Annotated in this window: 53 protein-coding genes (2 of these 53 running past the window's edge); 29 read left to right on the forward strand and 24 right to left on the reverse strand. The window is 33.9% G+C overall.

Features of this window, described 5'->3' with window-relative positions:
• From LXH21_RS13880 to LXH21_RS13895, 4 genes are all read right to left on the reverse strand, one after another.
• Nucleotides 1-365, reverse strand: partial view of a glycoside hydrolase family 3 protein gene (locus LXH21_RS13880; protein ID WP_239867060.1) — the 5' end (the start) only. Its footprint begins 1,234 nt before the window's first position; only the first 365 of its 1,599 coding nucleotides appear in the window; the start codon lies at nt 363-365; its stop codon lies beyond the left edge, outside the window.
• Between the two features lie 18 nt (nt 366-383).
• The gene (locus LXH21_RS13885; protein ID WP_239867063.1) at nt 384-1,658 is read right to left on the reverse strand and encodes an MFS transporter; all 1,275 of its coding nucleotides are present in this window, start codon (nt 1,656-1,658) and stop codon (nt 384-386) included.
• On the reverse strand, nt 1,648-3,225 hold the full coding sequence (locus tag LXH21_RS13890) for a glycoside hydrolase family 10 protein (RefSeq protein ID WP_239867066.1): 1,578 nt from the start codon (nt 3,223-3,225) through the stop codon (nt 1,648-1,650). Before LXH21_RS13890 ends, LXH21_RS13885 begins: the two co-directional genes overlap by 11 nt.
• 324 nt (nt 3,226-3,549) lie before the next feature.
• Nucleotides 3,550-4,113, reverse strand: a complete 564-nt coding sequence (locus tag LXH21_RS13895) for a hypothetical protein (RefSeq protein WP_239867069.1) — start codon at nt 4,111-4,113, stop codon at nt 3,550-3,552.
• Between the two features lie 359 nt (nt 4,114-4,472).
• Between LXH21_RS13895 and nadC the strand changes: the two genes are divergently transcribed.
• From nadC to priA, 4 genes are read left to right on the forward strand one after another with little or no spacing between them, the layout of a single operon-like run.
• Nucleotides 4,473-5,330, forward strand: coding sequence for a carboxylating nicotinate-nucleotide diphosphorylase (nadC, locus tag LXH21_RS13900; protein ID WP_239867072.1), 858 nt, complete (start codon nt 4,473-4,475; stop codon nt 5,328-5,330).
• A 32-nt stretch (nt 5,331-5,362) separates the two neighbouring features.
• Nucleotides 5,363-6,313, forward strand: coding sequence for a YihY/virulence factor BrkB family protein (locus LXH21_RS13905; protein ID WP_239867075.1), 951 nt, complete (start codon nt 5,363-5,365; stop codon nt 6,311-6,313).
• A 40-nt stretch (nt 6,314-6,353) separates the two neighbouring features.
• Entirely contained in the window at nt 6,354-6,779 is a 426-nt protein-coding gene (locus LXH21_RS13910; protein WP_239867078.1) for a DUF2147 domain-containing protein, read from the forward strand.
• A gap of 45 nt (nt 6,780-6,824) precedes the next feature.
• Complete coding sequence (gene priA, locus LXH21_RS13915) at nt 6,825-9,278, forward strand: replication restart helicase PriA (RefSeq protein ID WP_239867080.1); 2,454 nt, start codon at nt 6,825-6,827, stop codon at nt 9,276-9,278.
• On the opposite strand, the gene LXH21_RS13920 is transcribed toward priA, so the two are convergent.
• Nucleotides 9,275-9,970, reverse strand: a complete 696-nt coding sequence (locus LXH21_RS13920; protein ID WP_239867083.1) for a LytR/AlgR family response regulator transcription factor — start codon at nt 9,968-9,970, stop codon at nt 9,275-9,277. The two genes, priA and LXH21_RS13920, sit on opposite strands and share 4 nt — an antisense overlap.
• A 185-nt stretch (nt 9,971-10,155) precedes the next feature.
• On the opposite strand from LXH21_RS13920, the gene rpsF reads away from it, so the two are divergent.
• The 7 genes from rpsF to LXH21_RS13955 all read left to right on the forward strand — a co-directional run bounded on the left by rpsF (nt 10,156) and on the right by LXH21_RS13955 (nt 18,491).
• Nucleotides 10,156-10,497: a 30S ribosomal protein S6 gene (gene rpsF / locus LXH21_RS13925; protein WP_239867086.1), complete on the forward strand. Its 342-nt coding sequence runs from the start codon at nt 10,156-10,158 to the stop codon at nt 10,495-10,497.
• A gap of 5 nt (nt 10,498-10,502) precedes the next feature.
• On the forward strand, nt 10,503-10,799 hold the full coding sequence (gene rpsR / locus LXH21_RS13930) for a 30S ribosomal protein S18 (protein ID WP_066077030.1): 297 nt from the start codon (nt 10,503-10,505) through the stop codon (nt 10,797-10,799).
• Nucleotides 10,800-10,860: 61 nt separating this feature from the next.
• The gene (rplI, locus tag LXH21_RS13935) at nt 10,861-11,298 is read left to right on the forward strand and encodes a 50S ribosomal protein L9 (protein WP_239867089.1); all 438 of its coding nucleotides are present in this window, start codon (nt 10,861-10,863) and stop codon (nt 11,296-11,298) included.
• A 110-nt stretch (nt 11,299-11,408) separates the two neighbouring features.
• Nucleotides 11,409-14,597: a TonB-dependent receptor gene (locus LXH21_RS13940; RefSeq protein WP_239867092.1), complete on the forward strand. Its 3,189-nt coding sequence runs from the start codon at nt 11,409-11,411 to the stop codon at nt 14,595-14,597.
• 129 nt (nt 14,598-14,726) lie between these two features.
• Nucleotides 14,727-15,200 (forward strand): DUF6495 family protein, encoded by a 474-nt coding sequence (locus LXH21_RS13945; protein ID WP_239867095.1) that lies wholly within the window; start codon nt 14,727-14,729, stop codon nt 15,198-15,200.
• A gap of 72 nt (nt 15,201-15,272) precedes the next feature.
• The gene (ligA, locus tag LXH21_RS13950) at nt 15,273-17,273 is read left to right on the forward strand and encodes an NAD-dependent DNA ligase LigA (RefSeq protein WP_239867098.1); all 2,001 of its coding nucleotides are present in this window, start codon (nt 15,273-15,275) and stop codon (nt 17,271-17,273) included.
• A gap of 357 nt (nt 17,274-17,630) precedes the next feature.
• Nucleotides 17,631-18,491 (forward strand): CvfB family protein, encoded by an 861-nt coding sequence (locus LXH21_RS13955; RefSeq protein WP_239867101.1) that lies wholly within the window; start codon nt 17,631-17,633, stop codon nt 18,489-18,491.
• A 613-nt stretch (nt 18,492-19,104) separates the two neighbouring features.
• On the opposite strand, the gene LXH21_RS13960 is transcribed toward LXH21_RS13955, so the two are convergent.
• Nucleotides 19,105-19,974 carry a hypothetical protein gene (locus tag LXH21_RS13960; protein ID WP_239867104.1) on the reverse strand — a complete coding sequence of 290 codons (870 nt, stop codon included), beginning with the start codon at nt 19,972-19,974 and terminating at the stop codon, nt 19,105-19,107.
• A gap of 163 nt (nt 19,975-20,137) precedes the next feature.
• Here LXH21_RS13960 and LXH21_RS13965 point away from each other — a divergent pair, with 163 nt between their 5' ends.
• The 7 genes from LXH21_RS13965 to LXH21_RS13995 all read left to right on the forward strand — a co-directional run bounded on the left by LXH21_RS13965 (nt 20,138) and on the right by LXH21_RS13995 (nt 28,885).
• Nucleotides 20,138-20,968 carry a 1,4-dihydroxy-2-naphthoyl-CoA synthase gene (locus tag LXH21_RS13965; RefSeq protein WP_239867106.1) on the forward strand — a complete coding sequence of 277 codons (831 nt, stop codon included), beginning with the start codon at nt 20,138-20,140 and terminating at the stop codon, nt 20,966-20,968.
• Nucleotides 20,969-21,032: 64 nt separating this feature from the next.
• Nucleotides 21,033-21,995 carry a 1,4-dihydroxy-2-naphthoate octaprenyltransferase gene (gene menA / locus LXH21_RS13970; RefSeq protein WP_239867109.1) on the forward strand — a complete coding sequence of 321 codons (963 nt, stop codon included), beginning with the start codon at nt 21,033-21,035 and terminating at the stop codon, nt 21,993-21,995.
• A 110-nt stretch (nt 21,996-22,105) separates the two neighbouring features.
• Nucleotides 22,106-22,783 (forward strand): metal-dependent hydrolase, encoded by a 678-nt coding sequence (locus tag LXH21_RS13975; RefSeq protein WP_239867112.1) that lies wholly within the window; start codon nt 22,106-22,108, stop codon nt 22,781-22,783.
• A 108-nt stretch (nt 22,784-22,891) separates the two neighbouring features.
• Nucleotides 22,892-24,091, forward strand: coding sequence for a tetratricopeptide repeat protein (locus tag LXH21_RS13980; protein ID WP_317208809.1), 1,200 nt, complete (start codon nt 22,892-22,894; stop codon nt 24,089-24,091).
• Between the two features lie 117 nt (nt 24,092-24,208).
• The gene (locus LXH21_RS13985) at nt 24,209-25,258 is read left to right on the forward strand and encodes an o-succinylbenzoate synthase (protein WP_239867115.1); all 1,050 of its coding nucleotides are present in this window, start codon (nt 24,209-24,211) and stop codon (nt 25,256-25,258) included.
• A gap of 255 nt (nt 25,259-25,513) precedes the next feature.
• On the forward strand, nt 25,514-27,847 hold the full coding sequence (locus LXH21_RS13990) for an ATP-dependent helicase (protein ID WP_239867118.1): 2,334 nt from the start codon (nt 25,514-25,516) through the stop codon (nt 27,845-27,847).
• Nucleotides 27,848-28,264: 417 nt separating this feature from the next.
• A complete protein-coding gene (locus LXH21_RS13995) occupies nt 28,265-28,885 on the forward strand; it encodes an L-threonylcarbamoyladenylate synthase (protein ID WP_239867121.1) in 621 nt (206 codons plus the stop codon).
• Between the two features lie 181 nt (nt 28,886-29,066).
• Here the strand turns inward: LXH21_RS13995 and LXH21_RS14000 are convergent, their stop codons facing one another.
• The 3 genes from LXH21_RS14000 to LXH21_RS14010 all read right to left on the reverse strand — a co-directional run bounded on the left by LXH21_RS14000 (nt 29,067) and on the right by LXH21_RS14010 (nt 31,455).
• Complete coding sequence (locus LXH21_RS14000) at nt 29,067-30,260, reverse strand: multidrug effflux MFS transporter (RefSeq protein WP_239867124.1); 1,194 nt, start codon at nt 30,258-30,260, stop codon at nt 29,067-29,069.
• Between the two features lie 374 nt (nt 30,261-30,634).
• Nucleotides 30,635-31,075, reverse strand: a complete 441-nt coding sequence (locus LXH21_RS14005) for a KTSC domain-containing protein (protein WP_239867127.1) — start codon at nt 31,073-31,075, stop codon at nt 30,635-30,637.
• A gap of 152 nt (nt 31,076-31,227) precedes the next feature.
• Complete coding sequence (locus tag LXH21_RS14010; RefSeq protein ID WP_239867129.1) at nt 31,228-31,455, reverse strand: hypothetical protein; 228 nt, start codon at nt 31,453-31,455, stop codon at nt 31,228-31,230.
• 101 nt (nt 31,456-31,556) lie between these two features.
• Between LXH21_RS14010 and LXH21_RS14015 the strand changes: the two genes are divergently transcribed.
• Nucleotides 31,557-32,108, forward strand: a complete 552-nt coding sequence (locus tag LXH21_RS14015) for a hypothetical protein (protein ID WP_239867132.1) — start codon at nt 31,557-31,559, stop codon at nt 32,106-32,108.
• A 2-nt stretch (nt 32,109-32,110) separates the two neighbouring features.
• Here the strand turns inward: LXH21_RS14015 and LXH21_RS14020 are convergent, their stop codons facing one another.
• A complete protein-coding gene (locus LXH21_RS14020) occupies nt 32,111-32,503 on the reverse strand; it encodes a response regulator (protein ID WP_239867135.1) in 393 nt (130 codons plus the stop codon).
• Nucleotides 32,500-34,857, reverse strand: a complete 2,358-nt coding sequence (locus tag LXH21_RS14025) for a PAS domain S-box protein (protein ID WP_239867138.1) — start codon at nt 34,855-34,857, stop codon at nt 32,500-32,502. Before LXH21_RS14025 ends, LXH21_RS14020 begins: the two co-directional genes overlap by 4 nt.
• A 244-nt stretch (nt 34,858-35,101) precedes the next feature.
• Here LXH21_RS14025 and LXH21_RS14030 point away from each other — a divergent pair, with 244 nt between their 5' ends.
• From LXH21_RS14030 to LXH21_RS14040, 3 genes are read left to right on the forward strand one after another with little or no spacing between them, the layout of a single operon-like run.
• Complete coding sequence (locus tag LXH21_RS14030; RefSeq protein WP_239867141.1) at nt 35,102-35,251, forward strand: hypothetical protein; 150 nt, start codon at nt 35,102-35,104, stop codon at nt 35,249-35,251.
• Between the two features lie 14 nt (nt 35,252-35,265).
• Nucleotides 35,266-35,493 (forward strand): hypothetical protein, encoded by a 228-nt coding sequence (locus LXH21_RS14035; RefSeq protein WP_239867144.1) that lies wholly within the window; start codon nt 35,266-35,268, stop codon nt 35,491-35,493.
• Nucleotides 35,494-35,511: 18 nt separating this feature from the next.
• Nucleotides 35,512-35,892 (forward strand): YchJ family protein, encoded by a 381-nt coding sequence (locus LXH21_RS14040; protein ID WP_239867147.1) that lies wholly within the window; start codon nt 35,512-35,514, stop codon nt 35,890-35,892.
• Nucleotides 35,893-35,952: 60 nt separating this feature from the next.
• Here LXH21_RS14040 and LXH21_RS14045 read toward each other — a convergent pair whose 3' ends face one another.
• Nucleotides 35,953-36,705, reverse strand: coding sequence for a DUF4339 domain-containing protein (locus LXH21_RS14045; RefSeq protein WP_239867150.1), 753 nt, complete (start codon nt 36,703-36,705; stop codon nt 35,953-35,955).
• Nucleotides 36,706-37,113: 408 nt separating this feature from the next.
• On the opposite strand from LXH21_RS14045, the gene LXH21_RS14050 reads away from it, so the two are divergent.
• The gene (locus tag LXH21_RS14050) at nt 37,114-38,232 is read left to right on the forward strand and encodes a vWA domain-containing protein (protein ID WP_239867153.1); all 1,119 of its coding nucleotides are present in this window, start codon (nt 37,114-37,116) and stop codon (nt 38,230-38,232) included.
• A gap of 77 nt (nt 38,233-38,309) precedes the next feature.
• Nucleotides 38,310-39,773 (forward strand): sigma 54-interacting transcriptional regulator, encoded by a 1,464-nt coding sequence (locus LXH21_RS14055; protein ID WP_239867156.1) that lies wholly within the window; start codon nt 38,310-38,312, stop codon nt 39,771-39,773.
• Nucleotides 39,774-39,964: 191 nt separating this feature from the next.
• On the opposite strand, the gene LXH21_RS14060 is transcribed toward LXH21_RS14055, so the two are convergent.
• The 6 genes from LXH21_RS14060 to LXH21_RS14085 all read right to left on the reverse strand — a co-directional run bounded on the left by LXH21_RS14060 (nt 39,965) and on the right by LXH21_RS14085 (nt 46,907).
• Nucleotides 39,965-41,272, reverse strand: coding sequence for an ammonium transporter (locus LXH21_RS14060; protein ID WP_239867159.1), 1,308 nt, complete (start codon nt 41,270-41,272; stop codon nt 39,965-39,967).
• Nucleotides 41,273-41,641: 369 nt separating this feature from the next.
• Complete coding sequence (locus LXH21_RS14065; RefSeq protein WP_239867162.1) at nt 41,642-42,715, reverse strand: alanine/ornithine racemase family PLP-dependent enzyme; 1,074 nt, start codon at nt 42,713-42,715, stop codon at nt 41,642-41,644.
• Nucleotides 42,715-43,866, reverse strand: coding sequence for an alanine racemase (gene alr, locus LXH21_RS14070; protein ID WP_239867164.1), 1,152 nt, complete (start codon nt 43,864-43,866; stop codon nt 42,715-42,717). The genes LXH21_RS14065 and alr overlap by 1 nt, the downstream gene beginning before the upstream one ends.
• Complete coding sequence (locus LXH21_RS14075) at nt 43,856-45,010, reverse strand: amidohydrolase (protein ID WP_239867166.1); 1,155 nt, start codon at nt 45,008-45,010, stop codon at nt 43,856-43,858. The genes alr and LXH21_RS14075 overlap by 11 nt, the downstream gene beginning before the upstream one ends.
• 9 nt (nt 45,011-45,019) lie before the next feature.
• Nucleotides 45,020-45,454, reverse strand: coding sequence for a GNAT family N-acetyltransferase (locus tag LXH21_RS14080; protein ID WP_239867169.1), 435 nt, complete (start codon nt 45,452-45,454; stop codon nt 45,020-45,022).
• Nucleotides 45,435-46,907 (reverse strand): sodium:solute symporter family protein, encoded by a 1,473-nt coding sequence (locus tag LXH21_RS14085; protein ID WP_239867172.1) that lies wholly within the window; start codon nt 46,905-46,907, stop codon nt 45,435-45,437. Before LXH21_RS14085 ends, LXH21_RS14080 begins: the two co-directional genes overlap by 20 nt.
• Before the next feature lie 531 nt (nt 46,908-47,438).
• Here LXH21_RS14085 and LXH21_RS14090 point away from each other — a divergent pair.
• The 3 genes from LXH21_RS14090 to LXH21_RS14100 all read left to right on the forward strand — a co-directional run bounded on the left by LXH21_RS14090 (nt 47,439) and on the right by LXH21_RS14100 (nt 50,737).
• Entirely contained in the window at nt 47,439-48,974 is a 1,536-nt protein-coding gene (locus tag LXH21_RS14090; protein ID WP_239867175.1) for a YifB family Mg chelatase-like AAA ATPase, read from the forward strand.
• A 227-nt stretch (nt 48,975-49,201) separates the two neighbouring features.
• Nucleotides 49,202-50,242, forward strand: coding sequence for a GMP reductase (locus tag LXH21_RS14095; RefSeq protein WP_239867178.1), 1,041 nt, complete (start codon nt 49,202-49,204; stop codon nt 50,240-50,242).
• Nucleotides 50,243-50,245: 3 nt separating this feature from the next.
• On the forward strand, nt 50,246-50,737 hold the full coding sequence (locus tag LXH21_RS14100) for a GNAT family N-acetyltransferase (protein ID WP_239867181.1): 492 nt from the start codon (nt 50,246-50,248) through the stop codon (nt 50,735-50,737).
• Between the two features lie 86 nt (nt 50,738-50,823).
• Here the strand turns inward: LXH21_RS14100 and LXH21_RS14105 are convergent, their stop codons facing one another.
• The 6 genes from LXH21_RS14105 to LXH21_RS14130 all read right to left on the reverse strand — a co-directional run bounded on the left by LXH21_RS14105 (nt 50,824) and on the right by LXH21_RS14130 (nt 56,785).
• Nucleotides 50,824-51,393: a pentapeptide repeat-containing protein gene (locus LXH21_RS14105; protein ID WP_239867184.1), complete on the reverse strand. Its 570-nt coding sequence runs from the start codon at nt 51,391-51,393 to the stop codon at nt 50,824-50,826.
• Nucleotides 51,394-51,611: 218 nt separating this feature from the next.
• Nucleotides 51,612-52,838, reverse strand: coding sequence for a glycogen synthase (gene glgA / locus LXH21_RS14110; RefSeq protein ID WP_239867187.1), 1,227 nt, complete (start codon nt 52,836-52,838; stop codon nt 51,612-51,614).
• A gap of 263 nt (nt 52,839-53,101) precedes the next feature.
• Nucleotides 53,102-54,220 (reverse strand): PAS domain-containing sensor histidine kinase, encoded by a 1,119-nt coding sequence (locus LXH21_RS14115; RefSeq protein ID WP_239867190.1) that lies wholly within the window; start codon nt 54,218-54,220, stop codon nt 53,102-53,104.
• Nucleotides 54,221-54,521: 301 nt separating this feature from the next.
• The gene (locus LXH21_RS14120) at nt 54,522-55,385 is read right to left on the reverse strand and encodes an autotransporter domain-containing protein (RefSeq protein ID WP_239867193.1); all 864 of its coding nucleotides are present in this window, start codon (nt 55,383-55,385) and stop codon (nt 54,522-54,524) included.
• A 10-nt stretch (nt 55,386-55,395) separates the two neighbouring features.
• The gene (gene kdsA / locus LXH21_RS14125; RefSeq protein WP_239867196.1) at nt 55,396-56,214 is read right to left on the reverse strand and encodes a 3-deoxy-8-phosphooctulonate synthase; all 819 of its coding nucleotides are present in this window, start codon (nt 56,212-56,214) and stop codon (nt 55,396-55,398) included.
• Nucleotides 56,215-56,338: 124 nt separating this feature from the next.
• Nucleotides 56,339-56,785, reverse strand: coding sequence for a 2-dehydro-3-deoxyphosphooctonate aldolase (locus LXH21_RS14130; protein ID WP_239867200.1), 447 nt, complete (start codon nt 56,783-56,785; stop codon nt 56,339-56,341).
• A 191-nt stretch (nt 56,786-56,976) separates the two neighbouring features.
• Here LXH21_RS14130 and LXH21_RS14135 point away from each other — a divergent pair, with 191 nt between their 5' ends.
• Together LXH21_RS14135 and LXH21_RS14140 are read left to right on the forward strand one after the other, a co-directional pair.
• Nucleotides 56,977-57,534, forward strand: a complete 558-nt coding sequence (locus tag LXH21_RS14135) for a YeeE/YedE family protein (RefSeq protein WP_239867392.1) — start codon at nt 56,977-56,979, stop codon at nt 57,532-57,534.
• 2 nt (nt 57,535-57,536) lie between these two features.
• A protein-coding gene (locus LXH21_RS14140) for a DUF6691 family protein (RefSeq protein ID WP_239867203.1) crosses the window boundary here: on the forward strand, nt 57,537-57,671 show its 5' end (the start). The gene runs 279 nt beyond the window's last position; 135 of the gene's 414 nt are visible here — the first part of the coding sequence; its start codon is at nt 57,537-57,539; its stop codon lies beyond the right edge, outside the window.

Raw genomic sequence — 57,671 nt, forward strand, 5'->3', positions numbered from 1 at the left:
TCGTACACTAATTGAGATTGGCTATCAGGTAATGCGCCCAATGTTAATGCGTAGGGATACTGTGGTGTTTTTTCGACGCGCATAGCCAGTCCCCATTCTGCATCAATACTCATTAAGAGTGGGGTAGAAGCCGCTTTTTGATATCGAATTATTAACGCTTTCAAACGCTCATAACTATCATCTGTGTAAACTACCTTTTTTTTGCTTTCATAATTCGTAGCGGCACTCGCGCGACTGTGAAAAAAAGTTAACCCACCAATATGGCATTCGCGTATCAACTTCTCAGTTGCTTGTATGTTTTCTTCGGTATCGTTTATAAACACCGCCGGAAAAAAAAAATGTCCTATTTTTTGTTTTAATGTCATTGCTTACTACTTTATAAACTACTTGATCTCTTCCGTTTTTTTACCAAAATCTTTTGGATAAATTAAAAACCTAGATAATATTAACCCCGGAATCGTTGCAATAAATACCCAAATAAAGAAATTTCCATACCCTAAATATTCTTGAATAAAGCCACTCAACATTCCTGGCAGCATCATTCCCAAAGCCATAAAACCAGTTGCGATTGCATAATGGGACGTTTTTGATTCTCCATCAGCAACATAAATTAAATACATCATAAAAGCTGCAAAACCAAAACCATAACCAAATTGCTCAGCGATAACGGTGATGTAGATGTAATAGATTGATGCGGGATGAAAATGGGCTAGCAATATAAAACCGATGATAGGCAAATGCATTGCTAATATCATTGGTAACATCCATTTGCCAAGGCCATCTTTTGAAATTGCAATTCCGCCCAAAATTCCGCCAATTGTCAAGGCCAATACACCAAATGTACCATAAATGATACCCACATCTTGGGTTGTCAAGCCTAAGCCCCCCACATTTATATCATCAATTAAGAAGGGTGTTAGCATTTTTAATAATTGAGATTCTCCCAAACGAAACAAGAGGATAAAGGCAAGCACGAGTCCGATTTGTTTCTTTTTAAAGAACGATCCGAAAACAACAAAGAAATTCTTTTTAGAATCCGAATAAGAAGCTTCAGCCACATTTGCTGCTTCAGATTTTGGTGTTGCAAAGTAATTGTAAACAGTCAAAATGGCCATAATAATTCCAACAATAATCATAGTATATGACCATGCTTTTTGTTTGTCTCCATATTCTTGTTCAAGGTATCCACCAATGATCACTATTAGTCCATTTCCGGTTAGCATTGATAAGCGATAAAACGTACTTCTAATTCCGAGAAAAAAAGATTGTTCTTCTTTTTGCAAAGCAATCATATAAAAACCATCACTAGCAACATCGTTTGATGCAGAGGCAAAGGCTGCCATCCAGAAGAAGGCAAGACTGATGATGAAAAAATGATTCATCGGAATAGAGAAACCGACAATTATGAAAGCAATCGAAATCAGTAGCTGCATGGCAATAAACCATTTTCTCTTGGTAGAATACAAATCAATAAAAGGACTCCATAAAGGTTTTACAACCCAAGGTAAATATAATAAGCTGGTGTAAATCCCGATATCCTCATTGCTTATGCCAAGATTTTTATACATTATTACCGATACCGCAATAATTATAGCATAAGGAAACCCAGATGCAAAATTAAGTACCGGAATCCAGTACCATGGCTTATTATTTTTCATCTGCAGTGATTTGGTTTTGAATCATTTTTAAATTTTTTGTAGTCGAAAGTAAGGTAGCTGCACTTTCGTTACCGTAATAGTCAATATAGGATATCGCACAGCTATTGTGTTTTTCCAAATAAACTTTTGGTAGACTGATGCTTACAGATCCTTTTTTATCTGTTATTGCTATTTTATTGATAATATTGGCAGGGTTAGAAACGTCAATAATAGTATTGTCTTTTAAACCATAAACGACTACATATCGCATAGTATCAAACTCTGGAAACTTCAAAATCACATCTGCAGTTTCATGATCTGTTGTAATGTCCCAAACTGTTGGGATATCTGCCACTCTAAATCGGAACCCTGGAACTACGTTCGGTAGAGCAGGGTATTTGTATTGATTTTCAGATAGAATTTTTGTTACTGCTTTGTTGTTGTTTACAAACCATTTTGCACTAAAAAAACCATTTCCTTGAATATTTTTATAGCTTCTATTCAAATTAATCTGATTCGGGATTTCGTATGGATTAGTCCACTTTTTATCGGAATCGGTATTTATTTTATACGAACTGTTTCCAATGTACACCGCTGCATTTCCATTTGAGTTTTCAGACCACCACTTTAATAACTTTGAATACGATGCTGTTTTATGATCGATACTCCAATATAATTGAGGTAAAATATAATCGACCCATTTGTATTCCATCCACGCCATAGGATCAGCAAATAAATCGTCATAATTTGTTTGTCCAGATTGGGTATCCGAGCCTTTTGGATCTACCGATTTATTTCTCCATACCCCAAAAGGGCTTATTCCAAACTGTACCCAAGGCTTTATTTTCTTGATAGCATAATTGGTGCACTTAACATAATTATTGGTATTGAGACGTCGCCAGTCAGCTAATGATAAACCATTTCCATATTTTCTGTAAGCGGTAAAATCATTAAAATCTTGACCAGCTATTTTATAAGGATAAAAATAATCATCCAAGTGAACAGCATCGATATCATAATTGCGCACAACTTCTTCTATTACAGAGACAAGTTGACTTTGCACTTCGGGTAAACCGGGATTGTAGTAGTATTTGTCCCCGTACTTAATCATCCAATCTGGATGTTTTACCATATCATGATTTGGACTCAAAGTCTCTTTCTTCAAATCAAAAGTAGCTCTAAACGGGTTGAACCATGCATGAAACTCAAAACCTCTTTGATGCGCTTGGGTAATCATCCATTCAAGTGGATCGTAATAAGGATCTGGTGCTTTACCTTCTTTTCCAGTTAAATAACGAGACCAAGGAGCAAATTTAGAAGGGTAAAATGCATCACCCACACTTCTTACTTGTACTATTACTACATTATAATTTAATTTTTTGTAGGTATCAAGAATTTCAATATAATCTGCTTTTTGCTTCGCTACCGCATCCAAACTACTTTTTGGCCAGTCAATATTTACTACAGTAGCAATCCATACCGCTCTAAATTCGTTTTTAGGGTGCATAGGATTTGGTTGTGCTGTCAAGGTCGAAAAAAAAGTTATAAGAAAGAAAAAAAGTACAACAATTGAAACGTTTTTAGTCATTTTTGGAAAATTTTTATCAAAATCAAAAATAGTTTTTTTAGAGTAGCTTTTGAGCCAAAATCAAAATATTATTCTCTAAAGATGCATGTACAATATCTTTGCCAAAATAGAATAAAAAAAGAGTAGAAAGATTAGGAACATTTTCCTGCTATACGTTTCAATATTTTTTTGAAACGCCAAAATTTCTAATGCAGGTAGCAAGAGCTTCCTACGGTCGCTTTGCCCCTACAAGAAATTTAAGCGTTTCTTCAAAATGATTTTCACTGCTATCAAGGTTAGGGGAATTATCGGAGATTAAAATCCAATCAAATACCAATACCTTGACTACTTGGTAGTTTCTAGCTTGTAAAATTCATTTTGCCAATCCATCGTTTTGATTGATGATACTTTATTGGCTGCATTCATTGTCATGCGAAGTTCTTTGTTTGCAACTGCTTTAGAATAGAGCGCTTTGTATCTGTATATTGTTGTCTGCGTCTCTGGATTTTTAAAGACTTCTACCAATTCGATATCATTAAATGTACCGTAGTAGCGACGGTATCTGTTGCAAATTTTTGAGAGCTTGTCAATTGTAATATTATTGATCACAGAATTTGTTGCTTCACTAGTTGTAAAAGGCTTAAATGTTGATGTATTGCAAGTCATCAAGATACGTTTCCCTAAATCGTAAGCTTTTCTCTTTTGCGCTACATTTACAGCTCGTGGTAATGTTTTTATAAAGTGAACTTTGTCTTTGTCAGCTTCTAATTCTTCTTCTTCTTTTGCTTCATCAATAGTTTCCTCTGTTTCCTGCGTAGATGTTTCAATCGGAATTTGAGTGGTTACAATTTTTTTGGATTTACAGGAGATAAATAAGGCGATAAAAAGTATAAAGGCTAATTTTTTCATTCTGGAATTTTTAATGTAGGTTAAATTTATAGGCTACAAAATTTAAAAACTGTCATATAATAACGACTAAAATCTAGATAGATTGTTTTAGCAAATTTAAGAAACGAAGTTACGAATTGCAATAAAAATTTTCTATTAAATGGTTCATTCCTATATAATAACTCAAAAAACAGCACCAAAGATGTAAAAACAGTAGTTGTTAATGTTATGTTTATTGTTCTGAAATTGTTTTAGTAATTTACTATTTTGTAAAGCACTCAAACCTTATAATTACTGATATTTTTTTTAAAAACATATTTTAAACAAATTTTCATTTCGCCAAAAATGTCTTATTTTAGCCTAAATAAATAACATTACCCATGATTACTGAAGTTCAATTTCAAGTAGAATTAAAAATATTAATTGCCAATGCTATTCGTGAAGATGTAGGCGATGGGGACCACAGTTCCTTAGCGTGCATACCAGCAGATGCTCAGGGAAAAGCGAAATTATTGGTAAAAGATGATGGAATTATTGCTGGAGTCGATTTTGCCAAAATGATTTTTGAATATGTTGATCCTAATTTGAAAGTGGAGACTTTTATTGAGGATGGTGCACAAGTGAAATTCGGAGATGTTGTTTTTCACGTTTCTGGAAGTTCACAGTCCATTTTAAAGGCAGAACGATTGGTTTTGAATTCGATGCAAAGAATGTCTGCAATCGCAACAAAAACCAATAGTTATGTACAATTATTGGCAGGAACAAATACGAAGATTTTAGATACTAGAAAAACTACGCCTAGTTTTAGAGTAGCAGAAAAATGGGCAGTAAAAATAGGAGGTGGTGAAAATCATCGCTTTGCACTATATGATATGGTTATGTTAAAGGACAATCATATCGATTTTGCTGGTGGTATTGAACTGGCAATTTCAAAAACTAAAGATTATTTGAAAGAGCAAAATCGTGACTTGAAAATAATTGTCGAAGCTAGAGATCTACAAGAAGTAAAAGAAATCCTTGCAGCCAAAGGGGTTTTTAGAATATTGTTAGATAATTTTGATTACGATATGACTAGGGAAGCAGTTGCATTGATTGGCAATTCATGTTTAACAGAATCATCAGGAAATATCAATGAAGATACTATTCGACAATATGCAGAATGTGGTGTAAACTATATTTCATCTGGTGCATTGACACATTCGATTTATAATATGGATTTAAGCTTAAAAGCAATTTAGATTTAACTCATAGCATAAAAAATAAACAATAAATGTCTGCAGAAATTGAAGCTATTATAAATCGTATTCCATTTGTCAAGAATTTGGTTAGTGGATTAAAGAAAATAAAACTTCCAAGGATGGAAGGGCTTACTTTGTATGACCTGTTAGAGTTATATGGATTGGGGATTACGGAGGGTGCTTTCTCAAATCGCGCTGGATCTATCGCCTTTAGTTTTTTTATGGCCTTGTTTCCTTTTGCCTTATTTATTTTGAATTTGATTCCATATATCCCAATTGAAGGTTTTCAACAAGATTTTTTGAGCTTTGTAGCCGATGGAGTACCTCCAAATACCTATCAAGCGATTGCTAGTATTGTCGATGATATATTGAATAACAGTCATACAGGCTTAATCTCAACGGGATTTATCTTGTCCATCTTTTTAATGGCCAATGGTTTGAATGCCATACTGGGAGGGTTTCAGAGATCAAATCATGTATTGCTGAAAAGGAGTTTTATTCAGCAGTATCTAGTAGCTGTTGGCTTGTCTCTCTTTTTATCATTTTTATTGATATTAACCGTTGCAGTGATAGTTGTTTTTGAGGTAATTATTCAACTACAAGCAGTTCAAGATATTTTAAGCGATAGTATTCCTCTTATTATTTTGGGACGTTATGTGTTTTTGGTGTTAATGATTTTGATTACGACCTCGATTCTGTTTAAATTTGGAACCAAAGACAAGTACAGAGGAGCATTTATTTCTAAAGCTTCAATTTTTAGTACAATACTAACAATTCTGACTTCCTATTTCTTCGGGATTTGGGTTATACATTTTTCTAAATACAATGAATTATATGGTTCTATCGGAACCTTATTAATAGTGATGTTCTATATCTGGATCAATTGCATGATTCTTCTTTTAGGTTTCGAATTGAATGCAACGATTTACAAACGCAGAGCGATTAATGAAAAAATGAGCACGAAAAAATTAGAAGATAACTAGTTATTTTGCCTTCTATCTGCTGTTTGCTAAAGATAAAAATATGATAAGAAATAGTGTTGCAATAATTCTCTTATTTGTGACCACTACCTTTTATTCTCAAGATGTTGTAGGGAAGTGGAAAAACATAGATGACGAGACAGGGAAATCAAAAGGTGTTGTTGAGATCTATAAGAAATCGGGTAAGATCTACGGAAAAGTAATCAGTATTTTAGTTCCTGGTCGTGAAGATGCTTTGTGTCAAAACTGTCAGGGCGAAGATGCAGATAAGCCAATTCTCGGTTTGACTATCATTAAGGGATTAGTAAAAGATGGTAAGGAATACAATTCAGGAGAGATTTTGGATCCTACCAATGGTAAACTTTACAGATGCCTAATTGAGTTAAAAGAGAAAGACAAATTAAAAGTACGTGGCTACATCGGTTTTGCACTTTTTGGTAGGACTCAATATTGGTACAGAGTTAAGTAATTTTTTGAAAACAACATATTCCTCAGAATTTAATATATAAAATAAATGCAATTTTTTGTTGAAGTTATAATGCCACTTTCATTGGCCAAAACCTTTACCTACAGTATTTCGGAAGAGGAGTATCACTTTATCAAAAAAGGAATGCGACTATCTGTCCCCTTTGGTAAAAATAAGATTTATACAGCTCTAGTAATAGATACGCATCAAAACAAACCAGATTTATATGATGCGAAGGAAATTCATCAAATATTAGATGAGAAACCAATCGTTACCGAAAAACAAATTGCGCACTGGCAATGGATTGCAACTTACTATATGTGTGCAATTGGTGATGTGTACCGTGCAGCGCTACCATCTGCTTTCTTGTTGGAAAGCGAAACATTAATTACTCAAAAACAAGATCAATTTATAGATGAATCTGAACTCACAGATGAGGAGTATCTTATTTATCAAGCATTACAGTTGCAATCCTCACTGAAGATTCAGGAAATTAGTGCCATTTTAAACAAAAAAACAGTTTTTCCGGTTATTCAGAAAATGATCGATAAAAATATCGTGGTCATCGAGGAAGAAATTCAGGAGACTTACAAACCCAAACTTGTTCGATATATAAGGTTACATTCTAAATATGATTCGAATGAAGGCTTAAACTTGTTATTAGAAATATTAAAAAACGCTGCGAAGCAGAAAGAAATTGTACTTGCTTATTTTCAACTTAGTGCTGTTGAAAAGAAACCAATAGCAGTAAAAAAATTAGTAGAAAAGGCCAATGTAAGTAGTGCCATAATAAGAGCATTGGTAGATAAAGAAATTTTTGAAGAATACTTAATTCAAGAGGATAGGGTACAATTCAAAGGCAAATCTTCTGATGAAGCCATCGTACTAAGTGAGGCACAACAAAATGCTTTCGTAACCATTAAAACAAGTTTTGAGACTAAAGATGTTTGTCTTTTACAAGGCGTAACCTCAAGTGGAAAAACAGAAATTTACATCAAGTTAATTGAAGGGTATTTACAAAGCGGAAAGCAAATATTATACCTTCTTCCAGAAATTGCACTCACAACGCAGCTTGTTGGACGATTGCGGACGTACTTTGGAAATAAAGTTGCTGTCTTTAATTCAAAATACAATAATAACGAACGCGTAGAAGTGTGGAATCAGGTATTACAATGTACAGAAAAAGCTCAAATTGTAATAGGTTCGCGCTCATCGCTATTTTTACCCTTCCAGGATCTTGGATTGATAGTGATTGACGAGGAGCATGAGCAAACTTTTAAACAGATGGATCCGGCACCTCGATATCATGCTCGTGATGCAGGTATTGTTTTAGCACATTTATACAAGGCCAAAGTTCTTTTGGGTTCTGCAACACCAAGTTTGGAAACCTACTATAATACACAAATAGACAAATATGGTTTGGCTACCATCACTGAAAGATTTGGGAAAGTAATGATGCCAGAAATAGAACTTGTTGATATTAAAGATAAGTACTTTCGAAAACAGATGACAGGGCATTTTAGTCAAATACTTATCGAAAGAATTACTAATGCTATTGCACTAGGCGAGCAGGTAATATTATTTCAAAATAGGAGAGGGTATTCGCCCTTGCTAGAGTGTATGACATGTGGTCATGTACCGCAATGCCAACAATGTGACGTAAGTCTAACCTATCACAAACACAAAAACCAATTGCGATGCCACTATTGTGGCTATTCTATATCAAAACCGACCAATTGCCATAACTGTTCAAGTATAGATTTGACAACAAAGGGATTTGGTACCGAACAGATTCAGCAAGAATTAGTGCAACTTTTTCCTAATGCCAAGATAGGTCGAATGGATCAAGATACTACTCGTGGAAAATTTAGCTTTGAGAAGTTTATTGATAGTTTTAAAAATCAAGAAATTGACATCTTGGTTGGAACCCAAATGTTGGCCAAAGGTTTGGATTTTGATAATGTAAGTCTGGTCGGAATAATGAATGCTGATAATATGTTATTTCATCCTGATTTTAGAGCTTTTGAAAGAAGTTTCCAGATGATGACTCAAGTAGCAGGCCGTGCTGGTCGATCAGTAAAACAAGGTAAGGTAATAATCCAGACATATAACCCAAATCATAATACAATTCAGCAAGTTACGCGTAACGACTATATTGGCATGTATAAGGAGCAATTGTATGATCGAAAGATTTACTATTACCCACCTTATTATAGAATTATAAAATTGACATTAAAGCAGAGAGAGTATAATAAATTGAATGAAGGTGCGATGTGGTTGTACAACCTACTGGTTCAGAATTTAAATATTTCGATTCTTGGACCTGAAGAACCGGCAATTAACCGCATTAGAAATGAATACATTCGTACGATCTTGATCAAAATCCCACAAGACAAGTCAATTAATGGCACAAAAAAAACTATCCAAAAAATATTGAATAGTTTTGATGCTGTACCGCAATACAAAGCGATTAAAGTAACAATTAACGTAGATTTTTATTAGTCTACAGTAAGTGCTCTTACAAGGTCTTCTTTTTTGTTTCTACTTAAAGGTATCTTAGTAGGACCTATTTCTGCAAATTTGCTATTGAAGCGCTCTACTTTATCGATATTGATAATATAAGATTTATGAACCCTTACGAATCTAGTTCCTGGTAAATCAGCTTCAAATGATTTCATAGTAGAGAGTACTAAATGACTGTCTTCTTCTGTAACCACTCTTACATAATCTCCAAATGCTTCAATCCATTTAATTCTAGAGGTAAAAATCTTTAACTTTTTTAAATTACTCTTGATGAAAATGTGTTCGCCCTCGTCATCCTTATTGTCGTTTTTGTATAAGTACTGATCTACAGCTCTTTTTACAGAAGCATTAAAGCGATCAATCGCAATAGGCTTTTGTAAGTAATCGGTAGCATCATAATCAAACGCTTTCATAGCATATTCTGCTTTGGAAGTAACAAAAATAATTTGAGGTTTAGTTTTTAAACCATCTAAGAAATCAAAACCGCTGATGACAGGCATTTCAATGTCCAGAAAGATTAAATCTACATTATGTATAGACATACAACTTTTGGCCTCAATTGCATTAGAAAAATCTCCTACTAAGTTAAGATTGGTATGATTATTCACTAACTTTGCAATTATCATCCGTTGTATAGAGCTATCATCTACAACTACGCAATTTAATTTCATGTTTTTTGTATTTAAGATTTGGTTTTGTAAAATTAGTATGTTTTTTTCGATAAAACTAATTTTTCGTCGACTTTATTTGCCTTTAAACGGACTTAAATGTATTTGGACGAATTTTTAACATTTGTCATTGTCTAATAAAAAATATTTACTACTTTTGCATCCAAATTAATAAAAACATATATTTTATGAATCATTATGAAACTGTTTTCATTTTAAATCCCGTTTTATCTGATGTTCAGGTAAAGGAAACAGTAAGCAAATTTGAAGATTTTCTTACTACTAGAGGGGCTACTTTTGTATCTAAAGAAGACTGGGGTCTTAAAAAGATGGCTTACGAAATCCAAAACAAGAAAAGTGGTTTTTATCACTTGTTCGAATTCAACGTTTCACCAGAAGTTTTAATTGCTTTTGAAACTGAATTTAGACGTGACGAAAGAGTTATGCGTTTCTTAACTGTAAGTCTTGACAAACATGCTATCTCTTGGGCTGAAAGAAGAAGAGCAAAACTTAAATCTCAAAAAGCTTAATTATTATGGCAACATTACAACAATCTGCTTCAGGAAAAAAAGACGGAGATATCAGATATCTTACTCCTTTAAATATAGAAACAAACAAACAAAAGAAATACTGTCGTTTTAAAAAATCTGGTATCAAGTATATCGATTATAAAGATGCTGATTTCTTATTGAAGTTCGTAAATGAGCAAGGAAAAATTCTTCCTCGTCGTTTAACAGGTACTTCATTAAAATACCAAAGAAAAGTGTCTGTAGCTGTTAAGCGTGCACGTCACTTAGCTTTAATGCCATACGTGGCCGATTTACTTAAATAATTAAAATCAGTTGTTGGTTTTCTGAAAATGAAACCTAACTTCTATAACAAAGGACAACAACATGGAACTTATATTAAAACAAGACGTTCAAAATTTAGGATTTAAAGACGATGTAGTAAACGTGAAAAACGGATACGGTCGTAACTTCTTAATTCCTCAAGGATTTGCTCATTTGGCAACTTCTTCTGCGAAAAAAGTATTAGCTGAAAACCTTAAACAAAGAGCTCACAAAGAAGCTAAAGTAGTTGCTGATGCGCAAGCAGTAGCAGAATCATTGAAAGCTATCGAAATTAAGATAACTGCAAAAGCAGGTGGTGAAAAATTATTCGGTTCAATCACGAATATTGATATCGCTGCTGCATTAGCAAAAGGTGGTCAAGAAATTGATAGAAAATTCATCACTAGTGGTATCGTTAAACGTACTGGTAAATACAACGCAAGCGTTCGTTTACATAGAGATGTAATTGTAGATTTACCTTATGAAATCGTTGCAGAATAATTAAGGTTTGTTAACTTTTGTTAACAATATTTTAATAAAATATTAAGAATCACTCTTCGGAGTGATTTTTTTTTGGCTATTTTTGAATAACACAACATAAAATAAGCTAAATGAAAAAAATTTTAAATTTATTGTTTTTAGTATTGGGGATGCAGCTAACTATCGCACAAACAACTACTTCGAGCATAAGAGGAACAGTAAAGAGTGCCACAGAAGAATTACTACCAGGTGCAACAATCTACGCAGTACACGCTCCTACGGGGACGAAATATTCTGCAATAACAAATGAAGATGGTCGTTACAATATGCTTAACATGCGAGTTGGGGGACCTTATAAGGTTATAGTATCATATATAGGATATGTTTCTCATACCTACAGTGAGGTTTTTTTAGAACTTGGAAAACCTTTTTTAATTGATGCTGTATTAAACGACGAAAGTCAACAGCTAGGAGAGGTTATTATAACGGGAACAAATAGTAAAGTTTTTGGTAGCGGAAGAACAGGTGCAGAAACAACTATTGGTAGAAAAGAAATAACTTCCTTACCTACAATTTCAAGATCTGCCGAAGATTTTACACGATTAGAGCCATCTGCTAGTGGAGGATCTTTTGGAGGTAGGAACGATCAATACAACAGTTATTCTTTAAACGGCGCTGTTTTTAATAATCCATTTGGATTAGATGCTGCTACTCCAGGTGGACAAACGGGTTCTCAGCCTATCTCACTTGATGCTATCGATCAAATTCAAGTAGCTACCGCTCCTTATGATGTTACATTATCAGGATTTACGGGAGCTTCTGTAAATGCCGTAACCAAATCAGGAACAAATGAATTTCACGGAACAGCCTATGCTTTTTTTAGAAATCAAGATTTGACAGGAAGTAAAATTAGAGGTGAAAAGATTTTTGTTCCTTCATTAGAGCAAACGCAAGCCGGTTTTAGTATCGGTGGTCCTATTATTAAAAATAAATTGTTCTTTTTTGCTAATTATGAAATTGATAAAAGAAGTGATTTAGGATCTAACTTTACCTCAAACAACGGTGATGGCGTTACTGGAATCAATGAGTCAAGGGTTTTAGAATCAGATTTAGTTGCTGTTTCTACAGCATTGTCAACTTTAGGTTATGATACAGGGGCTTATCAAGGGTTTACTCATAATTCTGATTCTAATAAAGGAATTATCAAGTTTGACTGGAATATTAATGATGATAACAAATTAGCAGTTATTTATAACTTTTTAGATGCATCCAAAGACAAGCCTGCCCATCCTACGGCACTAGGTTTTAGAGGACCAAATGCTTCCATCTTGCAATTTCAAAATTCAGGATACCAAATTAATAATAAACTAGATGCTTTTTTAGTTGAATTAAATTCTAAAATTAGTGAAACAGTTTCTAATAAATTACAAGCTGGTTATACACACTTTAATGATTTTAGAAATCCTTTCTCAAGTCCAGCTCCTGTAATTAATATTGAAGATGGATCTGGTGCTAATTATATAATTGCTGGTAATGAGCCATTTTCAATAAACAATACATTAGACCAAAAAGTAATCCAAATAACAAATAACTTGAGTTATATTACAGGAAATCATTCTTTTACTTTTGGAGCTTCTTTTGAAAAATACCAATTTAAAAATTCTTTTAACTTAGGTGGTTATGATAATTTTGGTAATCCAAATGGATATTATGGTACTTTTCCAGGGGCTTCTTATTCAAGTGTCGCTGCTTTTCTAGCAGATGCAGCTAATCCTTTTGCTACAAGTGCGATTGCGCAAAATTTACAATATGCTCAAGATACTGATGTAACAAAAAACTCTTTTGCTGTCGGTCAAGATAGTGGTTGGAAGTTAGCTGAACTTAATGTTGGTCAATTTGCATTGTATGCACAAGATGATTGGAATATCACTGAAACATTTAAATTAGCTTTAGGGTTGAGAATTGACAAGCCGTTGTATTTTAATACGTCTGATATGATTCAAAAATATATTGATACTGATAACGGAGCTTCAAGAACAAATAGTACATTATATTACAATCCTCAAACGGGAGCTAATGAGCAGTTAATATCTACTACGCTTCCAAGTAATAAATTATTATGGTCACCAAGGTTAGGTTTCAACTGGGATGTTACTGGTGATAAAACAACGCAATTACGAGGAGGAACAGGTATATTTACTGGTAAATTGCCATTTGTATGGTTAGGGAATCAGGTAAGTGGATCAGACGATGGCTTTTTTCAAATAATGGATAAAGATTTTAAATGGCCACAAGTATGGAGATCAAGTTTAGGTTTAGATCATAAATTCGAAAATAATTATATTGCTACTCTTGATGTGTCCTATAATAAAGATAGTAATGGCGTTCATGTTCAAAATTGGGGATTAGTTAATCCTACAAGTGTTTTAGTAGGTGCTGATAAAAGAGCGATTTATAGTGCAACAGATAAAGGTGCAAATAATGCTTATGTAATGACAAATTCAAATAAAGGGTATGTTTTCAACACATCTGTCAAAGTTCAAAAAACATTTGATAACGGTTTGTATACTAGTTTCGCCTATAACTATTTAGTTTCAAAAGATGTGAACTCCATTGAAGCTGAAATTACTGGAGATGCCTTTGCGTTTAATCCTGCCCTAGGAAATGTGAACGATGCTGTTTTATCTAATTCTAAGTACGGTGATAAACATCGTTTTATTGGAGTTGCCTCAAAGAAATGGAAATATGGTAAGAATGATAAATGGGCAACTTCGGTTTCTACATTCTTTGAGTATGCTCGTGGTGGTCGTTTTAATTATATTTACGGTGGAGATATTAATAATGACGGATTAACAACTAATGATTTACTTTATGTTCCGACAACTGCAGAGATAGCTACAATGACTTTTACAGGTGGAGCTGCTCAAGGTGAAGCATTTGATAAGTTTATTAATCAAGATGATTATTTGAGCAGTATAAGAGGACAATATACAGAGCGTTATGGTGCGCTATCGCCATGGAGAGGAAAATGGGATATGAAATTAATTCAGGACTATAACTTCAAACCTAGTTCTGGATCTGATAAAATAAATACCATTCAATTTAGTATTGATGTTTTAAATATCGGAAATTTACTGAATTCAGATTGGGGGTTAGTTCAAGTTCCTACAAGCGTGCAGCCAATTGGTGTGACTCTTGATGAGGCAACTAAGACAATACCAACATACACTTTTAATGGTACACAAACTAAAACATTTAACTACGATGCTAGTTTATTGTCAAGATGGCAAGCGCAGTTTGGAATAAGATATATTTTCTAAGACTTAGCTAAAATTTTTTTTTTGAAAAGCCTTCTTGCAAAAGAGGGCTTTTCTATTTTTATATTTTAAATTTGCACGTTCTTGAACGAATGTTTATTCGATAATAGTATTTTAAATAAAAATAAGTAGATGAAATATAGCAGACTTACAAAGGAGCAATTTGAAGAATTAACGCAGGAGTTTACCAACTTCTTGGCAACACAAACGATTGATAAAGCAGAATGGGATAAAATTAAAGCTGAAAAACCTGATGTAGCCGAGCAAGAACTAGATGTTTTCTCTGATTTGATTTGGGAAGGAGTTCTTAATAAGGCCGAATATTTAGAGCATTTTTCTAAAAATCACATTTTTCTCTTTCAAACCTTTGATACGTATATCAATTCAATTGTTTTAAAATCACTAGTACCCGAAGTAGATTTCTTGACAAATGAAGGTCTGCAATGGTTGAGTGACAACATGTTTAAAGATACGATCGAAATGAAAGTGGGTAAAAAAGAATTTTCAGATGAACGTAACGTTTCCTTATTTGCGCTTATTCAGCAAGGTGCATTTTTAAGTGACGGACAATTATACAAGCAAATAAATACGATTATTGAATCGTAATTTTGGCATTATTTCTTTTAAATTGGTTATTTTAGTACGCAAAATTAAATACTAAAATAGCCAATTTTTTTTATGGATATGCTACCTAAAATACTTTTGTTAAGAGAAGAACTTAATCAGCACAATCACAATTACTACGTTCTCGATACTCCCGAAATTTCTGATTTTGATTTTGATTTAAAGTTAAAAGAGCTTCAAGAATTAGAACAAAGTAATCCGCAATTCTTTGATGTTAATTCGCCAACGCAAAGAGTTGGAGGAGGAATTACCAAAAATTTCGTGACGGTAGCGCATGAGCAACGTATGTATTCTTTGGATAATTCTTATTCGAAAGAGGATTTGTTAGAGTGGGAAAAACGTCTGCAAAAGCAATTAGGTGAAGTGTCGTTGCAGTATACATGCGAGTTAAAATATGATGGTGCTTCAATGAGTATTACCTATGAAAAGGGGCGATTAATTCGTGCCGTTACTCGTGGAGATGGATTTCAAGGTGATGATGTGACCAATAATATAAAAACAATTCGCTCTATACCGTTAAAATTAAAAGGTAATTATCCTCCTAAATTCGATATTCGTGGTGAAATTATATTGCCATTTAAAGGTTTCGAAAAAATGAATCAGGATTTGATCGAAATAGGGGAGACACCTTATTCAAACCCTAGAAATACTGCTTCGGGGAGTTTAAAATTGCAAGATAGCGCCGAAGTTGCAAAACGACCGTTGGATTGTTTGCTGTATTCAATAGTTGGCGAAAACTTACCATTTAATTCGCAATTTGAAGGTTTGGAAACAGCTAGAGAATGGGGGTTTAAAGTTCCCGCTGCCGCTAAATTGGCAAACAACTTAGATGAAGTTTTTAACTTTATTGATTATTGGGACGTACACCGTCATAAATTACCTTATGAGACTGACGGAGTTGTAGTAAAAGTGAATAATCACCACTATCAAGAAGAATTAGGATACACCGCCAAATCTCCTCGTTGGGCAATTGCTTATAAATTTAAGTCAGAACAAGTTGCTACAGTATTAAATTCTATATCCTATCAAGTAGGAAGAACTGGGGCGATTACTCCTGTTGCAAATCTTGAGCCAGTCCAATTGGCGGGAACAGTTGTAAAACGTGCTTCGCTACATAATGCTGATCAAATAGAAAAATTAGATATACGCGTAGGTGATACTGTCTTTGTCGAAAAAGGAGGAGAGATTATACCTAAAATTATAGCGGTTGATTTATCACAACGTCCCTCATCTGCAGAACACACTTTATATATTACACATTGTCCAGAATGCGAATCTGAACTAGTGCGTCTAGAAGGAGGAGCAAATCACTATTGTCCAAATTTTTACGGTTGCCCTCCGCAAATAATTGGTCGTATTCAACATTACATCTCTCGCAAAGCTATGGATATTGAAGGGTTGGGAGGTGAAACCGTAGCACTGCTGTATAACAATGGCTTGGTGCAAAATTATGCCGATTTATATACGCTTAATGTAGATCAAATTGTTCCCTTGGAAAGAATGGCGCAAAAATCTGCTGAGAATTTGGTGAAAGGGGTAAACGAATCCAAAAGTATTCCGTTTGAACGTGTATTGTATGCGTTAGGGATTCGATTTGTGGGTGAGACAGTAGCCAAAAAATTAGCGAAGCATTATAAAAACATTGATGCCTTGTCTCAAGCAACTTTAATGGACTTGATTTTGGTGGATGAAATTGGAGAGCGTATTGCACAAAGTGTTATTGACTTTTTTGAAAACGACGAAAACCGTTTGATAATTGAACGCTTGAAAGAATATGGAGTTCAATTTGAGATCGTTGAAAAGGTGAATTTAAACGCTACCAATATTCTTGAAGGGAAAGTTTTCGTTGTTTCGGGTGTTTTTACTCAATTTTCACGTGACGATTTGAAAAAAGCTATCGAAGATAATGGTGGAAAAGTTGGTAGCTCAATTTCCTCAAAAACTCATTATGTGCTAGCTGGTGATAATATGGGCCCTGCAAAACTTGACAAAGCAAACAAATTAAATATTCCTATAATCTCTGAGATAGAATTCATGGAGATGCTAAAGAAATGATGGTAAATTCAATATCTATACTGAATCAAATCTTAAAGTTTGTTATATCTTAAAAAAATAATGTAGGCAGAATTAGTTTTGTAAGTAGATGTGTAAGAGTAGATAAGTTAGTTGATATTTCTATCAAATAGACCTTATTTACTGGGTATAATTATAGGAATAAATTATCTCTTATAGCCCCGATTGAAGTGGTATCCTCTTGCTCCCAAATTTTGGGGAGGAAGAGATAAAGCTGAAAGCGGGTACAATCGTGATCTAAAATAGGTTGTTGTGCTCCTTAAATTAAAATTGGTCATAATAAGTAGGGGCTTCCTATTTTCAAACTTCGTACCTTTGCACCTTAGAAAATTAGAAGAAATGATTAAAATAGGAAAATACAATGCGCTGAAGATTTTAAGAGATACCCAAGTGGGGTTGTTTTTGGGTGATGCCGAAAAAGATCCTGAAGGTATTCATGACGTGCTTTTACCTAATAAATATGTACCAAATGTTTTTGAAATAGGAGAAGAACTTATTGTTTTTGTTTACCTAGATCATGAACAACGTCCTGTGGCAACTACTCTAGAGCCTTATATTTTATTGAATGAATTTGCGCTGTTGCGTGTGAACTATACCAATCAAATTGGTGCTTTTATGGACTGGGGAATGGAGAAAGACATTCTGGTTCCTTTTAAAGAGCAAGCACGTCCTATGGAAAAAGGAAAGCGATACTTGGTTTACTTGTACATGGACGAAAAGACAAATCGTTTAGTAGCTTCGAGTAAGACAAATCAGTTTTTGAAAAACGAAGTATTGACAGTTGAAAAAGGTGAGGAAGTTGATTTGATTGTTTCTCATATCACTGAGATTGGTATTAATGTTATCATTAACGAGCAACATAAGGGATTACTGTACAAAGATGAAGTTTATGATGACGCTATTCGTACGGGTGATCGTATGAGAGGTTTTATAAAAAATATACGACCAGATAATAAGATTGATGTAGCATTACAGGAACAAGGATACGCAAGTATAGAACCAAATGCAGATTTAATTCTGAATGAACTGCGCGCTAGCCGTGGCTTTTTGAGACTAAATGACAAATCACATCCTGAAGATATAAAAACCGTGTTGAAAATGAGTAAAAAGATTTTCAAAAAAGCAATTGGTGCTCTGTATAGAGAGAAATTGATCGAAATAAAAGAAGACGGTATTTACTTGGTCGAGTCGGCATTGTAGTAAAAAAAAGAAAGACTAATCAATTTGATTAGTCTTTCTCTTATTTAGTAGCATTTCGTAATCTTGAAATGCAATAATTTTAATAAATGGAAACCCAATCTGCCGTTTCCTTTTTGTAAATTTTCTTTATCTTTTTAAACTTCCAAAATTATTACAATACCTTTCTACAAAATAGCCGTTGGTTTTTAATAACGTCTTTAGATTGTACTTCTTCATTTTAATGATTTACAAAATCAAGTATAGTAATCTAACTTTTAACCTTTGGTGTTTCCAGAGTAAATTGAAATCAATCTTAGCGTTCCCTGTTGAGGCTCTTTTCTTCCGAATGTTATATTTAGTACCGTACAAAAAAGAGTGATAAAGTGTGATGTGTTTCTCAAAAATTCTTTTTTTAGGTTAATAATTCAGTGAAATTATAAATAGTTAGTCGGTAATCTTATTATTAATCTATGCTTTAACTAACTATGTCTAAGGTACTCATAAAAAAGTGTTCTACAATGCAAAAAGTAATTTTATTAATTGAATTTTAACAGTTGAGCACGATTAACGCGATAAGGATTACCATATTTTAGAAATTCATAGCCATCAACAAGCTAATCTGCTCATTTCTAAATTATGAAGATCGAATACTCTCTGATTTAGTCACTATTTCCTGAATGATTGTATCTAGCTCATTACTTGAGATGATAATATTTTCGATAAAAAATTTCTTTTCCTCATCAGTAAGGCTAAAATCTTTTAATAAGTAGGTAATTGCCATTAATCTAGAAAGCGGTGCTCTAACCACATGCGACTGTATCCAGGTAATCTCTTTCAACAGTTCGTTCTGCTTATCAATTTTTTCATAATGCTCAATACTTTTTTTAAAGCTTTCATCAAGACCTTTAAAAAGTTGTGGAACCAAAGCAGACATCAGTAAGCTCAGGAATATTAGGTTAGAGAACACAGCAAATAAGACAGTAGATTCAAATATTATTGCTGGGTCTGGTAAAATGTTATTTGAGATAAGAACGATATATGTTACAGATATAGCAATATTGATATATGCTGGAGTGTACTGGTTGTCGAAAGTAAAAATGAACAAGGATAGGAAGCAAGTTGCTAGTAGAAACAAAGTACTGTTTAGCCCCGCATAGTAAACAAGGAACGTACTTAAGGTATAAGCAGTCGTTATAAATATCGTTTTTCGATTTTTTAAGGGGATATTTTTTTTGAAAGCAATAATGCAGGTTAGTAAAACTGCGGCTATATCAACAATAATCATAGTGTACAATTCCATTTTGTACGACCATATCAGTGATGGAATCAATGCAATTAAACTGAGTGGTAAAATATAAAGTATGGTATTTGCAAACATATCATCTTGCCAATATTTTAAATCTTTCTTTTTTGAGCAAGAGATTAAGATATTATTTCTGATGTAAGTAGCATATTTTAACCATAAATTCATTGGTCTGGTAGTGGTTATAAGGTTGGCTATCATGGTAAATATAACGAATTTTAACCAGAAAAGCCAAAATATCTTACGTTTAAATGGGGTTTGCTTTGAATCATTTGGTCATTTAATGACTAAATAAAAAGCTGGATACCCAAAATGCAAAGAAAATGATTTAATTTTACGCTATCAATTTAAAAACAGAATGACAATGGATTGGATTACTGCCAAAGAATACGAAGATATCACCTATAAGAAGTGCAATGGAGTTGCCAGAATTGCTTTTAATCGTCCTAATGTACGCAATGCTTTTCGACCGAAAACAACTTCAGAATTGTATGATGCTTTTTACAATGCACAAGAAGATACTTCTATTGGAGTTGTTTTACTTAGTGCAGAAGGACCTTCTACAAAAGATGGTGTTTATTCTTTTTGCAGTGGAGGTGACCAAAATGCGCGTGGACATCAAGGGTATGTAGGAGAAGATGGTCAACACCGTTTAAATATATTAGAGGTGCAGCGTTTAATACGTTTTATGCCAAAAGTCGTGATTGCTGTTGTTCCAGGATGGGCTGTTGGTGGTGGTCACAGTCTTCATGTAGTTTGCGATATGACATTGGCTAGTAAAGAGCATGCTATTTTTAAACAAACAGATGCCGATGTAACAAGTTTTGACGGAGGTTATGGATCTGCGTATTTGGCTAAAATGGTGGGTCAAAAGAAAGCAAGAGAAATTTTCTTTCTAGGACGAAATTATTCTGCTCAAGAAGCATTTGAAATGGGAATGGTCAATGCTGTAATACCACACGATGAATTAGAAGATACTGCCTATGAATGGGCGCAAGAAATATTAGCTAAATCACCTACGTCAATCAAAATGTTGAAGTTTGCAATGAACTTGACAGATGACGGTATGGTTGGTCAACAAGTTTTTGCAGGCGAAGCTACAAGATTAGCCTATATGACAGAAGAAGCAAAGGAGGGTAGAAATGCTTTCTTGGAGAAGAGAAAACCAAATTTTGAGAAAAAATGGTTACCATAATAATTACAACTTTTATATAATTATAAGTTGTACAGTCTTTAGATGACGAAATAAAATAAATAAAATGAAACATTGGATTGAAGCCGCAAGATTGCGCACTTTACCATTATCTGTATCTGGAATAATTGTTGGAAGTATGTACGCGCTCTCACATCCTACAGCCATAGAATTAACTCCTTCAGACGTATTTGATTGGAATATTTTCGGTTTTGCACTTCTTACAACATTAGGCTTGCAGGTATTGTCAAATTTTGCCAATGATTATGGAGATGGAGTGAAGGGAACCGACAATGATGATCGTGTTGGACCAAAACGCGCTATTCAAAGTGGGATCATTACCGCTCCTGCCATGAAGAAGGCTATAATGATCACCTCAATATTAACATTAATTGCGGCAGTATCTTTAATATACTATTCCTTTGGTCAGGACAATGTAGTTTATTCTGTATTCTTTTTGATATTGGGTATATTGGCAATTATATCGGCTATTCGTTACACAGTTGGTAACTCTGCTTATGGGTACAAAGGATATGGGGATTTATTTGTATTTGTATTTTTTGGTCTTGTGAGTACTTTGGGTGTCAATTTTTTATATTCAAAAGAACTTGATGTCTTACTTTTTCTTCCTGCTACAGCTATTGGATTGCTAAGCGTTGGAGTTTTGAATTTAAATAACATGCGAGATGAGGAGTCGGATAGAAAATCAAATAAGAATACAATCGTAGTTAAACTGGGAGGAGCAAAAGCCAGAATTTATCACTATTTCTTGATCATATCAGCAATGGTTTTGGTCTTACTATTTGCCATTTTAGAGGACTTTAACTTTGATCAATACCTGTTTTTATTAGCCTATATACCTTTAATTAAACATTTAAGTGTCGTGTCTAAGAATAAGAACCCTAAAGAATTAGATCCAGAATTAAAAAAAGTAGCTTTAAGTACTTTCGTACTTTCAGTTTTACTTTCGTTAGGAATGATTTTCTTTTTTTCAGACATCGTTGTGAATCTTTTTCTTGGCGGTAGATAACTGAAAAAAATTTCTGTGAAATTACAACTGAAGTTATTTTACAAATTAAAATAAGAACGATTACTGCAAAGGCAGTTTAAGATATAGTAGTAATACATAAAATTAAAGTCATGAAAATTACATTTTACGGACATGCATCCTTAGGTATTCAGGTAGGAGATATAAACATCATCGTTGATCCTTATATTTCTGCTAACCCTGCGGCGGCACATATTGATATTGAAACTCTGAATGCAGATTATATTCTATTGACTCACGCTCATGGTGATCATATATTGGATGTAGAGGCAATTGCCAAACGTACCAATGCAGTTATAGTTTCTAATGCAGAAATTGCTGACTATTATGGAGCTAAAGGCTTTACAACGCATCCTATGAATCACGGCGGTAGCTGGGAATTTGAATTTGGAAAAGTTAAATATGTGAATGCGATTCATTCGAGTTCCTTTCCAAACGGTGCTAATGGCGGTAATCCTGGAGGTTTTGTGATCGAAGGAGAGCGTAAAAACATCTATATCGCAGGTGATACAGCTTTGACAATGGATATGAAATTGATTCCAATGCGTACCAAACTTGATTTAGCTATTTTACCAATCGGAGATAACTTTACGATGGACGTCGAGGATGCTATCTTGGCTTCAGATTTTGTAGAATGCGATAAAATTTTGGGGTATCATTACGATACGTTCGGTTATATCGAAATCAATCATAAAGAAGCTATTCAGAAGTTTTTCGATAAAAATAAAGATTTGATGTTGCTAGGAATTGGCGAAAGCATCGAATTATAAAAATAAGGAGCTGGATCCAGCTGTACGCTATATCTCTAGTGGTGAACCCCACCACTAGAGGATGCCGCTACCATCTGGGCTATGGTATTTGTAAATAATTGTATATCAGTGAAAAAAATTTATTTCTTGCTATTCGTTAGCTTATGTTTTCAGTCCGTACAAGCGCAAAAAGAGGGCTATTGGGATAAGGAGCGCTCAATGATCAAGGAGTTTGATGTTCCATCACATGATCGTGTTATCATAAAATCGGATGATTTTCCAATTGGTACGACCGAGCTTATCTTTCGAATCACATTATTGGATAATAACCAACAAATGGCAGGAAGCTTAGTTTCGTTGCTTAAAGCTATTCCAGACCCAACAGGAATAAGTCAAGGTTCAGCTGGCGCAATCTTTTTGATGTCTAAAATTTCAGGTGATGACAAATGTAAATACGCTGTATTTGCCTCAAACAACGATGCTTTAGAGTATCAAAAGTCAGGTAAAACTTCAGATGCATGCTTGCTGCAGGATATCCCTTTGAGTAAAGATGCTAAACGTCTTTCTGTAGATAAATCACCTTGCTTGAAAAATGCTAAGGGTAATTTATGGTTCGGATTTGAAAGCACAAATTGGATTATGAAACAGAAGATAGTTTTAGAGATCGTGCCTTGGGTAGATACTAAGTTGAGTCGAGGCTGGACGGCAGATAACAGAAAGCATATCATTAATCAATGCAAAACATCTTCTCTAGCTCAAAAAATGACAAATTCTGATGACTTTTGCATTTGTCTAGAAGAAAAAATTCAGAAACAATTTCGCTTCGAAGAATTTCAAAAACTCTTAGTTATGGAGCAAGCTAAATTTTATAAAGACTTTGGTACTGCTTGTTATAGTGAAACAAGCGTATCTAAAGCTGTTTACGCTGATCTTCGCCGAAAGGCTGCACAAGACGCAAGCAAAGAGAATTACGGAGAGGCTATTAAACAATTAAGCATGGTTGTCAAAGATGGTCAGGCGACGGCTCTTGATTATGCTAATTTGGGATATTGGTACGTTGTTACCAAACAATACTCAAAAGCTTTAAAGGTGTTGGATGAAGGGGAGAAATTTGATGCTATCGAATTACTGATTCAACTCCATTTGGCTCACGCATTACTTTTAAACGGTGATTATTCGAAAGCGAAATCCATTTACAAAGAATATCAAACACAAAATGTAACCGATAGCTTAAGTTGGATTCAGAAAACCAAGAATGATTTTTCTCTTTTCCAAAAGAACGGAATTCAATCAACTGATTTCGAGAAGATTTTGAAGGTTTTAGATTGATGCGACCCGCATTATTGCAGTGAAAACAGTTTAATTAGAGAATGATATCCAGAATTCGTACTGCTCGGATTCTGGATATCATTCGTTTATATAAAGATTAATAAATAACAGAAACAGATGAAAGCAACCTATCATAAATACATACTTGATTTTAAACGACCTTCAGGCACTAGTAGAGGTGTTATGAATCAAAAAGAAACTTGGTTTATAGTTCTTGAACAAAACGGTGTTAAAGGAATAGGTGAGTGCGGAATTTTGCGCGGACTAAGTACGGATGATCGACCTGATTATGAGGACAAATTAAAATGGACTTGTGAAAATATTCATCTGGGGAAAAATAAACTTTGGGAGGAATTGATGGAATTCCCTTCAATTCAGTTTGGAGTAGAAATGGCATTTCTCTCCCTGGATAGTGAGAATCCATTTTTACTGTTTCCTTCAGCTTTTACAAATCAAGAGAAATCGATCGTTATAAATGGTCTTGTTTGGATGGGTGATGAGGAGTATATGATGGAGCAAATCCAAGAAAAAATAGCAGATGGTTTTCAATGCGTGAAACTGAAAATTGGTGCTATCGATTTTGATGCTGAAATGAAATTATTGCGTTTTATACGGGCTCATTTTGGTCCCGATAAGATCGAAATTAGGGTTGATGCGAATGGTGCATTTGCTTTAGATGAAGCTTTAGGTAAAATTAATCAATTATCTGAATTTGAATTACATAGTATTGAACAACCTATTCAAAAAAACAATACTGACAGGATGGCAGAGTTGTGTGATGTTGCACCTTTCCCCATTGCGCTCGATGAAGAGTTGATTGGGGTATTTTCTAAGGAAGACAAAGAAGCATTATTGCAGAAAATTAAGCCACAGTACATCATTTTGAAGCCTAGTTTTGTGGGGGGCTTTAAGGGTACTATGGAGTGGATTCTGCTAGCTGAAAAGTATAATATTGGATGGTGGATTACATCAGCTTTAGAAAGTAATATTGGTTTGAATGCTATTGCACAATGGACCTTTTTGCTTAATAACTCCATGCCTCAAGGGTTGGGTACGGGTGCACTTTATACTAATAATTTTGATTCTCCACTTTCTGTAGAAAAGGGAAAATTATGGTATAGATATGAATTAGGGTGGGACTTTGAATTTGATTTATTACAGAGTTAATTAAATGTTTTTAGATTTATTGATATTCTAAAAATAGGAAGAGCATTCATTATGTTTTATGGTTTATTGGCGTTTTATATGGGATCCTTCAACTGTTTTCGATATCAATTTTACTTTTGACTTGAAGTTGAAATTATGAACCATGACATTTGGCCTATTTAAACCACATTATTTGATCTTTCAAGGTTTTAAAACTTTCGATACAGTCCTTTTCTTAACTCTGAAATTCTTATTTTTGCATAAATACTATTTTTCATGCAACAATATATTTCCCAATTAAACGACGCACAACAATTACCAGTTTTGCAGAAAGAGGGTCCGATGATTATAATCGCCGGAGCAGGTTCTGGTAAAACACGTGTATTAACCATCCGAATTGCCTATTTGATGGCACAAGGGATAGATGCGTTTAATATTTTATCGCTGACTTTTACTAACAAAGCTGCCCGTGAGATGAAAGAACGTATTTCATCGATTGTTGGGTCGAGTGAAGCCAAAAATCTTTGGATGGGAACTTTTCACTCCATTTTTGCAAAAATACTTCGTTCAGAAGCAGATAAATTAGGGTATCCTTCCAATTTTACCATTTATGACTCTCAAGATTCTTTGAGAGCTATTTCTGGGATTATTAAGGAGATGCAATTGGATAAAGACATCTACAAATCAAAACAGATTTTAAGCCGTATTTCGAGCTTTAAAAATAGTTTGATCACAGTCAAAGCCTACTATAACGATCCTGATTTGCAAGAGGCCGATGCCATGGCTAAAAAACCTAGGATGGGTGAGATTTATAGAAATTACGTAGACCGTCTCTTTAAATCAGGTGCAATGGATTTTGATGATTTACTGCTGAAAACTAATGAACTGTTAACTCGGTTTCCAGAAGTTTTGGCTAAATATCAAAATCGTTTCCGTTATATAATGGTAGACGAGTACCAAGATACAAACCATTCTCAGTATTTAATCGTTAGGGCTTTATCAGATAAGTTTCAAAATATTTGTGTGGTTGGAGATGATGCACAAAGTATTTATGCATTTCGTGGGGCCAACATTAACAATATTTTGAATTTTCAAAAAGATTATGAAGGTGTACAGACATACCGTTTGGAGCAGAATTACCGCTCGACCAAAAATATAGTAGAAGCGGCAAATACAATTATAGAAAAAAACACCGTCAAGCTAGATAAAATTGTATGGACAGCCAATGATTTTGGACCAAAAATAAAAATACACCGAAGCATGACAGATGCCGAAGAAGGTCGTTTTGTTGCAAGTACTATTTTTGAGCAGAAAATGCAAAACCAACTTCACAATGGTTCGTTTGCGATTTTATATCGTACTAATGCGCAATCTCGTGCTATGGAGGATGCTTTGCGTAAAAGAGATATACCTTATCGTATTTATGGAGGCTTGTCTTTTTATCAAAGAAAAGAGATTAAAGATGTATTGTGTTATTTGAGACTAGTTATAAATCCAAAAGATGAAGAAGCATTAGTACGTGTCATTAATTATCCGGCGAGAGGAATTGGAGACACCACTGTAGAGAAATTAACGGTTGCAGCAAATCATTACAAGCGATCGATTTTTGAAATCATGCAAAATATTGATAAAATTGATTTGAAGTTAAACAACGGAACCAAACAGAAATTGAAAGATTTTGTTTTAATGATTCGTAGTTTTCAAGTAATTAATGAAAATCAGGATGCTTTCTATCTAACTGATCACGTAGCTAAAAAATCGGGTTTAGTTCAAGAATTAAAGAAGGATGCCACTCCAGAAGGAATGCTGCGCATACAAAACATAGAAGAATTATTAAATGGTATTAAAGATTTTACCGAAGGTCAGAAAGAAATTGATGGGGCAAGAGGTTCGTTGGAAGAATTCATGGAAGATGTCGCTCTAGCTACTGATCTAGATAAAGATACCGCCGATCAAGATCGTGTAGCTCTAATGACTATTCACTTGGCAAAGGGATTAGAATTTCCGCATGTCTTTGTTGTAGGTATGGAGGAAGATTTATTCCCCTCTGCAATGAGTATGAGTACTCGCAGTGAGTTGGAGGAGGAGCGTCGTTTATTTTACGTCGCCTTAACACGTGCAGAGCATCAAGCGTATTTGACTTATGCACAGTCGCGATACCGCTGGGGTAAATTAACAGATTGTGAGCCTTCTCGTTTTATAGAGGAGATTGATTCACAATATTTAGAATACCTAACACCGCCAGAGAGTAATTATCGCTACCAGTCGACAATTGATAAAGATATATTTGATGATGTAGACAAATCCAAATTTAGATTATCAAAACCTTCCAATGGTGTTCCTCCAAAAAAGGTTTCACCCAATGATCCAAAGTCAGAAATGAATGTGCGCAAATTGAAACCAGTTTCGAGAAATGGTTCGCCGTCACAAGCTAATTTATTTGATAATCAATTAACTGTTGGTAATATAGTAATGCATGAACGATTTGGTAAAGGGCAAGTAGTGAACCTTGAAGGTGTGGCGGCCGATAAAAAAGCAGAAATTAAGTTTGAAGTAGGAGGAATTAAAAAGCTTTTACTTCGTTTTGCCAAATTAGATATTATAGGCTAATTGATTTTCATGTGTGTAAACTGAATTTATCGCTTACGATGAATTATTAGCTATTTTAATCGAAAGAAAATCATTGATCTATCGTGTCGAAATTATCAGTGGGAGGATATACTGCGGAATAGTCACTACGATGGCTGATACAATGCATAAGAGTATGATGCGAGATCAGATTATGCATCATGATAAAGAAGTTTTAAAAAAAGTATAGTAAAAGAATTAGGTGAAACCAACGAATTTTTTAAGAAGGAGTACAAACATTATTTATTATAAAGTCAGAATGATCTTTTACAAAAACCCTATTGATAAGATAGATTGATCGTGAAATAGATTTATCAAATCGTGGTTCTGTGAAAACAGGAATATAGAAATAAGATTAACGTTTTCTTTTTTATAATCGAAAACTAAAACAAAAATAACATGGCAGAATTTATAAAAATATACCAAGATAAGCCAAGCGAGGCTGCATTGGCCAAAGTTGTCAAGGTTTTGCAAGCAGGAGGGTTGGTTATTTATCCAACAGATACTGTTTATGGTTTGGGGTGTGATATAACTAATAGTAAAGCGCTTGAGAAGATTGCAAGGATTAAAGGAGTAAAACTGGATAAAGCGAACTTTTCCTTTATTTGTCATGATCTAAGTAACCTCTCGGATTATGTGCGTCAAATTGATACCGCTACTTTTAAAATTTTAAAACGCGCTCTACCTGGTCCTTATACTTTTATTTTACCAGGTAATAATAATTTGCCCAAAGAGTTTAAAAAGAAAACTACGGTAGGTATACGTGTGCCTGATAGCGCTATTGTTTTAGAAATTGTGCGTTTACTGGGTAATCCAATAGTGACTACATCGATTCGTGATGAAGATGATGTGATAGAATACACTACCGATCCGGAATTGATTTTCGAAAAATGGCAAAATCTAGTTGATTTAGTTATCGATGGTGGTTACGGAGACAATATTGGATCGACAATAATTGATTTATCAGAACAAGAACCGGTAGTCCTGAGAGAAGGAAAAGGAAGTCTTGATATTCTATAATATATTTTAAAAACTAAAAACTAAAAACTAAAAACTAAAAACTAAAAACTAAAAACTAAAAACTAAAAACTAAAAACTCGCAAATAGCTATTTGCGAGTTTTCTGTTTTTTAGCAATTGGGTATTTGACAAGTTTTGCATCTATGGAACAAGATGCTTCGTCATGCCATCTTGTATAATGACTAGTGGCTAGTGGTAATTGTACGTTTTCCAATTTGCAATATAATTAAAGCCGTAATTGTAGTTGTTGTCATAATAAGAATCATAGGGACAATTGAATTAATTACAAATGTTCCTACTGCAAAAGATGCTACAGCTCCTAAACCTAACTGAATTGCCCCCATTAATGCTGATGCACTACCCGTGTTTTTGGTAAAAGGTGCAAGAGTAAGTCCTGCAGTATTTGGATTTGAAATACCGAGGCATCCTAGATATAAAAATAGTAAGGCAATTGTTTCGTACAGTCCCAAAAGATTGTTTAAAGCACCAATTAAGAACACAATAATAATTACTGATTGCGTAAGCAAGGCACTAAAGATCATTTGTTCGCTAGTGTATTTGCGCAATAAAACCGAATTTAATTGGCTTGCGCCTATAAAACTACAAGACATGAAAGCAAAAATCCAACCATAAGTTTTGGCATCTACTGCAAATATATCCATGAACACTATTGGGGATGCTGCTACATAGGTAAATAATCCTGAAAACGAAATAGCACCAGTAAAAGCGTAAGTGTAAAACTGAGGCTCTCTAAGAACTGTCCAGAAATTTTTAAGAATTGGCTTAGGTTTAAGTGATATGGATTCATCAGGTGTGTAGGTGGTAGGTAATCCAAAATAAGAGGATAACAAAACTAATATTCCTAAGAACATTAAGATTAGGAATACCATTTGCCAGCCAAAACTTGCAGTTACATAACCACCAATTGTTGGTGCTAGCATAGGTGATAAACCAACAACTAACATTAAAGTTGAAAAAACTTTAGGTATTTCTTTTACAGGAAATAAATCTCTTACCATTGATACTGATGCGACAGTCGCAGCACAACTTCCTACAGCCTGAATAAAACGCAGACCAATAAAAGTATCGATGTCCTTTACAAATACGCAACCAAGTGAGGCTAAAATATATACAAGGAGACCAATATATAATGGGATTTTTCTACCAAAGCGATCAAGTAGGGGGCCGTATAATAATTGCCCAGCAGATATTCCGATAAAGTAACTTGATAAAGTCATTGCGACTTTTGCTACAGTTGTATTTAGATCAGTAGCAATCCCTGAGAATCCAGGTAAATACATATCAATTGAGAACGGTCCCAAAGCTGTTAGTGAGCCTAAAATTAAAATAAGCTTTAAATATTTAGATTTAGTCATTAGATACTTGTGATTATTGTAGTGTAAAAATAGTATGTTTTATTAGATATATTTAAAATTATATTTACCTTTCAAAATGTTAACAATTTGTTAAACTGACAATGTTAATTAAACCAACAGAAGATTATTTAGTCTTAATATAAAAAATGATTTAAAAATATTTTTAATAATTTAAAATCCAATATTAAAGTTGTAGTCGTATACAGTTTATTTTAATTTTTAAATCACATTTTTTAGGTAAATAGTTTAGTTAGTTTGACGATCCACTCTTTCATAGAATGGATCGTTTTTTTTTATAACTATTTTTGAAATTGGCGATAAAAAAAGCTGTCTAGATAGACAGCTTTTTGAAAATATAAGATAAGTATAAAATACTAGTCTTGATTTATTGTTTTTCTATAAGGAAAAGCGTTAAATATGTGTCTTTTTGCAAAACGACCTGGAGATTCAGCGTTTACCATTTTTACGTAAGTAGCTTTTGGTACACTAATGTACTCGTAAACACTACCATTAGAAAAATTAATTATTAATCTACTTTCAGTATATTTATAATCAGTGATGGTTGCTGTTGTAATTGTTTCAGTGTATTCAGGTAAATTAGCTTTGATAGTTTCTGGATTGATACTAACCAAAAAGTGGTAAGCTTCAATAATTTTTTTACTATTTTCTTCAGCATCTTTAAGACCAGCATCATCACCTTGAAATTTGTCAGGATGTGAATCTTTCATCGCATTACGATAAATGGTTTTAAGTTCTTTTAATTGTACTGTTTTATCTACACTTAGTAGTTTGCGGTATTCAACTATTTTTTTCATAAATTATGGTAACTGCTTGTCTTTTAATATAAAATTGTTTTCTTGAAACATTCAAAAACAACAATTTTTTGCAAAGGTACACTTTTTTTTAAGTTTTTTGTTGTCTTCTATAAAATATTAAAAAAGAGTATTATTCTTTAAACGTACAGGTCTTATTTATTTTCTGGTTTATTATTCGCTTTATCAAAGTTTTTTGATTTCTTAGGATATTTATTGTGGCTAATATCACTTGGGTTTTCTATGATCGTTTTGATTGTAACCATATCACCTACAACATGTTTCGCCATTACCATTTTATAATCTAGTAGGTAAGCACCACAAAAAAAATTATTATCTTCATCTTTTTCAATAACACCTGTATAAACTCCTTTTTGTAACATTTTTTCTTTTGTTTGGTTTTTAATCTAAAATAAAATTAAATGCAAAGATAGTTAATAATAAGAAGAATATTCTGTTTTAAGTATTCTTGTTATATTTGCGCATGGAAAAAATCTTTAGACCTAGTCCAAATTCTTTTAAAAATACATTCTGTGTTTTTAAAGAGGTCAATGTTGATGCTATTGAAGGATTGAAATTACAATTTGAAAGTAAAGCGGGAAGCTCTTATTTCTATACAAAAGAAGGAATGTTTCGCTATTCTAATCATTGGGGCAGACTGGCTAATAGCAAATGGAGACTCATAGCTATGGAACAGACGACAGATTCTAAAAGAAAATTGGGATTTGCAAATTGGTCTGATTTTTATCCCGACAATGCAGAGGAAGAGTTGTATTTTATCGAAGTAGATTATGCAAATAACACAGTTAATTATCAGCATAAATTAAGTCCTACTTTTGATAGTAAATCCATTCTAAGAACTAGTTTCGAGACTACTAAGAAAATTAAGCAGATAAGAAACTTACAGCAACTTAATTCTTGGGCTAAATATTTTGATTATGACGATTTAGATCTTTTACGAATACAAATTATTGATGAGTTGGTATATTCGAATAAGCCTCTAGAAGCAATTAAAAGTGAATTGTTAAAGAAATAATATTAGGAGTTTGCTATTAGATACAAATCTTCTAGTTTGATAGGTTTGGACATGTATCCTAATATCGATTTGTTATTCTTGGCTTTTTCTTTGTCTTCGACAGCTATAGAAGAGCTAGATATATAAATCAAAACAGATTCTAATAACTGCGAGTTAATTTTTGCAATTTCATCCATAAAACCCCATCCATCCATAATAGGCATCTCGATATCCAGCAAAATAATATCTGGCAGATCGACTTCTTTGTCTAGTACAGATTTCAAAGCTTCTATAGCTAATTTGCCATTTGCAAAAGGAACTATTGAAGAAAATAAATCAGATTTAGTGATTATTTTTTTCATTATTATTTGATAAATAGGATCGTCGTCTATTACCCAGATAGATTTCTTTGTCATGAAATATATATTTTAAATGTTGTTCCTATATTGGGTTGGCTTTCGATAATAACTTTTCCACCCATCGCATCAATTTGATTCTTTGTAATAAAAAGCCCAATTCCTCTAGACTCTGGATTGTTACTGAATGTCTTGTACATTCCGAATATTTTACTTCCATGACGTTCTAAGTCAATTCCGATTCCGTTGTCTGTAACTTCAAGTACATTCCAGTTGTCCTCTTTTGTAATAGAAATATTTACCTCTGGTCTCCTATCTGGATGACTATAACGAATTGCATTTGATATCAGATTATATAAAATACTCTCTAGGTAAGCTGGATTATAAGTTAATTCAATTGCATCATTAACAGTAGAATTAATAACAGCCTTTTTTAGTCTTATCTTATCTGCAACTATTATTAAAGTATTGTCAATGTAACTCTTCAAATTAATACTTTCGACTACCAAATTTAGATTAGATTGTATATTGACTACTTCATTTAAGTTTTCTAAAGTTTCATTTAAAGCATTTGATACGTTTTTTAATAACGCTACATACTCTCTTGTTTCTTCTTCGTTATCAGACGATTCTATCAAATCGGTTAGAGAACTAATATTACTGGTGTGTGATCGCAAATTATGAGAAACAATATAAGAAAAATTAAGCAATCTTTTGTTTTGCTCTGTGACTAATTCGAAAGAATTATTTAACTCGTCTTGTATTTCTTTTGTCTTAGTAATATCGATCATGATTCCACGCAGCGATTTTACAGTATTATTTTCTCGAATAACATTTACAATATCACGCAACCAAACTACAGACCCATCTTTGGCTATCATTCTATATTCAAAGTCGTGATCAACTCTTGATCTTGTTTTCTCGTTGCAATAATTAAGTGTTGAGAATTTATCATCAGGATGAATATGAGTCTCCCAAAAGTTGGGCGTAGACAACCATTCTTCAGAAGTGTATCCCAAAATCATTTCTACCTTTTGGCTTATAAATGTGAAATTAAAAGTATCAGAGTTGCATTCCCAAACTATTCCGTCTATCGTATTAATTAATGATTCAATTCGTTGTTGGTAAATTTTCGATTTCTTTTCGGCTACTTTTCTTTTGCTAATATTTTCGACAATAGCCATGAAGCTAGATTTTTCACCTTCTAGGGTTGTTAAATACGATACGGTCAATTTGACCCATATTATTTTACCATTTTTTTTATAATACCTTTTTTCAATAGAATATTTATTGATATTTCCCTGTACAAGTCTATCAAGATGCTCCATGTCATTCTTTAAATCTTCTGGATGTGTGATTTCCATGAAGTTCTTACTCTTCATCTCCTTTGGCGTGTATCCTAATAAGGAGGCAAATTTATGGTTGATAGCAATAAATTTCCCGTCAGTTATGCTTACGTTTGCTATTCCTACTGCTGCTTGATCAAAAAAGGATTTAAATTTAAGTTCACTATTGAGTAAAATTTGTGCTTGTTTTTCTAATAAAATTTGCAACTCCCTTGGTTTTTGTAACACAGATGTCGTAATAAAACCAAAAAGTATTGACAAGATATAACCAAATACAGCAAGCATGATGATAGTAGTATCAATAGTAGCTTTAGACTCTTTTTCAATCAAATAAATTGTCCAATCACCATCCGGAATATTGGTTGAAACATAATTCAAATTTTTGAACTCCCGAATTCCTTTCAAATAAAATACCTCCTTATTTGTATTTGGATTTCGTTTTGATAACTGTAGATAATAATTAGAATTCGATAAGGCATTGTGATCAAAAAAGCTAAATAATTGCTCAATTCGGATGACAACAGCTGAGAATCCCCAAAATTTATCATTATTATAAACGGGAAGTCTACCAACGATTCCTTTTCCTCCTTGCAGTAAATCAAGGGGACCTGCAAAATACATTTTTTGACTGCTAATTGATTTCAGAGCTTCTTTGCGATGAATTCTTGAAGTTAAAATATTCAAACCCAAAGCTTGTTTGTTGGGTGTATAAGGGTAGACATAAGTTATAACCCCATTAGGGACTAGTTGAACGCTACTTATATTTTGATTTGATTCTATTAATTTCTTTGATAAGGTATTAAAATTTATAGGATATCCTTGGTCATTAATTGTCAGTGCCAAAGTCAGTGCAGTGGTGTAGCTGTTTTTTAATGTTTTCTCTAAATCTTGTTGAATAACTTTTAAATCGTTATTCATCTCCGCTTTCTTTTCTTTTTCTAAAATGAAGTGTTGTTGTGCAACCACATAAGTCACTATTACACTAAGCGACAAAAAGACAAGAAACCCAAGAGTCTTAGGTTTGTTGAATCGGGTTATGAAATTGATAGTATTATTTATTAAACTCATATTGATTACAAAACAGGTATTGCTATAGTTTAAAAAAGAATAATTAAATACTATACCTAACAAATATACTAAATTATATAGGTTTAAAAAGACAAATTCGAAATTTGAAGGTAGATGTACTGAATTTTGCTTACAATTTTCTCTAAAATTATATGGAAGCATTTTACACGTTAATTTAAGATATTATAGGGTCTTTGAGATTAAATTAATTTTAAGTTATCTTTGAGCAATTTAAAAAGTGAAAATGGGAAGGAATAACGAAAGGAACATCAAAAAGCATAATGATAAATTACATAAAGCACAAGATAAAGCTAAAAAGGCTGCTCTTGATCGCAAAGAGCAATTGAAAGAAATTACAAAAAAATACAATGAAAGTAAAGCTGCAAAAGAGTAGCACATTATAGCAAAATGGAAAAAAATAAATTCTCAGACATAAAAGCAAGTGTTCAAGAGGTAATAGACTTAATCGCAAGCCATGATACTATTGAAGCCGGAAATAAATTAATTGTTGTAAGCGAGCAATTGGATGAATTGCTTGACTTTGCAGAAGAAGACGAAGACTTGATTGAAATAAGTAAATACCAAGTATTGCTAAATCAATTATTTTTGAAAGTGAATCCTACAATCGAGGAATAATATATGGACTGTTAGATTATGAAAAGTATTGATTGCTATTGCTGTTCTGGTAAAACATTTGACAACTGCTGCAGACCTATATTAAATGGGGAAGGTAAAGCTTCTAGTGCCGAACAATTGATGCGCTCTAGGTATTCTGCATTTGCTACTCAAAAAAGCGATTACTTAATAGAGACTACACATTTTTCTACACGCAAAAACCATAGTGAAGAGGATTTACTAGATTGGTCTAGAACTAATAAGTGGATAAAATTGGAAGTTATTAATGCAACGGCAACTACTATTGAATTTAAAGCGTTTTATGAGGATGAACTGAAAACAGCTCTAATTCATCATGAATTTTCAATTTTTAAAGAAGAGGACAAAATATGGTATTATGTAGACGGTCGATTTATGTAATTTTCTAGAAGTAAAATAATAAAGAAGGGTTTAGATTTTATATCCAAACCCTTCTTTATTTTAATGTAAATTATCTAGTTCCAATTTCAAACGATCGGTTTCGTTGGTAATGTTTTCTACTTCTTTTTTCCAATAACTAACCTGCTGTTGCTCTAAAGCAATTTCTTCTGCGCGTTCTCCATCTGATCTGAAAAACTGAAAATTTGCCGCTTCGGATAGTTTATTTTTAGCAATTTCAAAATTGTTGTGTGCCGTAGCTAATAAACTATTGTTAGCATTAATTTTGGCGGTAAGAGCTTCTTTTCTCTCTTTTAATTGTCGCTCTAAATCAATCTTCTCTTGAATTTCCATTTGAATTTTTTGCTCCTCAATTTCTTTTTGTTGCAATCTGTACTGAACGTTATTTTTTTCAGTTTGCTCATTTTTCAATTCCGTTTCCTCACGACGCATATCTTGGTATTTGCTCAAAATAAAGCTTCCAACTATTAAGATACCGAAGAACAAAATAAATATAAATACGCTTTTATTTAAACCTAAAATTTTATTCTTCTTCTCGGGAGTTACAATTTCGACTATTGGTTCTGCCGTTGGAATTGGTTCAAAAACGGTTGTTGTTACTGGAACACTCTTCTTTATTGGAGGAGGAGAGCTAACGAGTAGACTCCTTAACTCCACAACTTCACTAGCATTTTTCCAATCTAACATACCTTCACACCAAACAGGTGTCGTCGCTTTGATATTTTTGAATTTTAATTCTTCAATTGTGAAAGGACCAGAACTTTCTATTCCGTCATGTAAAAAATAACTGTTCATTTTATTATTGCTCTTTTGTTTTCAAAAATACAAAACAAAATTCATTTTCACTCTTAAAATTTAAGGAAGAAAAATGTGAGTTATTACAATCCTATTTTCTGTCAAGGATAGTAATGGAAAGCACGCAAAGGAGGAAGCCTTTTAATAAAGCTGGATTTAAAACAGCGACCGAAGGAAGCTCGTTTTTAACCCAACTTTATTGGCTTACTACTGCGGACTTGAAATGGATAGCCTGCTCGGACAGCCTAAAAATCCTTTTTAACTTAAAATTAATAAGCGTTCGGTGTTTGCATACTTTAAAAAGCTGTAATTTTAAAAATAAGAAGTGAGTGTTAAATAAATTGCTCACAAATGCTATGTAGATCGATGAATTCTATATTCCATTTAAAAAAAAAATAGTATCTACGAATGAAAAATGAATTAAAAAAAGGGTTTTATTTTAAGCAGTATTCGGCTCCCGAGCAGTCTCCGTTTGATAAGCTTTTTGGTATTTTCAAAGAGTTAATTACGCATACCTCAGGTGATTTTGATGAAGCTATAAGTTGGTTGCGAGAATTAGATATTGAGTATAAGTTAACAGATGAAAATTACACTATTGATGATTTTATTGAAGACTTAAAAAAGAAAGGTTACATAAAAGATGAGGTTAAAGAGGATGGAACTGGCGGAATAGGAATCACGGCTAAGACAGAAAGAGCAATACGCCAACAGGCTCTAGATCAAATTTTTGGTAATTTGAAGAGGTCTGGTGCTGGAAATCATAAAACAAAACATTCAGGAACGGGCGATGAGCACACAGGAGAGTTGCGAGAGTTTCATTTTGGAGATGGATTAGAGAAAATTTCGTTAACGGAGAGTTTGCGCAATGCGCAAATCAATAATGGTGTGGGAGATTTTATGCTTACTGAAAATGATTTAGTTGTAGAAGATTCGCAACATAAATCTCAGATGAGTACAGTCTTGATGATCGATATAAGTCATAGCATGATTTTATACGGTGAAGACAGAATTACTCCTGCTAAAAAGGTTGCAATGGCATTAGCGGAATTAATCACTACACGCTACCCAAAAGATACATTAGAGATTTTGGTATTTGGAAATGATGCTTGGCCGATTGCAATAAAAGATTTACCTTATTTAAAAGTAGGTCCATTTCATACAAATACGGTTGCAGGTTTGCAATTGGCAATGGACATGCTGCGTAGAAAACGTAATACTAATAAGCAAATCTTTATGATTACAGATGGAAAGCCTAGTTGTGTAAAGGAGCGTGATGGTTCTTACTACATGAATAGCAATGGTCTTGATGATTATATTGTGGATAAATGTTATACACAAGCGCAGCAGGCTAGAAAGTTGCATATTCCGATTACGACTTTCATGATTGCAAGTGATCCTTATTTACAAAAATTCGTGAACAAATTTACTGAGGCCAATCAAGGTAAAGCATTTTACACTGGACTCAAAGGCTTGGGCGAAATGATCTTTGAGGATTATGAAACAAATAGAAAAAAACGAATTAAATAATTATAACGCAACTTTATAAGTAGCAAAATATAAAACATAGAATTGACAAAAGTAATTCTAAGGGATAAATAAAAATTATGAGCACACAAAATATAAAAACATTAGGAGAATTAAAAGCTTCAGGGTATCAAAGTAAATCGGTTAAAGATGAATTACGCACAAACCTGATTACTAAAATAAAAACAGGTAAACCAACTTTTGAGGGTGTACATGGCTTTGAAAACACTGTGATCCCAGAGTTGGAAAGAGCAATATTATCGCGTCACAACATCAATTTTCTTGGTTTACGAGGTCAAGCAAAAACGAGACTAGCTAGAAAAATGGTAGAATTGCTGGATGAGTATATTCCTTTTGTAGCTGGGTCAGAGATTAATGATGATCCTTTGAGACCTATTTCTCGTTTTTCTCAAGATTTGATTGCTGAAAAGGGGGATGATACTCCAATTTCTTGGTTGCATCGCTCTGATCGTTTCTCTGAAAAATTAGCTACTCCAGATGTTACTGTAGCCGATTTGATAGGTGACGTTGACCCAATTAAAGCAGCAAATCTAAAATTGTCGTATGCAGATGACCGTGTGATTCATTTTGGAATGATTCCGCGTGCAAACCGTTGTATTTTTGTAATTAATGAATTACCTGATTTGCAAGCCCGTATTCAAGTAGCCTTGTTTAATATATTGCAAGAAGGGGATATTCAGATTAGAGGATTTAAATTGCGTATGCCACTTGATATCCAGTTTATTTTTACTGCGAATCCTGAGGATTATACCAATCGTGGAAGTATTGTTACTCCTTTGAAAGACCGTATTGGTTCTCAGATATTAACGCATTACCCAGAGACAGTTCAAATTGCAAGAACCATTACTGAGCAAGAAGCAAAATTAGATGCTACACAGTTGAGTCGAGTACAAGTTCCATCATTGGCAAAAGACTTATTAGAGCAAATAGGCTTTGAAGCTAGAGATAGTGAATATGTTGATTATAAAAGTGGTGTAAGTGCCAGAATGAGCATCACCGCTTATGAAAACTTATTGAGTACAGCAGAACGCAGAGCTTTGCTTAACGCAGAGGAAGAAACTACGGTGCGTTTGTCTGACTTTATGGGAGTCATCCCAGCAATTACTGGTAAAGTAGAGTTGGTGTATGAGGGAGAGCAGGAAGGAGCTGCTTTTGTAGCGCAACATTTATTGGGTGCTGCTATTCAAACTTTGTTCCCGCTGTACTTTCCGAAAATAGAGAAACTGGAGAAACCTAATGAGAAAACAACTTACACTGATTTGATTGAATGGTTCTTTGCAGAAAGTGGTTTCGAATTATTGGATGATACGACAGGTGATGACTATAAAAATATTTTAAATGCAATTGTTCCATTAGAGATATTAATAAAAAAGTACCAACCGGAACTTGCTGCTGAAGATCATTTGTTTATGAAAGAATTTATTTTATGGGCTATGGTTGAATATAAAAAATTAAGTAAAGATCGTATCGCAACTGGATACCAATTTAAAGATATTTACGGAAGCTATATCAGTAAATTATAATAAGACATATCAATTTTTTTAAAACCTGATTCGGATCTCTTTCTGAATCAGGTTTTTTATTTGTGTTAGAAGAAACATTATAATTGAAAAAGAAATGAATTGCGTTTAGTTTAATACTTGATTTTAGGAATAAAAAAACCACTCTTAAGACGAAGCTTGAGAGTGGTATTTTTATGATGTTAAACTAATTGTTACAGGTATTCTCCGTGCTGAGAGATATCCAGTCCTAATTCTTCCTTGTCTTCAGTTACACGTAGCGGTGTAATTTTATTTACAATGAAAAATAGGGCATAAGATCCTAGGAAAGCAAATACAGATACAATTACTAGAGCTGTTAATTGGGTAATAAATAATGTAGTGTCTCCAAAAATTAAACCTTGATTATCGCCTACGGCAGGGTTAATAGCATTTGAAGCAAATACACCAGTTAATAACATACCTACCATTCCACCAACACCGTGACAAGCAAATACATCAAGCGCATCATCAATTTTGCCTTTAGGGAAAAGACTAACCATATAGTTACTTACAATACTACTGAAGATACCTATAAAAATTGCATGTGGAATACTTACGAATCCTGCGGCAGGAGTGATTGCAACTAGTCCAACTACGGTTCCTATACAAGCACCCATAGCAGAAACTTTATGTCCTAAAATTTTGTCCATAAAAATCCACGCCATTCCAGCAGCAGCAGCAGCAACAGTAGTTGTTCCTAAAGCTTGTACTGCCAGTCCATTGGCTCCTAATGAAGATCCAGCATTGAAGCCAAACCAACCAAACCATAATAATCCAGTTCCTAACAATACATAAGTGATGCGAGCAGGATTTACTTTTTGAATCCTTCTTTTTCCTAGAAACATAGCGCCCGCTAATGCAGCCCATCCTGCACTCATGTGTACTACTGTACCTCCTGCAAAATCAAGAACACCCATTTTAAAGAATAGTCCATCCTCATGCCATGTCATATGACAAAGTGGAGTGTAAATAAATAGTGTAAATAGCACCATAAATAACATATATGCCCAGAAGCGAATTCGTTCTGCAAATGCACCAGTAATCAATGCAGGTGTAATAATTGCAAATTTGGCCTGAAATAAAGCAAATAATAAAAAGGGTATAGTTCCCCAAGCAGTATGAATATCAACATTTTGAAACATAAAATAATCAGCTGGATTTCCGATAAATCCACCTATACTTGTTCCAAATGACAAACTAAATGCAACTAAAATCCAAAGAAGTGTTACAACTAACATTGCCATGAAACTTTGCAACATTGTGCTAATGACATTTTTTTTACCAACCATTCCACCATAAAAGAAACCGAGCCCAGGCGTCATAATAAGCACAAGAGCGGTGGCAACAATCATCCATGCTGTATCACCAGTATCAAAGACTGGTTCTTCTGCAGGGGCGACAATTGGTGATAGAATAAAAGTAGAAAATAACGTTAGAACTGACAGTGCGATTAAGATCACACTAAGAATAATTTTTCTCATACAATTTTTAAAATTAGGTGTAGTTTTTTGCGAAGTTATAGAAATATTAAATACACCCATAAAAAATAAGGGGCATAAGTTTATTTTTTGTTAAAAATATAACTTGCACCCCTATTAATATGGCTTTTATACGAAAAAATATGAATTTGTGATTCTTTTATTGTGGTTTCGAACTGAATTTTTAATAATTATTAGTAGCAGTACTCACTGATGTACTACTTATATATGAGCAATGTCTACTAATTGAATTTAAACTCTGAGCAGACAAATTAAGCTATTACTGAAGAATGCTTAGCTTCCAGTATTTGCACGGAAATCATTATTTGAGTTCAAAATTATGGATGATATATCATGGTTGGTTAATAAAGTCTAACTAACTACTTTTTCGATATAATCAGAATTTAATAAGTACAGGGCACCCATATATTGCAATTTAAAACTAACTAAATCTCCTATTTTATAATCCTTGTCAGAATTTGAAATATCGATGACTAGCATATCTGAACTAGCGTCAACAATTGTAATTTTATCATCTTCTGCTTTCAGATATTGTGGTTGCATGTCAAGCAGACCTATGTCGAGTATTGCTCGTAATGAACTGCTGCTAAAATCTACATTTGAATCTACTGTAAATGACTTTCCTGCTACATTTTCGCCCAATTCACCAGTTGGAGTATCTGGTTTTTCTGTAATTTCAATAATTTCTGCAAAAAGTTTAAATACATCGTTGTGCATGCCTTCCATGGTTTTACCCGTAAAAAGATCTTTACCAAAAAACAAAGCTTCCCCAATTCTAAAATGATTAACAGCCATTGGTCTGGCGTTTTTCAAAATCAACGGTACTGCTACCGATGTTCCACCAGAAACCCAAGGAATAGTGATATCAAATTTTGCTTCTATAAGCTGCTTGTAAAGACTTAACTGGATTAATTTATCTTGGGTAGGCATAACACCGCTCAAGCAATTTAAATTGGTACCAATTCCTCTTATTTCAATATTGGGTAATTGTAATATATCTCCATAAAAATTAATTAATTCTTCACCCATGACACCTTCACGTAAATCTCCCATCTCAATCATAATAATGATTTTATGGACTTTATTTTGTCGCTGCGCTTCTTCCGATAATAATTGAATGGTATACTTCTCTGTATTAAAACTCACATCAGCGTAGCGTACAATACGTTCGATACTTCGCTTTGCTGGTGGTTTGATATAAACCGTCTGAATATCTGGGTTTAATTTCTTTATTTTTTTTAAATTGCTTATGCGCGAATCGTGCATTTCGACCACTCCCAAATCCATAATTTCTTGTAAGTAAATGGTGTTACCACATAATATTTTGGTCACTACTCCCCAATCAATAGCTCGGGATGTAAAAATCTCGTTCAAGAACTTATAATTTTCTTGTAGTTTATTTCGATATAAATTAATGAAGGCCATTATTGTATGGTTTTTCTTGGAATTGTTTTGGAAATTCGTGTAAGTAATTCGTAATTGAGCTGGTTGCTTAAATCACTAAAAGATGCCACCGAGACAGTCATATCGCCTTGTTTTCCTATTAGTATAACTTCATCTTCCTTCTTCACATTTCCGATGTCGGTAATATCTACCGTCATCATATTCATGTTTACAGAACCAACCACTACGCAGCGGTAGCCATTTATGATTACTCGCCCTTGATTACTCAAAGAACGACTATAACCATGAGAATAACCTATCGGAATTACAGCTATCGTCATCTTTCTTTCGGCTAGAAAACTAGTTCCGTAGCCTATAAATTCTCCCGCATTTACTTTTTTGATGTTCATGATTTTTGTTTTCCAAGTAATCACGCGACTTAGCGGGTCTATTTTGCTTTTTTTACTGTTGAGGTAATTAACAAAAACCTCTGGACTAGGCCACAAACCATACTGCATAATACCAATACGTACCAAATCCATCCTAGTTTCAGGAAACATCATAGACGCCGCAGAACAAGCCGAATGTTTTATTTCGGGTTTCAGACCGTTGTCACCCAAGTATTCGTAAGCTTCTTCAAAACGTTTAATCTGTTTGTGAATTCGGTAATAATTAGCGATGCTTTCTGCTCCTGCATAATGTGTACAAAGACCTATGAAATCAATTTGCTCTTTTTCTTTTTTTAGAATCGAAATAACTGTAGTTAATTCTTTTTTATCAAAACCGGTACGATTCATACCAGTTTCAATTTCGATATGAATTTTCGCTGTTCTCTTTAAAATTTTTGCACTTTTGATAGCATTACTGAGTCGGTGCTTATCGAACACAAAGAACTGAATGTCATTGGCGATTACCCAATCCATATCTTCATCAGAAACAAGACCGAGTACCATAATTGTAACTTTGTCACCCAATTTAGCATGCACTATTTTAGCTTCTTCAACATCGAATACTGAAAAATGCTGAATACCGCATTCATTTGCCATGCTTACAAATTCGGCCAAACCATGACCATAAGCGTTTCCTTTTACAACAGATGAAAGTACAGTTTTTTTACCAAATGTTTTTTGTAAAAAGGCAATATTGTTTTGTAAAGCAGTTCGGCTTATTTCAATTGTCGAATTAGTGTGCATCGGTAATTTGTTTTGCAATTTGATGAAAGATTGCAACCCCAGTCGTAATAATATCATCTGGAAAATCGTAATCTGGATTGTGCAGGGCAGGAGTATCTGTACCAGAGCCCAAGCCGAACATTGCACCCGCATATAGTTTTGTGAAAATTCCGAAATCTTCTCCCCATGTAAAAGGAAATTCCTTCTCTATAAGTTCAAAATCATTATTCTTTGCTGCTTGTCTTACATAATCGACTGCCTCGTCATTATTCTCATTAGCATGAAAGCTTTGGGTCCAACTAATTTTAATATCCAAATGGTATTTTCTGGCAATTGCTGTAGCTGTATTTTCTAGATTGGCTTCGATAATTTTCATTTGTTCGTTGCTATCGCTACGTACTGTAAAATGCGTTTGACCTCTTCCTGCAGAAACACCGTATGCTTTTGAACCCATTTTTGAATAAATAGGAGTAATCAAGCAAAAGTCTGGTTGCGAGATGTCTGTCTGCATTTGTCCCAAAAATGACGCTGTAATTTCAGCCAAAGCCAAAGCCGGATTGATCCCTTTTTCGGGTTCACCCGCATGAGAAGTTTTACCTTTCAATTTAATGATGATACTATTCACCGCACAAGTAAAAGTGCTATTTTTTACTAATATCTGATTTTTTGGATAGCTTGGTAAATTATGCAAAGCAAATATAAAGTCGGGTTCAAGTGCTCTAAATCGCATATCTGGAACAATGCGCACGACTCCTTTCCCATTTTCTTCTGCAGGTTGAAAAAGCAAAACTACTTTTCCTGTTTCAGGCCTATTGACATGCAATTGTGTTGCTAGTCCGCAAAGTATGGTCATATGTCCATCATGACCGCATTTGTGTGACACACCTGCATAAACAGATTGGTGGTCAAATGTATTGACTTCTTGGATAGGTAATGCATCAAGCTCGGCTCGAAATATAACTGTTTTACCTTTTGCTTTTCCATTATAGATCGCTAGAATACCTGTTTCTCCCACTTCGGTAATTAAATCGTCAGGAGGATAGTTTTCGAGAAAACTAATAATTCTTTTAGCTGTATTCTTTTCTTTCAGAGCTGTCTCAGGGTGCTTGTGCAAATCTTTACGTAAAGCAATTAATTCAGGTGTATTTAAAAGGAAATTTTCCATTCGGTTATTTTATTTTATAAGACGCATTTCTAGGTATTTATTACTAAAGCCTAGACTTTCATATAGTTTTTTTGCAGGGTTATTTGGTTCTACATGCAAAGCAATATCACCTTCAGTACTATCAATAGCTTTTTGCATTATTTTTTTACCATACCCTTTTCCACGTTGACTATTGTCTACCGCGATGTAGACCAAGATATTTTCTGGAATAAAGCCATTCATACCTGTTGTATTCAATACAGTAATTCCGACAATCTTATCATCATCTATTCCTACTATAACATTTCCTCCCTTATCTGGGTTCATTGCATAAGCTAGACATTTTAAGATGTCTTCAATTTTGTCGCCGTATTCCTCAAGGTGAGTAAATAGAAATTGTGCAATAACATTATTGGTAATTTCTTTGTCTTCTCCCGTATTGCTATTAAATATTTTGAATTCCATTTTGATTTTCTTTTTTATTAGTGTGATAAATTGATAGTGCCACAAACACAATAAGTGATATACTAATACCGTAGGCATTTGCATCAAGATGCTCCGGTAAATGTATTCCTAAAGGTAATTCATTTTTAGTTACAATAAGAGCAATTGTGGTAGTTCCTCCTAATAGCATGCTCCAAAATGCGGCAATAGGGTGGCTTTTTTTCCAGAATAAAGCACCAAGAACAGGGACAAATAAACCTGAAACCATAAAAGCATAGGAGTAAAGCATAAGTTCTAACACATTTTGCATTTGTGAAGCGAGTAGAATTGCAAAAACTCCCACAATCAAAGTGACAATCTGCGAAAGTTGCAGTTCTTTTTTATGTGTCATTTCTTTTTTCGAAAATTTAGCAAGAATATCGGTAACTATATTTCCTGAAGCAGCCATTAAGCAACTATCTGCGGTCGACAGAATAGCCGAAAAATAGGAGGAGAGCATCAATCCCATTAGTCCTACGGGTAAAATAGTGGCTAGTAAAATAGGAAGTCCCATTTCGCTATCCATTCCATTGGCATCTGTAATTCCGGCAAACATACCTTGATTAGCAGCCACTTTGGCCAAAAGGCCTAGTGTTACTCCCATGAATGCCATTATCGGCCATTCAAAAGCACCAGCAATAAGCCATGCCTTCTTCGCTTCTTTTTCTCCTTTACTCGCATATATACGTTGGTACAATGTCATTCCCACAAACCAAATCGGAATAATAGTTATTGACCAATTGAATATCTGATAACCCGAAATATTAGTCAACGATAAATATTCTGGTGCGAGTGAACTTTCTATAGCATCATAACCACCAACTGCATTATAAGCCATTGGAATTCCGATAAATACTAGTCCACAGATTAAAATTGTCCATTGAATGGTATCTGTATAAATTACCGCTTTTAAACCTCCGATGGCCGTATAGACTACAGCAATCAATCCCATTACTATTAATGCCGTTTGAAGATTTAACCCCTCGATAGTTGCCGAAGCTAATTTGGCACCTGCTAAAACTTGTGAGCTAGTAAAACCGATATACCCTATAGCCGATATAATTCCTGCCAACAAAGCTACTTTGGCGGAATAGTAATGTTCGAATAATTGGGGAAACGTAAAAAACTTGTGCTTGTGGCCAAGCTCACTTACTTTTGGAATTAGGAAAACAGCACTTAGCCAAGCACCTAGTAATCCTGTGAACAACATCCAGGAACCAGAAAGCCCCATTGTAAAGCCAAGACCACCTAGCCCTATAGAGAATCCTCCTCCAACATCTGTAGCAACAACCGATAAACCGATGTGCCAACTACTCATGTTACGACCGCTGACGTAAAAATCCTCTGCAGTTTTGTTTTTTTTGAAAAAATAAAAGCCTACGCCAAGCATTGCCAGCATATAAACGACAAAGATTAAATAATCAATTAGTTGCATTATTTGATATTTTCAGATTATTGATACGCCTGTAATTGGAATTTTTCCAAAGGCAACGAGTGCAGCATGCTACACATAGTGAAGGTATTTCAGATTGATATCGATGTATAGAAATCGTAGAATGCTAATGTGATTAATTGAATAATTACCACTTTTAAGCGCTGAAAACCGTATAAACTCGTGCAAAGGTACAGAATTATATGTAAAAAGCTAGCAAAAGTACAATCTGTACAAATTCATTTCTATGATTTCAGTAACACATATTGCAATTTACTAATGCTATGGCTTAGATTTTATAAATCATTAAGGATAAGGTTTTTTGTGTTTCTACAAAATAGTATTGAAAGAGATTTATAACACTTACTGTAAGGATATAAATAGCTTTTATAGATCCAAAATGTTGTCTTACAGTTTAATATCTCTCTTTCTTTTTATTAAAAATTAATCAATTATTTATTTTTCATCGTATGTATTTTTTATAAGATTTATCTATATTTTTATGAGATATAAATCCTTTGTAAATTATCTCTCATGCTAGTTAAAGTTTTTGGAAGTGCTGTTTTTGGAGTCGAAGCGACTACCATTACTGTAGAAGTCAATATTGACAAGGGAATTGGTTATCATCTGGTTGGTTTGCCAGATAATGCTATTAAAGAGAGTAGTTACCGCATTGCTGCGGCGCTCAAAAATAATGGATACAATCTTCCTGGAAAGAAAATAACAATAAACATGGCGCCTGCTGACTTACGTAAGGAAGGTTCTGCTTATGATTTAACATTGACCATAGGGATTTTAGCTGCTTCAGGACAAATTAAATCTGAGGAAGTGCACAAATACATAATCATGGGTGAACTGTCGCTAGACGGTAGTTTACAACCCATTCGCGGAGCATTACCCATCGCTATAAAGGCAAAAGAAGAAGGATTTAAAGGATTTTTTCTTCCTATTCAAAATGTAAAAGAAGCCGCTATTGTGGCAGGCTTAGATGTATACGGAATCGAAAATGTACTTGAAGTGATTGATTTTTTCGAAGGAAAAACAACTTTAGAGCCGACCGTTATAGATACAAGAGCAGAATTTTATAAAGATTTAGATTTTCCTGAATTTGATTTTTCAGATGTAAAGGGACAAGAATCTATAAAGCGTTGCATGGAAATTGCGGCGGCTGGAGGACATAATATTATTTTAATTGGGCCTCCAGGAGCTGGAAAAACGATGTTGGCCAAACGTTTGCCAAGTATTTTACCTCCCATGACTTTACGAGAAGCATTAGAGACAACTAAAATACATTCTGTGGCTGGCAAGTTGAAAGAAGCGGGATTGATGAACCAGCGTCCTTTTCGAAGTCCGCATCATACAATTTCAAATGTTGCGTTGGTTGGAGGCGGTAGTTACCCGCAACCAGGCGAGATCTCTATGGCGCACAATGGTGTCTTATTTTTAGATGAATTACCAGAGTTTAAACGTGATGTTCTAGAAGTAATGCGTCAACCACTAGAAGATCGCGAAGTAACTATTTCTAGGGCCAAATTTACGGTTACCTATCCTTCCTCTTTTATGTTGGTAGCTAGTATGAACCCAAGCCCGAGTGGATTTTTTAATGATCCAGATGCGCCGCAAACATCTTCACCACATGAAATGCAACGCTACTTAAGCAAGATTTCGGGACCATTACTGGATCGAATTGATATACATATCGAAGTAACACCTGTCCCTTTTGAAAAATTATCAGACGACCGCAAAGCTGAAGCAAGTGTGGATATACGCAAACGAGTTACAGCAGCACGCGAATTTCAATCATTACGATTTGAAGCCATGGAGAATGTACACTACAATGCGCAAATGAGTACAAAGTTGATTCGGGAATTTTGTGCCTTAGACGATGTTTCCAAACAATTATTGAAAACCGCGATGGAACGCCTTAATCTATCGGCACGGGCTTATGACAGGATTTTGAAAGTAGCCAGAACTATCGCTGACCTGGAAGCTTCACCAAAAGTGGAATCGATGCATATTTCAGAAGCAATACAATACCGCAGTTTGGACCGAGATGGTTGGCTGGGGTAGGCAATAAGAAAATATGGTCTTCTATAAAATTTCGTTATTAATAATTTCAATATAGTAAAGAGCCACTAATAGTCGTGTTTCGCATACAGTTATAGATTAGCTCTCTAGAGTTCAGAATCTTAGATTGTAATCTTACTGTATTACAAATTATCACTACAGTTTTTACATAAAAAAAATCGTTGTCTGCTATTAAATGGGTAAATTTGAGAATATCAAAAACTTAGTATATGAGAATAGAAACCGATTTGAAATTAGGGTTTAAAGATGTTATGATACGCCCAAAACGTTCTACACTCTCTAGTAGAGCAGAAGTGACTCTGGAACGTAATTTTAATTTTTTGCACAGTTCAACTTCGTGGTCAGGTTTGCCCATTTTTGCAGCCAATATGGATACAGTAGGTACTTTTGAAATGGCAAAGGTTTTGGCCAAAGAGAAAATTTTTACAGCAATTCACAAGCATTATACGATAGCAGAATGGAATACATTTTTGGATGCACTTGCACCAGAACTTTTTCAATACATCGCCGTAAGTACTGGTACGGGTAAAAACGATGCCAAAAAGCTACGTGATATTCTAGATGGACATCCTTCATTACAATTTATTTGCATTGATGTTGCTAATGGATATTCGGAACATTTTGTCAATTTTCTAAAAGAAACGAGAAAAGAATATCCCGATAAAGTAATAATTGCCGGAAACGTGGTAACCGGTGAGATGGTTGAAGAACTTTTGCTAGCCGGGGCCGACATCATAAAAGTGGGTATTGGTCCTGGCTCTGTGTGTACCACTCGTGTGAAAACAGGTGTCGGATATCCACAGCTATCTGCTATTATCGAATGTGCAGATGCAGCTCACGGACTAGGCGGACATATCATAAGTGACGGTGGTTGTGTAACTCCCGGCGATGTCGCTAAAGCTTTTGGAGCTGGAGCTGATTTTGTAATGCTAGGAGGGATGTTAGCTGGTCATGAGGAAAGTGGTGGCGAGCTAGTAGAAGTAGATGGAAATAAATTTAAACAGTTTTACGGCATGAGTTCGACTACCGCGATGAACAAACATGTAGGTGGCGTAGCAGATTACAGAGCTAGTGAAGGTAAGACAGTAACTATTGCTTATAAAGGTAAAGTACTTCATACCATAATGGATATTTTAGGTGGTTTGCGCAGTACGTGCACTTATGTAGGAGCCTCTCGTTTAAAGGAATTAACTAAGAGAACAACTTTTATACGTGTAAGCGAACAAGAAAATAGAATATATACAGAATAATTTATGATTACAATAGTTACAGCAGGTAGAGAAGATTTTTGTCTGATTCAGAAATTAGCACATCAGGTTTGGCCTGTAGCGTATGCTGCTATTTTGCCAGAAGAGCAGATGAAATATATGTTAGATGCCTTTTATTCCGAGAATGCCTTAATCAAAAGTTTCGATAATGGTTGCCAATTTGTATTGGTAAAGGAAGACGAAACTGTATTGGGGTTTGCAGGGTTTGAACATTTTGAAACCAAGGAGCAAACCAAAATACACAAGCTTTATTTACTGCCTGAATCACAGGGAAAAGGAATAGGGAAATTACTAATCGAATATATAGCTACAAAAGCAACCGAAAAAGGATTTGATAAATTGATATTGAATGTGAATCGATTTAATAAGGCCTTACATTTTTACGAAAAATTAGGTTTTAGTATTGTCGAAGAAATAGACATCGAAATAGGCAAGGGTTATCTAATGGAAGATTACGTAATGGAAAAAACACTTTAGACAATTATTTTGAAAAGTATTGATGAGGTAAAATAGCTGATAAATCGGTCTGTTTTACCTTATTTTAGTTTAATTACAAACTGTTTTTATTCTACAATGATATCGTGGGTAAATAACAGGCCTTTTAAATATTGCAATGAAAAAAGAGCTTTCTTTAGTTTTGTTCGTTTGGGATCAATAGTGTAATTTTTACTAGTCGAAAAATTAGCTTTATTGGCAACAGCTTGATCAAATTCTGCACGATAGAGATCACAATTTTCAAAAGAAACATCGGTTAAATCGGTTGCCATAAAATCGACAGCAATAAGGCTACAATTGGTAAAGGTTGTGCCTTTCATTTTTAGCGCATAAAATTTAGAAAAATCTAGAATGGTGTTCTTAAAATGTATTTCGAAAATAAGTTTGTCACACATAGAAAAATTCACGTCGTTAATTTTACAGTTGTCAAAAGTAACAGTGCGCAGAGCAACGTGGTTAATTTTGCTGCCGTTAAGATTACAGGTTCGAAAAGTACAATCGATAAAAGTTACAGCCGTAAAGCTACATTTGGTAAAATCACAATTAACGAATTCACAAGCCTCAAATTCTTTAAAATTAAGATCTTCAATAGAGTAGTTTAAATTTTCGTAGGATTGATCGAGAAAGTAATCGAGCATTTTGATTTTTTTGTAAAAGTAGTAAAACTGAATGTATTTTTAGACTATATTTCTTCCGACTTTAGATCAAATAAAAGATGCAATTTACTCACCAAATAGAATTATGAAAAACTATCAATTTAAAATATTATATTTAAATTGAATGTTTCAAATAATTTAAAAAGGGCTACTCAGGTTTGTAAATCCTCAGTAGCCCTTTCGAATAAAATATCAACTATTTATGCTTTTTCTTTTTCAAATTTAGAAATCACTTCTTGGTAAAAATCAAAGGTTGTTTTTGCAATTGATTCCCAACTAAAAATTTTGAGTACACGTTCTCTTCCTGCTTTTCCCATTTTATTTGCTAAAGCTTCATCTTCGAGAAGTAAATTGATTTTTTTTGCAAACTCTTTTTGAAATAATTCAGGATTGATCGGATTAAAATCGGTTCTCGATTTACTTTCCAACGGAATTAGATACCCTGTTTCCCCTTCAACTATAATTTCTGGAATTCCGCCCACATGACTACCTACAACGGGGGTTTCACAAGACATCGCTTCTAAATTTATAATTCCAAAAGGTTCGTACAATGACGGACATGCAAAAACACGTGCTTGGCTATATAAAATTTTAATTTTCTCTCGAGGTAACATTTCAGAGATTAAGATAACGCCATCACGTTCTGCTTTTAATTCGCTGATTAGTTGCTCCGTTTCAGCTGCTATTTCAGGCGTATCGGGAGCACCCGCACATAAGACGATTTGACAATCTTTGTTAAAATATTTTGCCGCCGCTATTAATTGAGAAATACCTTTTTGACGAGTAATACGTCCTACAAATAACACAAATGGAATAGAAGGATCAATCCCAAGCTCTTTTAATAAGGCATCATCGTTGGTTGGCTTGTAATACTCAGGGTCAATACCGTTATGAATTACGGTAACTTTTTCAGGGTCTACTCCGTAAGCTTCTACAACGTCCTCTTTCATTTGCTGGCTAACCGCAATAATTCCGTCAGCAGTATTGTAGGCATTATTTTCGATCCAACGAGAAAGAAAATATCCATTGCCTAATTGTTCTACTTTCCAAGGTCGATGTGTTTCTAAGCTGTGTGTTGTTAAGATCAAAGGTACTTGTAGTAACTCACGGGTCATTACACCCGCTAGATGCGTGTACCAAGTATGGCAGTGAATAATGTCGGCTTCTGGAGTAGATTGTGACATCTCTACATTTCGACTCAAATTATGAAACATTTTGATATGTGCATTTTTACTGTCATTGGGATTTGTCAAGCTAGAGTCGATGCCTTGAACATGCAAGTGTTCATCATCTACTTTCTCATCTCCAAAACAGCGCACTTCTACTTGTCCTAATTTTATAAGTTCTTGACTTAAAAAATCGATATGCACACCAGCTCCACCATAAATGTTAGGAGGAAATTCATTTGTGAAAAGGGCTATTTTCATTTTTGATATATTTTTATTTCGATACTAATTAGAATATTTAGGATAAAGAAATACTCAGCATTATCATTAAAAGTTGCTAATTCTTTATTTTACTAAAGTAGGAAATAAAAAAGATAAAATCGATTGAAAATGATATTTAGAAATCATTTTCAATCGATTTTAGGATAAGGATACTTCTTATTTAGAAGCAAAGTATGTTATTACAAATTTTAGAGTAAGTTTAAATGTAGAAAAAGTTTTGGGATTAAGTGGAATTATAAAAATTAATCTCGAAAAGTTATAGTAAAAGTAGCTCCATTATCCAATTCACTATCTACTGCAATTTGCCCACCTAGGTTGGTAATATGGTTGTAAACCAAATAAAGGCCAATACCATTGCTATCAGAGTTATTATTAAATTTTTGATGTAAACCAAATATTTTATTTTCCACATTTTCCATGTCAAAACCTATTCCGTTATCTGAAATTATAAGTTGCTTTTTACCCTCGTGTATTTGGGTGTAAATCGAAATAACAGGAAACATTCCGACTTTAGCATATTTGATAGAATTAGTAATTAGGTTCAGGAAAATACTCTTAAGATAAGTCTTGTTGAATACAATTTGACTCAACACCGAAAAATCAACATTAATCGTGGTATCAGAATTACTAATAAAGGAGCTAATTGAAAACAGAACTTCATCTAAACTTTCCTGAAAAGAAATTTCTTCTACAGGAGAACTATTTTGGATTTTGTCATTTAAAACGGTGATGTAATCATTTAATGAATTTTTTAGACCGTTGATAATATCTTTTGTAATGTTGAGGTATTCAATTGATTCGGTGTCAATTACTTTGTCAATTTCTAGTAAGTCAAAAATACTAATTAAATTATTTACCGGAGATCTCAAATCGTGAGCTGCTGCGTAGGTGAGTTGTTTGTACTCTTCCACACTATGATTTAATTTTGCAAGATGTTGATTTCGTTCGTCCTCTAGTTGTTTTTTATAGGTGATATTTTTTGCAATTGCAAAAATGTGTTGTTTGTTCTCTACTGGTATGGAGGTCCACAGCAGCCAGACCGTCCTACCACTTTTTGTTATGTAACGATTTTCAAAGTTTATTAAATGATTTTGATCTTTAATTGAATTACGAGCATTAGTAGTAGAATTTTTGTCATCTTGAAATACAAAACTATTGATTGGCTTTGCCAGTAGTTCTTCTTCTGTATATTCTAACAATTTGCAAACAGCTGGGTTTATCTTGATAAAATAACCATCAAATCCAGAAATACATAGTAAATCTGGTGATAGATTAAAAAAATCTTCAAAGATAGTCTCAGCGTCGTTATTTGTTTTTGAGATGCTATCGTTATTGATTCGCATCATTTTTCTCATTCTCATTTTTTATCAACTTTTAATAAAATAGCTATCTGTTATTTTATTATTACAAAAAAGCGTGGTATCAGCTTAATTTATGTCATGAAGTGGAAATAATGCTACATGAGACTACTTCCTGCACATATAAAGATAGAAAACTAACACTTTATAAATGGCAACTTAATAGTTATCAATACTATATTGCTAAATTATACCAAAATACCTTATAAAAAAATAGATCTACTATATTTTTATAAGGTACGTATGGTTTTATTTATAATGTAAAATAATAAAGACTAACGATATTAAAATGGATTTTTAAGTATTAAATTTTGAAAATTCCACCAAATAAAATTATTCTCTGCAAGAATAAAAAGTGTTGAGAAGCAGTATCATCAGCACTTATAGTTGTACGAATGTCTGGCATATTAATATATCCACCTTTTAATTCCGTTTGTACATAAAAGTGTTTTAGGAACGTAATATTTAATCCTGCTTTTACCGAGGTTCCATATCCCGAAACATGAAAGGCATCATGGCGTTCTTTACCTAGTAAGGTTGTATTCGTCTTCGGATATAACAGTCCAAAAGCAACTCCTTCGGTTAAATTAATTTGAATTTTATCAGTGTTTCCTATGCTAAATAGATTAGAAATATCATCAAAACGAGATACTTCAACGTGTACATAATTCAAACCATCTGTGTGCTCGTAGGCCAAAAAAGTTTGATCGCTAAAATTAACTGGCGTGTTATTATAAACACCATTGTATGCTGAACCAATATCTGTAGTGGGTAAATTAATTTCACCAGTAACAGATGCTGTTTGATCTTGTGTCATCACATACTTCATATGATCCACACCGATACTCACACTATAATGATCATTTAAAAAATAACCCAAACGAAAGTTAGTCTGTGGGATTGTCATTCTTGCCGGATTAATATAATCAACATGCCAACCTTTTGGTTTGTCATGAGCAGTCATATTATCTATCGTAAAGTTGTAATCTTTCCCCTTGAAAGTAACATCAGATTTAGTGTAACTGTCTCTATTTCCTCCCCAGGCTACAAAAAATTTCCCTTTATTGTGAGAGGTATATTTTTCTTGAACATCCATAGCCTCCTGGGCATTTACTGTATTTGCAAACAATAAACCAAAAAAAGAAAGCTGTAATATAATAGTCTTCAATGTACTGTAATTAAAATTGATTTACTGTTTTTCTAATTGCGACAAGCTTTGTCATCAATGATTCGAAATAATCTAGGTGCAACATATTTGCTCCATCGCTTTTTGCATTTGCAGGATCAAAGTGAGTTTCGATAAAAATTCCGTCAACTCCAACTGCAATACCAGCTTTGGCTACAGTTTCAATCATATCTGGTCTTCCTCCCGTCACTCCGGCAGTTTGATTTGGTTGCTGCAAAGAGTGTGTAACATCTAAGACTGTAGTTGCATATTGCTGCATGGTTGGAATTCCTCTAAAATCGACAATCATATCTTGGTATCCGAACATGGTTCCTCTATCGGTTACCATTACATTTTGATTGTTACAATCCAAAACTTTTTGAACAGCGTGCTTCATACTTTCTGGACTCATAAATTGTCCTTTTTTCAGATTTACTGTTCTACCAGTATTCGCCGCAGCAACAACCAAATCGGTTTGACGAACAAGGAATGCTGGGATTTGCAGTACATCAACATATTGTGCAGCCATGTCGGCATCCTCATTGGTATGTATATCTGTAACTGTAGGTACGTGAAAAGTCTCAGAAATTTTTCTAAGTATCTTTAATGCTTTTTCATCTCCAATTCCAGAAAAGCTATCAATTCTAGAGCGATTAGCTTTTTTAAATGATCCCTTAAAAACGAAAGGAATCTCTAATTTATCAGTGATTCCTACCAATTTCTCAGCAATTCTCATAGCCATTTCTTCTCCTTCAATAGCGCAAGGTCCAGCTAATAAAAAGAAGTTTCCACTATCGGTATGTTTGATTTGAGCGATTTGTTCAATATTCATAATGATTATTTATTTGAAAGTGCAAAGGTAACTTGATTTACACATTACACTTAGGTAATTAACGTTTATTTTATAAGTGATTTTCTTATTTTGAAAGTAGAATACTTCCCTTTACAATTGTAATTTACTTTTTAATCGAAAGCCCTACAGGAACTAATAAATATCCCTTTTCATAAATATTCATGTACAACTGAATAGGTTTTTTTTGACCTTCCCACCTAAGTTCATAAACATCCAAAAAACCTGCTCCCATACCGCTTCTTTTAGTAGGGAATGGACAACAGCTTTCTATCTTGGTGTAGGCGATTTTTTCTCCCTGTGGTCCAGCTAAAGCATTTAAATAACGCACAGCATTGATTGTATCATTGGCTGTATTTAAGTAAAAAACATTTACAGGATAGCTACTGTCGAATCCGTACTTTTTGTCTTTACTGTATTCTGTAAGTACAAAAGTATTTTCGGCAGTAAGTTGCGGACTGGGCGCATTGTCATCAACATTTTTTAAAGTAGATTTTGTACTCACGCAAGAAATTAAACTTAAGGCTAATAGCGAAAACATTATTTTTTTCATATTCGAATAGATAATTAGAACCGACAAATTTGAGACAGTGTCCGTTTTAAATACAAAGATAATGAGAACTTTATTTTTAGTGGTACAGCTTAATAGAAAATTAAATGATTTTGCAAAATTTGATCGAATGTAACAAATGGCACATTGCAGTTTATAAAACCAACTTATCTTTGTATTCTAAAATAATTAATATGAATGTTTTCTTTCAAACCTGGCCTTGGTATATTTCTGGCTTTATTATAGGTCTTATTATGTTGAGTTTACTATATTTTGGTAAGTCTTTTGGAATGTCATCTAATTTACGCTCAATGTGTGCAATGATTGGTGCTGGTAATAAAGTTTCTTTTTTTGATTTTGATTGGAAATCGCAACGCTGGAATCTAGTTGTAGTAGTAGGAGCCATTCTAGGCGGTTTTGTTGCTGTAAATTTTATGAGTGATCCATCTAATGTTACAATCAATCCTAAAACAATAGATGCTCTGGCACAATTAGGATTGGATGCACCCAATGGTCAATTGATGCCTAGTCTTCTTTTTGGTAATGATAATTTTCTAACGCTTAAAAACTTAGCAATATTATTAGCGGGTGGGATTCTTGTAGGTTTTGGTGCCCGTTATGCAGGTGGTTGTACTTCTGGTCACGCTATTTCTGGCTTGAGTAATTTACAACTACCTTCTCTAAAAGCAGTAATTGGTTTCTTTATTGGTGGATTAATAATGGTTCATCTTTTATTTCCTTTAATTTTTTAAGTATGAAAGTATTAAAATATATAATTGTTGGTTTTGTGTTTGGAATAGTTTTAACCAAGTCCGAGGCGGTCTCGTGGTACAGAATTTATGAAATGTTTCAATTTCAGTCCTTTCATATGTATGGAATAATTTCTGTT

The sequence above is a fragment of the Flavobacterium algicola genome (genome assembly GCF_022399565.1).
In the GTDB taxonomy this organism is placed as follows: domain Bacteria; phylum Bacteroidota; class Bacteroidia; order Flavobacteriales; family Flavobacteriaceae; genus Flavobacterium; species Flavobacterium algicola.

What these genes read in the sequence shown, in the direction of transcription:
- LXH21_RS13885 (WP_239867063.1), bottom strand. Translation starts at nt 1,658, where the DNA reads ATGAAAAATAATAAGCCATGGTACTGGATTCCGGTACTTAATTTTGCA.
- LXH21_RS13890 (WP_239867066.1), bottom strand. Translation starts at nt 3,225, where the DNA reads ATGACTAAAAACGTTTCAATTGTTGTACTTTTTTTCTTTCTTATAACT.
- LXH21_RS13895 (WP_239867069.1), bottom strand. Translation starts at nt 4,113, where the DNA reads ATGAAAAAATTAGCCTTTATACTTTTTATCGCCTTATTTATCTCCTGT.
- nadC (WP_239867072.1), top strand. Translation starts at nt 4,473, where the DNA reads ATGATTACTGAAGTTCAATTTCAAGTAGAATTAAAAATATTAATTGCC.
- LXH21_RS13905 (WP_239867075.1), top strand. Translation starts at nt 5,363, where the DNA reads ATGTCTGCAGAAATTGAAGCTATTATAAATCGTATTCCATTTGTCAAG.
- LXH21_RS13910 (WP_239867078.1), top strand. Translation starts at nt 6,354, where the DNA reads ATGATAAGAAATAGTGTTGCAATAATTCTCTTATTTGTGACCACTACC.
- priA (WP_239867080.1), top strand. Translation starts at nt 6,825, where the DNA reads ATGCAATTTTTTGTTGAAGTTATAATGCCACTTTCATTGGCCAAAACC.
- LXH21_RS13920 (WP_239867083.1), bottom strand. Translation starts at nt 9,970, where the DNA reads ATGAAATTAAATTGCGTAGTTGTAGATGATAGCTCTATACAACGGATG.
- rpsF (WP_239867086.1), top strand. Translation starts at nt 10,156, where the DNA reads ATGAATCATTATGAAACTGTTTTCATTTTAAATCCCGTTTTATCTGAT.
- rpsR (WP_066077030.1), top strand. Translation starts at nt 10,503, where the DNA reads ATGGCAACATTACAACAATCTGCTTCAGGAAAAAAAGACGGAGATATC.
- rplI (WP_239867089.1), top strand. Translation starts at nt 10,861, where the DNA reads ATGGAACTTATATTAAAACAAGACGTTCAAAATTTAGGATTTAAAGAC.
- LXH21_RS13940 (WP_239867092.1), top strand. Translation starts at nt 11,409, where the DNA reads ATGAAAAAAATTTTAAATTTATTGTTTTTAGTATTGGGGATGCAGCTA.
- LXH21_RS13945 (WP_239867095.1), top strand. Translation starts at nt 14,727, where the DNA reads ATGAAATATAGCAGACTTACAAAGGAGCAATTTGAAGAATTAACGCAG.
- ligA (WP_239867098.1), top strand. Translation starts at nt 15,273, where the DNA reads ATGGATATGCTACCTAAAATACTTTTGTTAAGAGAAGAACTTAATCAG.
- LXH21_RS13955 (WP_239867101.1), top strand. Translation starts at nt 17,631, where the DNA reads ATGATTAAAATAGGAAAATACAATGCGCTGAAGATTTTAAGAGATACC.
- LXH21_RS13960 (WP_239867104.1), bottom strand. Translation starts at nt 19,974, where the DNA reads ATGATAGCCAACCTTATAACCACTACCAGACCAATGAATTTATGGTTA.
- LXH21_RS13965 (WP_239867106.1), top strand. Translation starts at nt 20,138, where the DNA reads ATGGATTGGATTACTGCCAAAGAATACGAAGATATCACCTATAAGAAG.
- menA (WP_239867109.1), top strand. Translation starts at nt 21,033, where the DNA reads ATGAAACATTGGATTGAAGCCGCAAGATTGCGCACTTTACCATTATCT.
- LXH21_RS13975 (WP_239867112.1), top strand. Translation starts at nt 22,106, where the DNA reads ATGAAAATTACATTTTACGGACATGCATCCTTAGGTATTCAGGTAGGA.
- LXH21_RS13985 (WP_239867115.1), top strand. Translation starts at nt 24,209, where the DNA reads ATGAAAGCAACCTATCATAAATACATACTTGATTTTAAACGACCTTCA.
- LXH21_RS13990 (WP_239867118.1), top strand. Translation starts at nt 25,514, where the DNA reads ATGCAACAATATATTTCCCAATTAAACGACGCACAACAATTACCAGTT.
- LXH21_RS13995 (WP_239867121.1), top strand. Translation starts at nt 28,265, where the DNA reads ATGGCAGAATTTATAAAAATATACCAAGATAAGCCAAGCGAGGCTGCA.
- LXH21_RS14000 (WP_239867124.1), bottom strand. Translation starts at nt 30,260, where the DNA reads ATGACTAAATCTAAATATTTAAAGCTTATTTTAATTTTAGGCTCACTA.
- LXH21_RS14005 (WP_239867127.1), bottom strand. Translation starts at nt 31,075, where the DNA reads ATGAAAAAAATAGTTGAATACCGCAAACTACTAAGTGTAGATAAAACA.
- LXH21_RS14010 (WP_239867129.1), bottom strand. Translation starts at nt 31,455, where the DNA reads ATGTTACAAAAAGGAGTTTATACAGGTGTTATTGAAAAAGATGAAGAT.
- LXH21_RS14015 (WP_239867132.1), top strand. Translation starts at nt 31,557, where the DNA reads ATGGAAAAAATCTTTAGACCTAGTCCAAATTCTTTTAAAAATACATTC.
- LXH21_RS14020 (WP_239867135.1), bottom strand. Translation starts at nt 32,503, where the DNA reads ATGACAAAGAAATCTATCTGGGTAATAGACGACGATCCTATTTATCAA.
- LXH21_RS14025 (WP_239867138.1), bottom strand. Translation starts at nt 34,857, where the DNA reads ATGAGTTTAATAAATAATACTATCAATTTCATAACCCGATTCAACAAA.
- LXH21_RS14030 (WP_239867141.1), top strand. Translation starts at nt 35,102, where the DNA reads ATGGGAAGGAATAACGAAAGGAACATCAAAAAGCATAATGATAAATTA.
- LXH21_RS14035 (WP_239867144.1), top strand. Translation starts at nt 35,266, where the DNA reads ATGGAAAAAAATAAATTCTCAGACATAAAAGCAAGTGTTCAAGAGGTA.
- LXH21_RS14040 (WP_239867147.1), top strand. Translation starts at nt 35,512, where the DNA reads ATGAAAAGTATTGATTGCTATTGCTGTTCTGGTAAAACATTTGACAAC.
- LXH21_RS14045 (WP_239867150.1), bottom strand. Translation starts at nt 36,705, where the DNA reads ATGAACAGTTATTTTTTACATGACGGAATAGAAAGTTCTGGTCCTTTC.
- LXH21_RS14050 (WP_239867153.1), top strand. Translation starts at nt 37,114, where the DNA reads ATGAAAAATGAATTAAAAAAAGGGTTTTATTTTAAGCAGTATTCGGCT.
- LXH21_RS14055 (WP_239867156.1), top strand. Translation starts at nt 38,310, where the DNA reads ATGAGCACACAAAATATAAAAACATTAGGAGAATTAAAAGCTTCAGGG.
- LXH21_RS14060 (WP_239867159.1), bottom strand. Translation starts at nt 41,272, where the DNA reads ATGAGAAAAATTATTCTTAGTGTGATCTTAATCGCACTGTCAGTTCTA.
- LXH21_RS14065 (WP_239867162.1), bottom strand. Translation starts at nt 42,715, where the DNA reads ATGGCCTTCATTAATTTATATCGAAATAAACTACAAGAAAATTATAAG.
- alr (WP_239867164.1), bottom strand. Translation starts at nt 43,866, where the DNA reads ATGCACACTAATTCGACAATTGAAATAAGCCGAACTGCTTTACAAAAC.
- LXH21_RS14075 (WP_239867166.1), bottom strand. Translation starts at nt 45,010, where the DNA reads ATGGAAAATTTCCTTTTAAATACACCTGAATTAATTGCTTTACGTAAA.
- LXH21_RS14080 (WP_239867169.1), bottom strand. Translation starts at nt 45,454, where the DNA reads ATGGAATTCAAAATATTTAATAGCAATACGGGAGAAGACAAAGAAATT.
- LXH21_RS14085 (WP_239867172.1), bottom strand. Translation starts at nt 46,907, where the DNA reads ATGCAACTAATTGATTATTTAATCTTTGTCGTTTATATGCTGGCAATG.
- LXH21_RS14090 (WP_239867175.1), top strand. Translation starts at nt 47,439, where the DNA reads ATGCTAGTTAAAGTTTTTGGAAGTGCTGTTTTTGGAGTCGAAGCGACT.
- LXH21_RS14095 (WP_239867178.1), top strand. Translation starts at nt 49,202, where the DNA reads ATGAGAATAGAAACCGATTTGAAATTAGGGTTTAAAGATGTTATGATA.
- LXH21_RS14100 (WP_239867181.1), top strand. Translation starts at nt 50,246, where the DNA reads ATGATTACAATAGTTACAGCAGGTAGAGAAGATTTTTGTCTGATTCAG.
- LXH21_RS14105 (WP_239867184.1), bottom strand. Translation starts at nt 51,393, where the DNA reads ATGCTCGATTACTTTCTCGATCAATCCTACGAAAATTTAAACTACTCT.
- glgA (WP_239867187.1), bottom strand. Translation starts at nt 52,838, where the DNA reads ATGAAAATAGCCCTTTTCACAAATGAATTTCCTCCTAACATTTATGGT.
- LXH21_RS14115 (WP_239867190.1), bottom strand. Translation starts at nt 54,220, where the DNA reads ATGAGAATGAGAAAAATGATGCGAATCAATAACGATAGCATCTCAAAA.
- kdsA (WP_239867196.1), bottom strand. Translation starts at nt 56,214, where the DNA reads ATGAATATTGAACAAATCGCTCAAATCAAACATACCGATAGTGGAAAC.
- LXH21_RS14130 (WP_239867200.1), bottom strand. Translation starts at nt 56,785, where the DNA reads ATGAAAAAAATAATGTTTTCGCTATTAGCCTTAAGTTTAATTTCTTGC.
- LXH21_RS14135 (WP_239867392.1), top strand. Translation starts at nt 56,977, where the DNA reads ATGAATGTTTTCTTTCAAACCTGGCCTTGGTATATTTCTGGCTTTATT.